At 43.3% G+C, this 57,671-nt stretch carries 51 protein-coding genes (1 of these 51 running past the window's edge); 24 read left to right on the plus strand and 27 right to left on the minus strand.

Going from position 1 to position 57,671, the window contains the following annotated elements:
- Positions 1 to 412: 412 nt before the first annotated feature.
- The 3 genes from F6K53_RS00805 to F6K53_RS00815 form a co-directional block, all read right to left on the minus strand.
- Positions 413 to 622 (minus strand): hypothetical protein, encoded by a 210-nt coding sequence (locus tag F6K53_RS00805; RefSeq protein WP_293079636.1) that lies wholly within the window; start codon positions 620 to 622, stop codon positions 413 to 415.
- Positions 623 to 763: 141 nt separating this feature from the next.
- Complete coding sequence (locus F6K53_RS00810; protein WP_293021986.1) at positions 764 to 1,627, minus strand: helix-turn-helix transcriptional regulator; 864 nt, start codon at positions 1,625 to 1,627, stop codon at positions 764 to 766.
- The gene (locus tag F6K53_RS00815) at positions 1,614 to 1,790 is read right to left on the minus strand and encodes a hypothetical protein (protein ID WP_293021985.1); all 177 of its coding nucleotides are present in this window, start codon (positions 1,788 to 1,790) and stop codon (positions 1,614 to 1,616) included. The genes F6K53_RS00810 and F6K53_RS00815 overlap by 14 nt, the downstream gene beginning before the upstream one ends.
- Positions 1,791 to 2,166: 376 nt before the next feature.
- On the opposite strand from F6K53_RS00815, the gene F6K53_RS00820 reads away from it, so the two are divergent.
- Positions 2,167 to 2,769 carry a hypothetical protein gene (locus F6K53_RS00820; RefSeq protein ID WP_293021984.1) on the plus strand — a complete coding sequence of 201 codons (603 nt, stop codon included), beginning with the start codon at positions 2,167 to 2,169 and terminating at the stop codon, positions 2,767 to 2,769.
- A 387-nt stretch (positions 2,770 to 3,156) separates the two neighbouring features.
- A complete protein-coding gene (locus F6K53_RS00825) occupies positions 3,157 to 4,326 on the plus strand; it encodes an IscS subfamily cysteine desulfurase (RefSeq protein WP_293021982.1) in 1,170 nt (389 codons plus the stop codon).
- A gap of 386 nt (positions 4,327 to 4,712) precedes the next feature.
- Here the strand turns inward: F6K53_RS00825 and F6K53_RS00830 are convergent, their stop codons facing one another.
- Entirely contained in the window at positions 4,713 to 4,859 is a 147-nt protein-coding gene (locus F6K53_RS00830; protein WP_293039031.1) for a hypothetical protein, read from the minus strand.
- A 1,593-nt stretch (positions 4,860 to 6,452) separates the two neighbouring features.
- On the opposite strand from F6K53_RS00830, the gene F6K53_RS00835 reads away from it, so the two are divergent.
- Positions 6,453 to 8,417: an Rne/Rng family ribonuclease gene (locus tag F6K53_RS00835; RefSeq protein WP_293072238.1), complete on the plus strand. Its 1,965-nt coding sequence runs from the start codon at positions 6,453 to 6,455 to the stop codon at positions 8,415 to 8,417.
- The gene (locus tag F6K53_RS00840) at positions 8,414 to 9,055 is read left to right on the plus strand and encodes a ribonuclease HII (RefSeq protein ID WP_293072237.1); all 642 of its coding nucleotides are present in this window, start codon (positions 8,414 to 8,416) and stop codon (positions 9,053 to 9,055) included. Before F6K53_RS00835 ends, F6K53_RS00840 begins: the two co-directional genes overlap by 4 nt.
- Positions 9,056 to 9,077: 22 nt before the next feature.
- On the opposite strand, the gene rppA is transcribed toward F6K53_RS00840, so the two are convergent.
- Both rppA and F6K53_RS00850 read right to left on the minus strand, forming a co-directional pair.
- Positions 9,078 to 9,752: a two-component system response regulator RppA gene (gene rppA, locus F6K53_RS00845; protein WP_293021979.1), complete on the minus strand. Its 675-nt coding sequence runs from the start codon at positions 9,750 to 9,752 to the stop codon at positions 9,078 to 9,080.
- A 380-nt stretch (positions 9,753 to 10,132) separates the two neighbouring features.
- Positions 10,133 to 10,375: a hypothetical protein gene (locus F6K53_RS00850; RefSeq protein ID WP_293072236.1), complete on the minus strand. Its 243-nt coding sequence runs from the start codon at positions 10,373 to 10,375 to the stop codon at positions 10,133 to 10,135.
- 39 nt (positions 10,376 to 10,414) lie between these two features.
- On the opposite strand from F6K53_RS00850, the gene F6K53_RS00855 reads away from it, so the two are divergent.
- Complete coding sequence (locus tag F6K53_RS00855) at positions 10,415 to 11,122, plus strand: SDR family oxidoreductase (protein WP_293072235.1); 708 nt, start codon at positions 10,415 to 10,417, stop codon at positions 11,120 to 11,122.
- On the opposite strand, the gene F6K53_RS00860 is transcribed toward F6K53_RS00855, so the two are convergent.
- Positions 11,123 to 11,287: a hypothetical protein gene (locus tag F6K53_RS00860; RefSeq protein WP_293079852.1), complete on the minus strand. Its 165-nt coding sequence runs from the start codon at positions 11,285 to 11,287 to the stop codon at positions 11,123 to 11,125.
- Between the two features lie 4 nt (positions 11,288 to 11,291).
- Here F6K53_RS00860 and F6K53_RS00865 point away from each other — a divergent pair, with 4 nt between their 5' ends.
- From F6K53_RS00865 to F6K53_RS00880, 4 genes are all read left to right on the plus strand, one after another.
- Positions 11,292 to 11,714 carry a FolB domain-containing protein gene (locus tag F6K53_RS00865; protein WP_293079640.1) on the plus strand — a complete coding sequence of 141 codons (423 nt, stop codon included), beginning with the start codon at positions 11,292 to 11,294 and terminating at the stop codon, positions 11,712 to 11,714.
- Positions 11,711 to 12,109: a 2-amino-4-hydroxy-6-hydroxymethyldihydropteridine diphosphokinase gene (gene folK, locus F6K53_RS00870; RefSeq protein WP_293079643.1), complete on the plus strand. Its 399-nt coding sequence runs from the start codon at positions 11,711 to 11,713 to the stop codon at positions 12,107 to 12,109. The genes F6K53_RS00865 and folK overlap by 4 nt, the downstream gene beginning before the upstream one ends.
- A gap of 214 nt (positions 12,110 to 12,323) precedes the next feature.
- On the plus strand, positions 12,324 to 12,983 hold the full coding sequence (gene hisG, locus F6K53_RS00875) for an ATP phosphoribosyltransferase (protein ID WP_293021974.1): 660 nt from the start codon (positions 12,324 to 12,326) through the stop codon (positions 12,981 to 12,983).
- Positions 12,984 to 13,042: 59 nt separating this feature from the next.
- The gene (locus F6K53_RS00880) at positions 13,043 to 13,816 is read left to right on the plus strand and encodes a DUF1350 family protein (RefSeq protein WP_293072050.1); all 774 of its coding nucleotides are present in this window, start codon (positions 13,043 to 13,045) and stop codon (positions 13,814 to 13,816) included.
- Positions 13,817 to 13,849: 33 nt separating this feature from the next.
- On the opposite strand, the gene F6K53_RS00885 is transcribed toward F6K53_RS00880, so the two are convergent.
- The 7 genes from F6K53_RS00885 to F6K53_RS00915 all read right to left on the minus strand — a co-directional run bounded on the left by F6K53_RS00885 (position 13,850) and on the right by F6K53_RS00915 (position 22,148).
- Positions 13,850 to 13,984, minus strand: coding sequence for a hypothetical protein (locus F6K53_RS00885; protein ID WP_293072049.1), 135 nt, complete (start codon positions 13,982 to 13,984; stop codon positions 13,850 to 13,852).
- Between the two features lie 248 nt (positions 13,985 to 14,232).
- Positions 14,233 to 16,761 (minus strand): serine/threonine-protein kinase, encoded by a 2,529-nt coding sequence (locus tag F6K53_RS00890; RefSeq protein ID WP_293072048.1) that lies wholly within the window; start codon positions 16,759 to 16,761, stop codon positions 14,233 to 14,235.
- 413 nt (positions 16,762 to 17,174) lie between these two features.
- Complete coding sequence (locus F6K53_RS00895) at positions 17,175 to 17,978, minus strand: hypothetical protein (RefSeq protein ID WP_293021971.1); 804 nt, start codon at positions 17,976 to 17,978, stop codon at positions 17,175 to 17,177.
- Between the two features lie 676 nt (positions 17,979 to 18,654).
- Positions 18,655 to 18,900 (minus strand): DUF4278 domain-containing protein, encoded by a 246-nt coding sequence (locus F6K53_RS00900; RefSeq protein WP_293021970.1) that lies wholly within the window; start codon positions 18,898 to 18,900, stop codon positions 18,655 to 18,657.
- A 39-nt stretch (positions 18,901 to 18,939) separates the two neighbouring features.
- Positions 18,940 to 19,086 carry a hypothetical protein gene (locus F6K53_RS00905; RefSeq protein ID WP_293046466.1) on the minus strand — a complete coding sequence of 49 codons (147 nt, stop codon included), beginning with the start codon at positions 19,084 to 19,086 and terminating at the stop codon, positions 18,940 to 18,942.
- A 428-nt stretch (positions 19,087 to 19,514) separates the two neighbouring features.
- Positions 19,515 to 19,664 carry a hypothetical protein gene (locus F6K53_RS00910; protein WP_293046463.1) on the minus strand — a complete coding sequence of 50 codons (150 nt, stop codon included), beginning with the start codon at positions 19,662 to 19,664 and terminating at the stop codon, positions 19,515 to 19,517.
- Positions 19,665 to 19,700: 36 nt separating this feature from the next.
- The gene (locus F6K53_RS00915; protein ID WP_293079646.1) at positions 19,701 to 22,148 is read right to left on the minus strand and encodes a GH116 family glycosyl hydrolase; all 2,448 of its coding nucleotides are present in this window, start codon (positions 22,146 to 22,148) and stop codon (positions 19,701 to 19,703) included.
- A gap of 261 nt (positions 22,149 to 22,409) precedes the next feature.
- Between F6K53_RS00915 and F6K53_RS00920 the strand changes: the two genes are divergently transcribed.
- Together F6K53_RS00920 and F6K53_RS00925 are read left to right on the plus strand one after the other, a co-directional pair.
- Positions 22,410 to 24,272, plus strand: a complete 1,863-nt coding sequence (locus F6K53_RS00920) for a S8 family serine peptidase (protein ID WP_293021965.1) — start codon at positions 22,410 to 22,412, stop codon at positions 24,270 to 24,272.
- A 62-nt stretch (positions 24,273 to 24,334) separates the two neighbouring features.
- Positions 24,335 to 24,850: a hypothetical protein gene (locus tag F6K53_RS00925; RefSeq protein WP_293021964.1), complete on the plus strand. Its 516-nt coding sequence runs from the start codon at positions 24,335 to 24,337 to the stop codon at positions 24,848 to 24,850.
- Between the two features lie 159 nt (positions 24,851 to 25,009).
- On the opposite strand, the gene F6K53_RS00930 is transcribed toward F6K53_RS00925, so the two are convergent.
- Both F6K53_RS00930 and F6K53_RS00935 read right to left on the minus strand, forming a co-directional pair.
- Positions 25,010 to 27,046 (minus strand): ABC transporter ATP-binding protein, encoded by a 2,037-nt coding sequence (locus F6K53_RS00930; RefSeq protein WP_293065168.1) that lies wholly within the window; start codon positions 27,044 to 27,046, stop codon positions 25,010 to 25,012.
- 304 nt (positions 27,047 to 27,350) lie between these two features.
- Complete coding sequence (locus F6K53_RS00935) at positions 27,351 to 28,508, minus strand: glycosyltransferase family 4 protein (protein WP_293021962.1); 1,158 nt, start codon at positions 28,506 to 28,508, stop codon at positions 27,351 to 27,353.
- A 103-nt stretch (positions 28,509 to 28,611) separates the two neighbouring features.
- Between F6K53_RS00935 and F6K53_RS00940 the strand changes: the two genes are divergently transcribed.
- Together F6K53_RS00940 and F6K53_RS00945 are read left to right on the plus strand one after the other, a co-directional pair.
- Complete coding sequence (locus F6K53_RS00940; RefSeq protein WP_267875737.1) at positions 28,612 to 28,740, plus strand: hypothetical protein; 129 nt, start codon at positions 28,612 to 28,614, stop codon at positions 28,738 to 28,740.
- Between the two features lie 2 nt (positions 28,741 to 28,742).
- Positions 28,743 to 28,946, plus strand: a complete 204-nt coding sequence (locus F6K53_RS00945; RefSeq protein WP_293021961.1) for a hypothetical protein — start codon at positions 28,743 to 28,745, stop codon at positions 28,944 to 28,946.
- Positions 28,947 to 29,285: 339 nt separating this feature from the next.
- Here F6K53_RS00945 and galE read toward each other — a convergent pair whose 3' ends face one another.
- The 3 genes from galE to F6K53_RS00960 form a co-directional block, all read right to left on the minus strand.
- A complete protein-coding gene (gene galE / locus F6K53_RS00950; RefSeq protein WP_293021960.1) occupies positions 29,286 to 30,317 on the minus strand; it encodes a UDP-glucose 4-epimerase GalE in 1,032 nt (343 codons plus the stop codon).
- Between the two features lie 18 nt (positions 30,318 to 30,335).
- The gene (locus F6K53_RS00955; protein WP_293079649.1) at positions 30,336 to 30,470 is read right to left on the minus strand and encodes a hypothetical protein; all 135 of its coding nucleotides are present in this window, start codon (positions 30,468 to 30,470) and stop codon (positions 30,336 to 30,338) included.
- A 306-nt stretch (positions 30,471 to 30,776) separates the two neighbouring features.
- Positions 30,777 to 31,058: a hypothetical protein gene (locus F6K53_RS00960; protein WP_293021959.1), complete on the minus strand. Its 282-nt coding sequence runs from the start codon at positions 31,056 to 31,058 to the stop codon at positions 30,777 to 30,779.
- Between the two features lie 244 nt (positions 31,059 to 31,302).
- On the opposite strand from F6K53_RS00960, the gene F6K53_RS00965 reads away from it, so the two are divergent.
- A complete protein-coding gene (locus F6K53_RS00965; RefSeq protein ID WP_293065175.1) occupies positions 31,303 to 32,517 on the plus strand; it encodes a DUF790 family protein in 1,215 nt (404 codons plus the stop codon).
- On the opposite strand, the gene F6K53_RS00970 is transcribed toward F6K53_RS00965, so the two are convergent.
- Complete coding sequence (locus F6K53_RS00970) at positions 32,471 to 32,671, minus strand: hypothetical protein (protein ID WP_293021957.1); 201 nt, start codon at positions 32,669 to 32,671, stop codon at positions 32,471 to 32,473. The two genes, F6K53_RS00965 and F6K53_RS00970, sit on opposite strands and share 47 nt — an antisense overlap.
- A 169-nt stretch (positions 32,672 to 32,840) precedes the next feature.
- Here F6K53_RS00970 and F6K53_RS00975 point away from each other — a divergent pair, with 169 nt between their 5' ends.
- The gene (locus tag F6K53_RS00975) at positions 32,841 to 34,892 is read left to right on the plus strand and encodes a hypothetical protein (protein ID WP_293065177.1); all 2,052 of its coding nucleotides are present in this window, start codon (positions 32,841 to 32,843) and stop codon (positions 34,890 to 34,892) included.
- 186 nt (positions 34,893 to 35,078) lie between these two features.
- On the opposite strand, the gene F6K53_RS00980 is transcribed toward F6K53_RS00975, so the two are convergent.
- Entirely contained in the window at positions 35,079 to 35,273 is a 195-nt protein-coding gene (locus F6K53_RS00980; protein ID WP_293021955.1) for a hypothetical protein, read from the minus strand.
- 132 nt (positions 35,274 to 35,405) lie between these two features.
- On the opposite strand from F6K53_RS00980, the gene F6K53_RS00985 reads away from it, so the two are divergent.
- Both F6K53_RS00985 and F6K53_RS00990 read left to right on the plus strand, forming a co-directional pair.
- Positions 35,406 to 35,618: a helix-turn-helix transcriptional regulator gene (locus F6K53_RS00985; protein WP_008185577.1), complete on the plus strand. Its 213-nt coding sequence runs from the start codon at positions 35,406 to 35,408 to the stop codon at positions 35,616 to 35,618.
- An 815-nt stretch (positions 35,619 to 36,433) separates the two neighbouring features.
- The gene (locus F6K53_RS00990; RefSeq protein ID WP_364301272.1) at positions 36,434 to 37,609 is read left to right on the plus strand and encodes an LptF/LptG family permease; all 1,176 of its coding nucleotides are present in this window, start codon (positions 36,434 to 36,436) and stop codon (positions 37,607 to 37,609) included.
- Between the two features lie 167 nt (positions 37,610 to 37,776).
- Here the strand turns inward: F6K53_RS00990 and F6K53_RS00995 are convergent, their stop codons facing one another.
- The 4 genes from F6K53_RS00995 to F6K53_RS01010 form a co-directional block, all read right to left on the minus strand.
- The gene (locus F6K53_RS00995; protein WP_070395639.1) at positions 37,777 to 38,142 is read right to left on the minus strand and encodes a DUF5615 family PIN-like protein; all 366 of its coding nucleotides are present in this window, start codon (positions 38,140 to 38,142) and stop codon (positions 37,777 to 37,779) included.
- The gene (locus F6K53_RS01000) at positions 38,139 to 38,489 is read right to left on the minus strand and encodes a DUF433 domain-containing protein (RefSeq protein ID WP_293021954.1); all 351 of its coding nucleotides are present in this window, start codon (positions 38,487 to 38,489) and stop codon (positions 38,139 to 38,141) included. Before F6K53_RS01000 ends, F6K53_RS00995 begins: the two co-directional genes overlap by 4 nt.
- A gap of 388 nt (positions 38,490 to 38,877) precedes the next feature.
- On the minus strand, positions 38,878 to 40,086 hold the full coding sequence (locus F6K53_RS01005; RefSeq protein WP_293065181.1) for a 4-hydroxy-3-methylbut-2-enyl diphosphate reductase: 1,209 nt from the start codon (positions 40,084 to 40,086) through the stop codon (positions 38,878 to 38,880).
- Positions 40,087 to 40,217: 131 nt separating this feature from the next.
- Positions 40,218 to 41,087, minus strand: coding sequence for a GDSL-type esterase/lipase family protein (locus F6K53_RS01010; protein WP_293021952.1), 870 nt, complete (start codon positions 41,085 to 41,087; stop codon positions 40,218 to 40,220).
- Between the two features lie 268 nt (positions 41,088 to 41,355).
- Here F6K53_RS01010 and F6K53_RS01015 point away from each other — a divergent pair, with 268 nt between their 5' ends.
- The gene (locus F6K53_RS01015) at positions 41,356 to 41,499 is read left to right on the plus strand and encodes a hypothetical protein (protein ID WP_293065184.1); all 144 of its coding nucleotides are present in this window, start codon (positions 41,356 to 41,358) and stop codon (positions 41,497 to 41,499) included.
- Between the two features lie 129 nt (positions 41,500 to 41,628).
- On the opposite strand, the gene F6K53_RS01020 is transcribed toward F6K53_RS01015, so the two are convergent.
- Positions 41,629 to 43,146, minus strand: coding sequence for an ammonium transporter (locus F6K53_RS01020; RefSeq protein ID WP_293065187.1), 1,518 nt, complete (start codon positions 43,144 to 43,146; stop codon positions 41,629 to 41,631).
- Positions 43,147 to 44,313: 1,167 nt separating this feature from the next.
- Here F6K53_RS01020 and F6K53_RS01025 point away from each other — a divergent pair.
- Together F6K53_RS01025 and recG are read left to right on the plus strand one after the other, a co-directional pair.
- Positions 44,314 to 45,207: a hypothetical protein gene (locus tag F6K53_RS01025; protein WP_293021950.1), complete on the plus strand. Its 894-nt coding sequence runs from the start codon at positions 44,314 to 44,316 to the stop codon at positions 45,205 to 45,207.
- A 44-nt stretch (positions 45,208 to 45,251) separates the two neighbouring features.
- Entirely contained in the window at positions 45,252 to 47,738 is a 2,487-nt protein-coding gene (gene recG / locus F6K53_RS01030; RefSeq protein WP_293021949.1) for an ATP-dependent DNA helicase RecG, read from the plus strand.
- Between the two features lie 745 nt (positions 47,739 to 48,483).
- Here the strand turns inward: recG and F6K53_RS01035 are convergent.
- Positions 48,484 to 51,393: a glycerol-3-phosphate acyltransferase gene (locus F6K53_RS01035; RefSeq protein WP_293021948.1), complete on the minus strand. Its 2,910-nt coding sequence runs from the start codon at positions 51,391 to 51,393 to the stop codon at positions 48,484 to 48,486.
- A gap of 890 nt (positions 51,394 to 52,283) precedes the next feature.
- Between F6K53_RS01035 and F6K53_RS01040 the strand changes: the two genes are divergently transcribed.
- The 4 genes in view from F6K53_RS01040 to F6K53_RS01055 are tightly spaced (at most 12 nt apart) and all read left to right on the plus strand, a layout consistent with a single transcriptional unit that may run on beyond the window.
- A complete protein-coding gene (locus F6K53_RS01040) occupies positions 52,284 to 53,138 on the plus strand; it encodes a hypothetical protein (protein ID WP_293021947.1) in 855 nt (284 codons plus the stop codon).
- A 12-nt stretch (positions 53,139 to 53,150) separates the two neighbouring features.
- Entirely contained in the window at positions 53,151 to 55,097 is a 1,947-nt protein-coding gene (locus F6K53_RS01045) for a caspase family protein (RefSeq protein WP_293079652.1), read from the plus strand.
- Between the two features lies 1 nt (position 55,098).
- Positions 55,099 to 56,196 carry a MoxR family ATPase gene (locus F6K53_RS01050; RefSeq protein ID WP_293079655.1) on the plus strand — a complete coding sequence of 366 codons (1,098 nt, stop codon included), beginning with the start codon at positions 55,099 to 55,101 and terminating at the stop codon, positions 56,194 to 56,196.
- Positions 56,197 to 56,208: 12 nt separating this feature from the next.
- Positions 56,209 to 57,671 carry the 5' portion of a formylglycine-generating enzyme family protein gene (locus F6K53_RS01055; RefSeq protein ID WP_293079658.1) on the plus strand. 1,435 nt of this gene lie beyond the right edge of the window, so the window shows 1,463 of its 2,898 coding nt (coding positions 1–1,463); it begins with the start codon at positions 56,209 to 56,211; its stop codon lies beyond the right edge, outside the window.

Consider the following 57,671-nt stretch of genomic DNA (forward strand, 5'->3'; position numbering starts at 1 on the left):
GAACGTTCGCTCTAATTTTTGGGTCTGGTCTTTACCGTCAGATGTGTTTGACATCAGTTGGTAGAACTCGCTCATACCCACCCCAACCATCTGTATGCCATTGTTGACAATCTGTTTTGCCTTCTGTTTTAACTAGGAATTGAGAGATCAACTCGTCAGTATGCTTGCCCACTCTAGCAGCAAGAATTAGTCCGTTTCCAAGATCTTGATTTATCCCAATCCAGCAATCTCCCACTATCATCTGATCTCGGAGACAGTGAAATTGTTTTTTTGCACAAATGACCAAAACTCATCGCTAGTTATCTGCTCTGTTTCTACCTTTTGCACAAGAGCGTTATGAACCATTTGTCCAAATAGAGAAGCTTTTCGGACATTACTCACCACTGTGTTGTATGCCAGATGCGTAGTACGGCTAACTCCTCTTAAACTGCAACCTTGCTGCGATCGCTTGTAATACTGCACGGATTTGTTCAGGGTTCACAAGTCGATCGGTAATAGATAGTATCAAAGGTTTCTGTGAAAGTCTGCCGACAAACTCGACAGTAATAGCGTTGACAACCCTTGCTAGTTTTCCCGTGTTTATGAGTCTTGTGATGACCACACAGAGGACATTCCATAACATTGAAGTATTTTATTTACCTCTGCCATCTTACCATTCCCACACTTCTGTGATGCACTACCCGCAACGGTTTATGTGTAGAAAGTTTCTTTATCTTCACCGTTGACAGTCAACCGTCAATCGTCAACCGTTAATAAAACCTGGTTAACACAGAACTGAACTAGACTTGCTAGTCACTCCATTACCACTGTCTTCTAAATTCTCAATAAAATGACTCCAAGGTTCTGTGTAAGTTTCTGTGTAAGTTCTCGAAAAATCTAGAATAGGAGTTTCTTGTGCTGACCCGATCCAACCACTCACTGGAGAAATTAACGGGAAAAGCCACTCATAGTAACTCTGGGGAAACGGAGTACTAGAGAGTTCCATGATGCTCTTATAAAATAGCCCAAAGGTTCCTGGGTCAATTTTGTGCTTCTCGACAGCGACTTGGATAAATTCCTCTGGACTCAAGCCTACATAACTTTGGCAGATTGTCACCCAATTCTTTAATCGTCGCCTGGCCTTTAAGCTCAGTGAAATAAATTTCACTCCCTTGAGTTCCTCAAATTTAGGAGACTGATTTAACACCTCCTCTAGGCCGGTGGTATCTGTCGAACCACTGAATTCCCTTTGCAACCGTTTAGCGATCGCTAAATTAATCTCAACTAATTGCTGTACTGGTCGCCACTGAAGCTCTGCCAAAATCTGCTCCATGGAAATAGGTGGTGTCAAAGTAGAGGAACTCGATTTCTTGTTTCGCTCAATGGCTTCGAGAGGGTTTTCCTCACTGACCAAGAAGCTGATCAACTCTTCCGTTGTCCAACCAATACCTTTAGCCAGCCTCTCTAGCTTCTCTAAGCTGGGAGTATTATCACAATTCATCCAATTTGTCAAGGTATTGTTAGTGACATTGACTTGCCTAGCAAGTTCCCGGACACTACCCAATTTTTGAGCCAGTACCTTAATCAATTGACTTAGCCTTTGGTGAATTTTGCTGTGTTTTAAGGAACTGTCTTTACTTGTGTCCAATTTTTTTACCACTCTGTTCTGGTGACATAATGTAACACTTCCCGATCTGGTAAGTGTGGGCTTGGGCGTGGTCATTCTCGGCTTTGGTAGGGAGCACTAGAAATCGAAATTGACCCCAGCTGGCAACCATGCGATCGCATAGCCACAACCGAAGCGCGTCCATATAGCACTAGGCATTCAAATTAGGACATTGTCTTGATGCAAAGCGCGAGTGGGGGAAACCACGGCAGTTGCTCATGGGGGGAACCCCCAAGACCGCACTGCCTCCCCAAGACCGCGCTGCATCGCTCCTAAACTCCGAAACGTGAGTCTAGCTTACTTGTGACTTCTGACTTCTGACTTCTGACGCTAAGCGTAGCGCTATACCACCATGCTGCCCAAACATGAATGGAGCATCGCTAATCTTCTCCGTGAAAACTCAGTGGTAACTCCCCGGTGGGCAAAAGAGTATCTTACGTATAATCACGGTTGTTCAATATTTTTAACAAAATTATGATGGTTGTGAAAAGGGTTGAACATCTACATTACATCTACACCATATGTTAAAGCATCAGAACTGGGAGAAAAGGGTAACCGCTAAGCAAAGCAATACCCTTGCTCAGGAAAATCAGCAACTCAAAATTAAGTCAGATAAGTGCTACATTCCCATGACAAGTGGCCACGGTGGTTCTTCAACGTTAGTCCGTTGGAAGCAGAAAGTCACTACACAGAAAGTCACTACACAGAAAGTCACTACACACAATCGAGTGAATTTCTCGAGCTACCCACTGTGCCCTCCCCGCTACACCAAACCCGAGAAGCCTGTAGCTCCCCAAGAACAATTAAGTAACTTACAAGAAACCTGTGGTAAAATCATTCATCTACTCTGTACATCTGACTATGGGAAACTGACTCAAGATGAATTGAACAGGAAGTGCCGGTATTCAGAAGAGCGACTTGCCCAAGGACTGAAACAGCTTGAGCTTGAAAAAGTAATTGAGTTCAAGTGGGGCATGTGGGTGATCATTAATCATCAACCCATCTGTCCTAAATGCGGTCTCAAAACTCGTGTAGTTAATTCTGCCTTGACACCAGGGAAAATTAAATCAATCTGTTCAACATGTCTCGAGTTAAAGCGTATTCAGTCAAAATTGCCGTTTTGATGAACTGCACTAAATTCTTAAAGGGTGGAGTGGGTTGTGAGGAGAATGAACAGCGAAAGCTGCCAAAAAATGGACAATGGAAAATGAACCATCCATTCTTGATGCAATAGCGAGTGGGGGGAAACCCCCTTTGGCCGACTGCATCGCTTGGGTAATGGGATGTTAACCTGTAGCCCTTGGTGATCTAGGAAAGCAGTCTCAAAAACTGTGGTCCCTATCACCTGATGATGGGGTGATCAGGTGATGGGGAGCAGGTTTATCATAATGTATCCCGTAGCAGTCCTATCAAAATCAGGAAAACCATTAGTGGTACGCAGCATTCCTCCCCTCCTAACTATACGAGTGTAGGCGGAATATCCAGCTGCAATTTTTAACTAACGAAAAACCATGCATCGCCCAATTTACCTAGACTGCCATGCCACAACACCTATGGATGAACGGGTGTTGGAGGCAATGTTACCCTACTTCACTGAACATTTTGGCAATCCATCGAGTATCAGCCATACCTATGGCTGGGAAGCTGAAGCAGCGGTGAAACAAGGTCGTCAGATTCTAGCAGATGCTATCAATGCCACACCAGTCGAGATCATTTTTACTAGTGGTGCCACAGAGGCTAACAATCTAGCCATTAAAGGGGTGGCTGAGGCTTATTTAAGTAAAGGACGTCACCTGATTACCGTGCAAACTGAACACAATGCTGTTCTTGACCCCTGTCACTATTTAGAAACCCTAGGGTTTGAGGTGACATTTCTACCGGTAAAAGATGATGGACTAGTGGATTTAAGCCAGCTAGAGCAGGCTTTCCGTCCTGATACCATATTAGTGTCAGTGATGGCAGCGAATAATGAAATTGGAGTGTTGCAGCCTTTGGCCGAGATTGGGGATCTTTGTCGCCAGCATAATGTACTCTTCCATACAGATGCTGCCCAGGCTATTGGCAAAATCCCCTTGGATGTGCAGTCGATGAAGATTGATTTAATGTCCTTGACAGCCCATAAAATTTATGGGCCAAAGGGGATTGGGGCTCTCTATGTCCGGCGTCGTAACCCCAGAGTAAGGCTTGCACCCCAGCTCCATGGCGGTGGACATGAACGAGGGATGCGTTCTGGCACACTTTATACCCCTCAGATTGTGGGGTTTGCTAAGGCTGTGGAACTGGGGTTAGAAGAACAACCCTCAGAATCTCAACGGTTGATAGAACTCCGGGAGGGTCTGTGGACCACTCTCTCTAAACTAGAAAGTATCCAGATCAATGGTCATCCTACCCAGCGATTATCCGGAAACCTTAACATTAGTGTGGAGGGAGTAGATGGCGCAGCCCTGCTGCTAGGATTACAGCCTGTGGCAGCCGTTTCTTCTGGCTCCGCTTGTTCCTCAGCAACTGTAGCTCCTTCCCATGTACTATTAGCCCTAGGACATCCGGAAAATCTGGCTTATGCCTCCATCCGGTTTGGAATTGGACGCTTTAATACCATGGCAGAAATTGAGCAGGTGGCTGAGCATACGATCACAACGATTCAGTCTCTGCGCCAATCTCAAGCTGTCAAAATTAATTGAACAAAATGGTTGAGCGCAGTCCCTAGGCATATTTTATAGTTTGGGTGGGGTAACCGAAACCAGCTTTTAAATTGCAAAGCGTAAGCTTCTAGGCTACGATCACATCGGTACCACAAAGGAGATTTCGCTCCTTAGCTGAACCGCGAAAAGCCCCGCACTTTACCTTTATTGGCTAGGTGTCCTATGGGAAGCGCAGGGTAAGAGTCCCAAAGGATCTTACCAATGTGATATACTAGCAATGGTAGCGATGCAGTGCCGAGCTGCGGGGGTTTCCCCCATTAGCGACTGCATCAAGACAGGGAAGATAAATTAAGAGCTAACCGCCACCTACCAACTAAAAATAGAACGAGTTGTATTGTTCCGGCGCGGAGGGGCACCGCGTGTCGTTAATAATGCTTATCGTTCGCGTAGCGTGGCCTACGGCCTTGTATCCAAAAGCAGTAGCTGGAGTTGCTAAGAAGCCCGTCATGTCCCGTTAGGGCAGCTTCGGGAGATGTCACTAGGCGAATCAACAGGGGATGAGAATATAACACATCCCCAAAAAGGCAAACATATGTGCCTCAAGACCCTAAATCTAAGCAGTAAAGCTGCTGAAACAGGGAGATTCAGGAGATATAGACAGAAACCCTGAAGAATTTCCAGACCTCTGGTCAGGAAATAGTCAGCTAACAAAAAATTAAAACTTTTGGAGAGATTGGTAGCAACTGGGTAGTTTGTGGTAAATCCCGAACAGTGCCGATAAGGGGTCAACTGACTTTCAGCTATCGGAGCTGTGGTTAGCCAAAACCATCGCGCATAGCCTGTTTTAGCTTCCTCCGCGAGAAGCCCCACACCTCAATGCGCAGCATGAGTGTGGGAACGAAGTTACCGCAAGAATAGGGCAGCCTTTATGGTTGGTCGGCTATGCGTAAAAGGGTTAAAACTTTATGATTAAGGCTGCCCTAATAAACAGGTTTCATCTCCGGGATGAATCGCGGGCAGGAACTCTGATAAACAGCCTGAAAAACGTTATAATAAAAATAGCAGGGAAGACAAATTAAGAGCTAACCGCCACCTGCGTGTTTAAAAATAGAACTTTTTGTATTGTTCCGGTGCGGAGGGGCATCCCGTATCGTTAATAAAGCTTACCGAGTATCCTAAGCAATAGCTGGAGTTGGTAAGAAGCCCACACTGAACCGTGCTTGTCAGTGTGGGAGTATGTCACCATAGGTGCGCTTTCCTAATGGGAATTAAATTTGCCACTGGTCACACTTCTTGATGGGGGGAGTGGCTTAACCTCCATTTTTGTATCAGTTATATCAGTGGCAAAGTAATCCGTTGTCTATATTTCAGAGTGCGACTGGATAGAGACAGGGATTCACAAGTGTTAGTCAAAATCCTCAGAAAATCGGTTAGAATTATTTGAATCCACAAGAGTCACGTGATCAATTTGTCAGGCTTAACATCCCCCGAAGTCCCTACGGGATTATAGGAAAGGCGAGGCAGATTGCGAGACAATTACACATAGGTGCGCTCTTACTTGGCTATTTAAATTCGCGTGATTGTGCGCTTTACTTTGGCTCGGGAACCCGGGCTTCTTGGGTCGCGCCTTTAGGCAAAGCCCAACGCAGGGCGCGTTCGGGCGCGCACCTCAAAAATTTTCGACTTTGCGACAGAACATCCTACTGGAAAGCGAGTCTTAAAGTAGAGAACTAATGTCGCACCTCCAAGTGTTACAATCAGCAGAGCCGCTACAATCCCATTCACCAAACAAACCCCCTGTCAGCACCCCCCTTTAAACAGACGGGGCTTCGAGACAGTTTCACCGCCATTGACTACAGCCATTGACTACAGCCATTGACTACAGTTTTCGATTGACCGTAGGTCACGCTACGCGAACAAACAATGAGCAACAAAATAGTTAAGTGGGCTTTCCGTGATGGCGAACGCGCCCCGCGTGACCTACGGTCAAGGGATTGCTCGCCATCACGGGTCGCACCTCTAGTTATTCATAGTCTATTTATTAGTCTCTGTGGCCGATCAGTTTAATGGCAGTAAATCACCGAACATTTCAGACCTAGAAATAAAGTACGACTCCTATCGTTAACTGTAGGACTAAGCGTACCACGAAGTTTTGAGGAAATTGCATGCCAAAGCAAATTATTATTGCAGAGCAACATCAACTTGCTGCTGTATTTTGGGAAGATCAAATTCAAGAACTAGTAGTTGCCACCGGTAATCACCAGGTCGGTGATATTTATCTAGGCATTGTAGAAAATGTCTTACCGGGTATTGATGCAGCATTTGTCAATATTGGGGATCCTGATCGCAATGGTTTTATTCATGTGACAGATTTAGGACCATTGCGCTTGAAACGCCGGTCTGGTGCGATCACCGAACTGCTGACTCCCCAGCAGAAGGTGTTGGTGCAAGTGATGAAAGAACCTACTGGTAATAAAGGGCCCAGGCTTACAGGTAATATTAGTTTACCCGGTCGCTATTTGGTGCTGATGCCTTATGGCCGAGGAGTAAACTTGTCTCGGCGGATTAAGAGCGAAAGTGAACGTAATCGCCTCAGAGCTCTAGCAATTCTAATCAAACCATCGGGCATGGGAGTGCTGGTGCGCACCGAAGCCGAAGGCAGAGCCGAAGAAGCCATTATGGAAGACTTGGAAAACCTGCAAAGACAATGGGAAGCTGTCCAGCTCGAAGCAACCTCTACCAGAGCACCAGCCCTACTTAATCGGGATGATGATTTTATTCAGCGTGTCCTCCGGGATATGTACACTGCTGATGTTAATCGGATTGTGGTGGATTCTAGTACTGCAGTCAAACGGGTTAAACAACACTTGTTGAGCTGGAGTGGAGGTCAAGCACCAGAGGGGGTCTTGATTGACCATCACCGCGATCGCATGCCAATTTTGGCATACTTCCGGGTCAATGCTGCAATTCGAGAAGCCCTCAAGCCAAGAGTAGATTTACCATCTGGTGGCTACATTATCATTGAACCTACCGAAGCTCTAACCGTAATTGATGTGAACTCTGGTTCCTTTACCCGCTCAGCTACAGCACGGGAAACGGTTTTGTGGACTAACTGTGAGGCAGCAACAGAAATTGCCCGCCAGCTGCGCCTACGTAATCTAGCTGGGGTGATCGTTGTTGACTTTATTGATATGGACACCAGGCGGGATCAGTTGCAGGTTCTCGAACACTTCAATCAAGCCCTAAAAGAGGACAAAGCCCGACCACAGATTGCCCAGCTTTCGGAACTTGGCTTAGTGGAACTGACTCGCAAGCGCCAAGGGCAAAATATTTACGAGTTGTTTGGTAAAACCTGTGCTACCTGTGGCGGGTTAGGACATCTGGCACATCTTCCCGGTGAAGTCGAAGCAGAAGCACTAGAGACCTTAGCACCGATCCCCTTACCGGCGGAGCGAAGCATTCCACAGTTCCCCGAACCTGTAGACTTATCTTCTGAGAATGATAATGATTTGGACTTGCTCAATCACCCCAGTTATCAGGAACGGGGAGCGGTAAATAATCGCCGCCGCCGCCGCCGTCGTATTGATGACCCAGTGATTAGGGAAGAACCAATTACTAGGGGAGTCAATCGGGTGATCTCTGTCTCATCCAACTTTGATGCCATCACAGAACCCGAGGTATCCACCTCAGGAGTAGAAAAACCTCAGCTAGTCAAGTTTGCTCAAGAAAAGGAACCACCAGAATTGGTCAGGGTTGAAATGAGCCCAGAAGAACAAGATGTTTATGCGTTAATGGGCATTTCCCCTATACTAAATTTAGACCGAGAGGTGAAAGATCCTAGGTCAGCAATTATCTCAGTGTTACTGCCGGGAGAAAAAATCGAGGATAATGAAGAAGAATTATCCAATTCAACTACCGATTCAACTACCGATTCAACTACCGATTCAAGTAATAGTCAATCCTCCATCGACGATCAGCTAGAGTTAGACGAATCAGACTTGGTAGAATCTACTGCTGACACACCAATTGCAGAAACTGGATCTGATCAACTTATTACTACCAATGGCACCATTAATAGTCCCCCCATAGTGCGCCGCCGCCGTCGCCGCTCTTCAGCATTGGATAAATGACAACGGACAAAGTCACTGAAGTGTTTGAGTTACCGGATAAATCCGGTACTCCTTCCTTAGTGGCTGGAGTAGATGAAGTAGGGCGAGGTGCCTTATTTGGTCCAGTTGTGGCAGCAGCAGTGATTTTACCTGTATCTGTCTTGCCACAACTGGCTCTAGCTGGCGTTAAAGATAGTAAACAGTTGTCCCGGAAGCGACGCCAAAGGCTGTCTGAAGAAATTCAGGGATTGGCACTGGATTGGACTATTGGTTATTCCACTAGTGCAGAAATTGACCAGCTCAATATCTTACAGGCTTCATTGTTAGCTATGAAACGGGCTGTGCTTAAATTAAAAGTTAAGCCCGATATTTGTCTGATTGATGGGTTACACGGGTTGCCAGATTTACCGATAGCACAACGAAATCTAGTAAAGGGGGATCAGCGATCGCTTCATATTGCGGCAGCAAGTATTGTAGCCAAGGTGTGGCGTGATGATTTAATCATTCGTCTAGCTACCAAGTATTCAGAGTATGATTTGACAGCCAACATGGGCTATGGTACCAAAAAGCATCGGTTAGCACTGCAAAAATACGGACCATGTCGGCTGCATCGCATGTCCTTTAGCCCCTGTAGTCAGGCGAATCAACAAATGAGTTAAATTATTTATTGACAAATAACAATCAACCAAATCGATAACCCTTACCATAAACTGTATGGATCAGGGGGGCGGAACCCTTAATTTCGATTTTGCGACGCAACAAACGAACTAGAGCAGCTAAATTGTTACTTTTTGGGATTTCCTCAGATGGCCACAAATGTTGATAAATTTGCTTGTGGGATAATAATAGACCAACATGGCTCATGAAGTACGCTAGCAGTTGGCTTTCTTTTTCTGATAGCTCAATTGGGCGTCCGTGGCGATAAGCTATTTGATTGGTTAAGTCTAATTCTATTTGTCCAACCCGTAACCGCTGGCTGGGATTGGCATCAGTCGCAGCAGAACGCCGAAGCAGAGCCCGGACTCTAGCGAGTAACTCCCGCAGTTCAAATGGTTTAACTAGATAGTCGTCAGCACCAGCATCTAATCCCATCACTCTGTCATCTACAGTGTCCTTGGCGGTTAGAAAAAGAACTGGGGTAGTGGTGTCATGCGATCGCATTTGTTGGCAAATTTCTAACCCAGAAATGTGCGGTAGCATCCAGTCTAAGATTAACAAGTCATAAGCGCCAAGGGATGCTAACTCATTTCCTGACGCGCCATTATACGCCACATCTACAGTGTAACCTTCACGAGTTAATACCCGAGACAGGGGGTCAGTCAGCTCAATTTCATCATCTACTAAAAGGATACGCATTGATTTTGTTGATAGTTGACGGTTGACGCTTGACTATCAACACAATTATAAGACTTACGCAGCGACTCTATCTGTAGCGTAGGTTATTAACGAAGCCTACTACTTGTAGTTAACAGCCAAGTCATTGATATACTATTTTAGCTGTCAGGCAAAATTCATCCCACACCTAATGCGTAGCATAGGTGTGGGATGAATTTTGCACAGGGTATGTATAGAATTGCTATAATATATGTCCTGATAAACAAAGCCGTTCGCGTAGCGTGGCCTACGGCCTTAAATGCTGGTTTGTCATCCACTTACGTGGCTAAAAAATAGAACTTATTGTATTGTAAGGCGTGCGGAGGGGCATCCCGGAGACGAAACCTTAGAAGAGTGGAGCCTTAATCATAAAGTTTTAACCCTTTTCTGCATAGCCTGCTAACCATAAAGGCTCCACTCTTTAAGCGGTAACTTCTGACCGTGTCGTTAATAAAGCTTACCGAGTATCCGTTCGCGCAGCGTCGGCGAAAGCCGATAGTGATGGCTGGAGTTGGTAAGAAGCCCACACTGTAATCTTGGCCAAAGGCCACGCTACGCGAACGATGAGCGTGTGGGAGTATGTCACTTAAGATAAAGTTAATCATAGGGTAATTATAATTTAAGGGCTAGAAAGACAAACCAGTATGGCTTGGGCATTGGTTACAGGTGGCACCAAAAGGATTGGTAAAGCGATCGCATTAGACTTGGCGAAACAGGGCTATGATCTAGCCATTCATTACAACCGTTCTCGCCAAGACGCGGAAATCCTAGGGGAACAGATCCAGTCCCTAGACCGAAATTGTCGATTTTACCAAGCTGATCTAACCTGTGACCAAGATATGCTCAATCTTTTGCCAAGGGTGAAAGCAGATGTTCCTGAGCTTGATTTGTTGGTGAATAATGCTTCTATTTTTGAACCAGCAACCCTCAAAGACACGGAACTTGACTTGTTTGACAGTCACTTTGCTGTAAACTTTAAGGCTCCGTATTTCTTTACCCGTGATTTTGCTCGTCTTTATCAAAAAGGGAACATTATCAATATTATTGATACCAGAATCAACAAGAATGATTTTTCCTATTCTGCTTACACATTAGCTAAGAAAGCCTTGGCTAACTTAACGGAGATGGCAGCTTTGGAGTTTGCTCCACATATTCGAGTGAATGGAATTTGCCCTGGGTGGATTTTACTTCCAGCCGGGGCAAGTGAACAGTATATCGAAACACTTAGACAAAGAGTACCCATGCATAGCCAGGGCAATGTGGATCAGATTTGTCAGGCTGTTCGCTATTTGCTCTCTAATCAATTTGTTACCGGACAGTTTTTATTTGTGGATGGCGGTCAACATTTGTAATCAACTGTAAGCCGCCCGCTTTTCAATTATAACTGATAACTGATAGCTGACGGCTGATAGCTGACCGCTGATAGCTGACGGCTGATAGCTGACCGCTGATAGCTGACGGATGATAGCTGACGGCTGATAGCTGACAATAAACTTAATCAAGACTATATACATCAAAAAAATGACAAAACTTACTGATATCACATCAATAAAAGTTAATGATTTCGGGAGCAAAAAACAACACAGTTATGTTGAAGCGCTGCTGGAAATAAAAAATTTAAGACTCCGCACGATAATAGGATTTAATGACTGGGAAAGAAAAACTAAACAAGATGTTGTGATTAATATTAAGGCTGGCTTTACCCCAGGAAATTCTACAAAAAGCGATTGCGTTGAAGATACCCTAAATTATAAAACCCTAAGCAAGCGTGTAATTAAAGCAGTGGAAGAAAGTAAGTTTAATTTACTAGAAAAGCTAACCCAGATGATTTTAGATATTGTAATGGAAAATCCCCGGATAGTATGGGCTAAGGTGAAAGTTGATAAACCTTTTGCTTTGCGATTTTCCGATTCTGTGTCTATAGAATTGAGTGCTAAACGATGAATGAAGTGGTAGTGAATGAAGTAGTAGTAAGTGTTGGCTCTAATATTGAACCTCATAAAAATGTAAAACTAGCCAAATATAATTTATCAAAAACTGATAATTTTGTTAATGAATCTCGCTTTTACATAACAAAACCCATAGGCTTTACTGAGCAACCTGATTTTCTAAATGGTGCCTTTTTAATTCACACAGAAGACGGTTTTGAGACCTTTCGTCAAAAACTTAAACAAGTCGAAATTGACCAAGGGCGGGTTAAGCAATCCAATAAAAATGGACCGCGCTGTATAGATTTAGACATTGTGGTCTGGAATCGAAGGATTGTTGATCCTGACTTTTATCAGCGGGATTTTATAAAAAAAACTGTGCTAGAGCTGATTCCTGATTTAAAGGTTTAACAAATAGCTAATGACAAACCCCCCGGAATCATAAGTATTCAACAGGTGCGACCCGTGGCGAATTTAATTCTTAATGGTAAGAGCGCACCTAAGGACATGATCGGGTTGGTGATAATTTGAGTAGCACGGGCTTCTATAATTGAGCTTCTACAGGTATAGTTGATCTGATCAGTGAACTAATTGACCCCCTGCCAAAGCTCCCGAAGCTCCCCATATGATTACCATCGCATTACCCAAAGGCGCACTCCTAAAAGACAGCATCAAGCTACTGCAATCCGTTGGCTTAGACTTTAGTGCCTTCCTAGACTCCTCCAACCGCCAACTCCAGATTCAAGACCCCAGTCAAACGGCTCAAGCTCTACTGGTACGAGCTCAAGATGTACCGGTTTACGTGGAATATGGTCAAGCTCAGTTGGGGATAGTTGGTTACGATGTGCTACGGGAAAAAACCCCGGCAGTGGCTACCTTAGGTGACTTACACTTTGGTTATTGTCGGATGTCATTGGCAGTTCGTGCCGCTAGCTCTTATCTAAGCCCTTTGGATTTGCCAGCTCATGGTCGCGTAGCCTCCAAGTTTGTTCACTGTGCTCGGGAATATTTCAATAACCTGGATTTGCCAGTGGAAATTATCCCGCTCTACGGTTCTGTTGAACTTGGTCCGATTACCGGGATGTCGGAGGCAATTGTGGATTTGGTGTCCACAGGTCGTACCTTAAAAGAGAATGGCTTGATTGAAATTGACATTTTGTATGAGAGTACAGCAAGACTGATTGCCCATCCCATCAGTTATCGCCTCGATATTGATGGTATGAACAATTTGATTGAGCAGATTCGAGAATTGACTAAGGTCAGTGCTGAATCTTTAGTGAGTTAGTTATGATTCTTTAGTTAGTAGGGTGTGTGACTAACCCACCCTCGCAAGTAGAGTATAGCATGGACTGGCAAGAGATATCTGGTAACTGGGTTTTAATCCCCAATCGTCCCACCGGGATTATCCATTTCCTGGGTGGGGCGTTTATTGCTACAGCACCCCACGTAACTTACCGATTGTTACTGGAAAAATTAGCAGCTCAAAGGTATGCAGTGATTGCGACACCGTTTGTGAATACCCTCGACCATATTGCGATCGCACGAGATGTACTCAATCGCTTCGAGACTACTCTAAATCGCTTACAGGTAACCAATGTTTTACGGAAACGGTATCTACCCATCTATGGTATAGGCCACAGTATGGGGTGCAAACTGCATTTGTTGATTGGCAGCCTCTTCAGTGTAGAGCGAGCTGGTAATATCTTGATTTCCTATAACAACTATTCCGCTGACCGTGCTATCCCCTTTGTGGAACAGTTAAACCTCAATCCTGTCTTTCAGGTAGAGTTTACTCCCTCACCCCAAGAAACTAACTATCTGATTACTCAACGCTATCAAATCCAGCGTAATTTACTGATTAAATTCACTGATGACGAGATTGACCAAAGTGTTAGCTTGACCCAAGCCTTAAAGAAACGTTTTCCAAATATGGTTGTGCTACAGCGGATACCAGGAAATCATTTAACACCTTTAGGGCAAGATGTGACCTTAAACCCAGGGGCAGTGTTTACCCCATTGGATGCCGTAGGTCAGTGGGTCAAGCAAGAAGTCTATCGCGATTTAAATCGGTTGCAACGGGAAATTTTGCGATGGTTAAATCCTCTAGCAGTGGCTTAAGGTTGTTCGCGTAGCGTGGCCTTTTGGCCAAGGTTAGCAGGTTGAAAGTTGTTCGCGTAGCGTGGCCTTTTGGCCAAGGTTAGCAGGTTGAAAGTTAGTAGGTTGAAGGTTAGTAGGTTGAAAGTTAGTAGGTTGAAGGTTGTTCGCGTAGCGTGGCCTTTTGGCCAAGGTTAGTAGGTTGAAGGTTGTTCGCGTAGCGTGGCCTTTTGGCCAAGGTTAGTAGGTTGAAGGTTAGCAGGTTGTTCGCCTTTGGCGTTCGGTGTAGGGTAGGTTGTCTGTCAAAATGCAGAATTCTACATTCTGCATTCTACATTCTACATTCTAAAATGTTGTTCGCCTTTGGCGTTCGGTGTAGGGTAGGTTGAATCTTGAAAGTAGATACTCAAAATTCAACTGCCCTATTGAATGACTAATCACTAGGATAAGGTTTCGTCAGACTCTAGCACTGTGGTAGATTCCGACAACGGAACAGTTTTCTGTGAACTCGAACAGTCACTATCGACCATGGTTGAATCCTCTAGCACTGTGGTAGATTCCGACAACGGAACAGTTTTCTGTGAACTTGAAAAGTCACTATCGACCATGGTTTCCTCTGGTTCTGGCAAGGTGGAAGCCTGAGATTGTAGCGCTACCGATGACTCAGGGCTACTAAACGAGAATCTTGGCAAGGTTTTGGTTAAAGGTTTCAGTGCTTCTAATACTTCCTGAGCCGACTGATAGCGACTTCGGAAGCTATAGCGCACCATTTTGTTGACCACTGTAGCTAATTCAGGACTGACCTGTGCCTTATCGAGCCAAATTACTTCTCCAGTTATGGGATCTGTGGGTAATTTGCTAGGAGGTATGCCAGTAAGCGATCGCACAGCAATCATACCTGTGGCATAAATATCACTGTTAAATCTTGGACTACCCACAGCTTGTTCATTAGGCATATAACCTTTAGTACCAATGCCCACCGTGAACTTAGTCAAATTTCGTCTTGGATGCAATTGATTAGTAATTTCTTTAACAGCGCCAAAGTCAATTAGCACCAGCTTCTGATCTGATTTGCGCCGAATTAGATTATCAGGTTTAATATCTCGGTGAATCACACTGTGACTATGGACAAACTGCAATGCCTGTAGAATATCTACCACTATCCCAATGACGTTGGCTTCAGGAAGAGGTTTCGGTAGTAACTCATTGCTGAGAGGATGACCATTAATGAACTCTTCAACTAGATAAAATTCTTGATTTTCATCAAAATAGGCTAACAGCTCAGGGATTTGGTGATGTTTGCCCAACTTTTCCAGAATTTCTGCTTCCGTTTGAAATAACCGTCGAGCCAGTTGCCAGTGTTGAGGATTATTGCTAGCAGGTTTGAGCTGCTTGACCACACAGGTCGGATTTCCCGGTCGCTGGGTGTCTTCAGCAATAAAGGTTTCGCCAAATCCTCCGGCACTAAGTCGTTTGATGATTTGATAGCGTCCACTTAACTTAGTCGCTAATAGTTCCTGTTCCCTCTCCTCCAGCAAATTCCTTAAATCATCCTGTCCAGAGATAATTTCTTGGACAATGGGCGCAGAAACGTAATGTTTAAGAGTTTGGCGTAGTTGCTGTTTGTTCTTCAGGTCTTGAATTGCTCCCATAGCGCTACAGAAAATACCACTGAGAGTCATGCTAACTAAAGGGACTGCTGTAGGCAAAATTAGCCCCTCATACACGAAAAATAGATAACTGATTCCTCCCCAAGTGATTACCCCGAGCACTGTCCAGCCTAGGCAAACTTGCCATCGCTTAATCCGACTGAATAAGTACCTTACGACATTAACCCCCAAAAATATCAACACTCCTCTGTGGATAGGATTGGGAATTGCTTGGACAATGGCATGACCTTCGAGTAGTGTTGCGATCGCATTAGCATTGATTTCTACCCCAGCCATTCTGTCGGACACAGGAGTCCGATGAAAATCTGGTAATGAGCTAGCAGTTGGTCCAATTAAAACAATCTTGTCTTGGAAAGACTTACCATCGTCTAGGCGAGTGTGCCAGCGATTATCATCTAAGACATACCAGAAGGGAATAGATGTAAATGCATCCGAACCGTAGAAGAAAATATTCTCTGGTTTGGGCTTCGTCTTCAGTCCTGATTCCTGAGCAGCTGCCTTCGCGTAGCGTGGCCTTTTGGCCAAGGTAGCCTCATTAAAGGAAGGTACTGTAAACATCAGCTGATCAGATGTTTCTGCCAATTCTGGATTATTCTTAGCCCAAACTTTGGGAAACTGATTGGCTAGACGATAGATTCTGCCATCCGGCTCAATGGGATAATTAATAGAACCTACAGATAACTGGGGTGTCTCAAACAAAGAATTTGGCTTAACTAGCTTGATAGTCTCACCTTCAACAGTTTCGTAAGTCTCATACATAGCGGCCAGAGTAACCCTTTCGCCATAGTTTTTTAGCACCTCTCTCAACCGTTGATCATCTGCCTCACCGTAACTACTGGGACTATCTAACACAATACTGACGGCAACAGACTTAGCTCCAGCAGCCATCACACGCTCAATCGCTTTAGCATAAGCAGCTCGTTTCCAGGGCCAGCTCTTGATAAGTTCTAAATCAGTTAGTGCTTGAGACTCATCATTATAATAGGATTGATTTAAATTCAGAGACTCCTCATCAATTCCCAAAATCACTATATTGTCTGGGGCAGCCACCGGACCCCTAAGTTTGAAAAACCAAGCTTGGGTTTGTCTTTCCATCCGTTGCACTCCCTCCCAATCCCGAGCCGTTGAAATTGCTCCGAATAGGGGAAAAAAAACAGCTAGTAGAAAACCTAATCTAGCTGGATTTAACCGAGTGTTATGCTGTGATGATGTATCTTTATTTGTAGAAATATCTGTATACTGAGTTGGTGTATGGGAAGGAATAATCTTCCCGAACCACCCCCTAGGATTAATAAACATTTTGATTATTTTAATCGTTTATTATCTATAGTATCGAAGCAAATTTATTAGCTGCATAAAGATTATTCAAGCCTGTTTAAAAAGTTGGTTAAGGAATAATTTAAACAAGACTTACGGCAAACTGAAACCAAACTCTATAAATAGTAGGGTGCGTTATTAACTAGATTCACTGCGTAATATCATGTCCGGGAGCATTGGTATTGTAAAGGTTGGGTAATCGGTAATTATTAATCGGCAATGACTAATGACTAATGGCTAATGGCTAATGGCTAATACCAATTTTGGAAATTACGGCTACACATAAATTTTATCTCCCCATCTCCCCATCTCCCCATCTCCCCACACTCCCTACTCCCTACTCCCTACTCCCTACTCCCTAAAACTATTGAAAACTACTATCAATTAAATTGGTATTACGTCATCCCAACCCGTTTGGTTCTTAGAGTAACATTAACCCCTTCAGTGGATTGCTCCAATACTAATAATGGCGTTGGTTTTGCCTTTTGATCCCAACGCATGCAAACAATACGTCCTTGAATTGTTGGTTGCCAGGTATCATTGTCCGCATCTGGACTAAGAAATGTTTCAATACAGTCAATAATTTGGCTAACGGTTGCCGAGGTGCGTTGAGTGGGTAATTTCATTAACTTAACTTGAATACGGAAAAGCACTCCCACACTGCGTTTACCTCGAATTTCAGTCTCGTACTTAACATCAAATATTTCATTAATTTTACGACCTGACGTACTAGCAACACCGATAACATTTCTAGAGTCTTGAGTAGGTCGTAATGCTATACTGATTAACTGTTTTATTCGAATTTTAATTTGATTGATAACTCCAAAGTGGAATACCTCTTCTTCCATTCGCATTCTGAGGTAGTCCAGATTAAATTCCCGCGAGTGAACCAAATCGGGATTTGATTCCATTTTCCGGATGGTATTAAGCGCCAGCTTTAACTTTTTTCGGAGATCAGCAGTTTTATACTGCTCCAATTTGAGCTTTTTGTCCCTATCCTTGAATTGCAGCTTACCATACACTACTAATCCAATCACCACTAAAGCTAGTCCAATAGACACAAAAATCCAATGATTAAAATTCCCCAGTTGCCCAGCAGAGCCAGACGTCTTGGGAATGGTAGATGGAGGTGAGGATGCAATTTTCACAGGTACAAAAACCTGAGTCCGTGATTCTCTGAAGATGAGATGATGGGACATAATCACTATCGAATAAAACTCAAAACCTCTTGACTAGGATTACCTTAGCGTGGATATCGTAAAAAATTTGTAAGCACCTGCTATTATTCGCTTTTGAATCAGTTAGTCAGAGACAAATGCTAATTCGCAGTATCTACATATAAATGTTTTTTACTTTCTTTCGGAAGCCTTTGTCCTTCTCCTGAGAAGGAGTGCTACGGAACTTCCCTTGTCCACTGCAGGAGTGGAGCTTCAAGCCATATCCATCCATGGCCTTTGGGCCACGCTACGCGAACGGTGATTAGTTTCGACTAGTTAGTCTTTGGGTACTAACCTATATCATAACCTGGTGTTCGCCACCAGTTTCTAGCTATAAGGAGGCGCATTAGCTGAACCAATCATCCAGAGGTTTTCCTCAGCAGAAGCGTCCCAAGGATATAACGGGCTTTCCGCACCCCTACGGGAAGGCATCCAAAGCATCTATAGTATTGTGCCAAGTATTGTGGCAATTTGGGTAAGCAATTGAAGCCTTTTCCATGGAAGCCTTTTGCCTTAGTTTAGTAATAGTGTTGCTATGGTAGATTACCCAAAGCCTAACTTAAGGAAGAATTTCAAGATACTCTATAGCTTATGTATGTAAGCATTCAGCTAAGGCCGATTGGCGCTATAGCTGATATGGGATAAGGCAATAGCTTAGCTATTTAGAACAAGGATGCTTTGCTCCGTAACGTTGCTTAGTAAAATCAATCGGTTTACCCCAAACAACGTGGAGATAATATGCCCCACGATACTTTAATTTACCGATCGCTTCCGGTAAAAGCACACCGTTGAGCTTTGGCTGTCGCCAACGGATACCACGATACTTACCAACAATTTTTTCTAATTTCATCTCAAAAGTTACCGGTTTATTTTCATAGGTAATACCACGGTAAGTGAATTTCATTATTTTATCCTCTTAATTGTTTGTGATATCTGTAATTGATCACTCCAAGTCAGAGCCTATACTTAGATAATTACCGAAAGTTAGACTAACGGAACAGTAAGCATTCAGCTTAGAGCTATCAGCTATCGGCTGATTGTTCGCGTAGCGTGGCCCATTCGCGTAGCGTGGCCAATAGGCCAAGGCCAAGGTTGTCCAAGATAACTGATGTACTCGTTCCCCTCAGGAAAATTCCTAAGTTTTGCTTGATTGAAAAACTGACGGCTGTTGTGCTGATACCTGAATGCTTACAAGTAACAAATCTGAGTGAGTGACTTTACTCCTAACACCCTTGATTTTATGTAGAGAGCAGTTGAGTGGTAGCTAAACCCAACAAAACTATTGCCAAGGTTGATTTCACTATGTTAAAATAAACCCTTGCAGCTATAAAATTCAGTCAACCAGGTAAGAAATTGACCGAAACAGCAATAAATTTAACTATCATCTTGATGATACCCAAGCTGCTGTAGTTTGGAATATCAATCAGGATTGCTCCCTTAGCTACCTTCTTATTGGTCAGTTGATCATCAGGACATTATAAAATTTGCCTATCGGATTTTCCGTTGAGAAACCAGTGATTAGCCCATCTTGCTGATAGTGTGGCAATGCGTTCGCGTAGCGTGGCCTACGGCCAATCGCGTAGCGGCTCCATTCGCGTAGCGTGGCCCATTCGCGTAGCGTGGCCAATAGGCCAAGGCCAAGGAGCATCCCATAACTAATCTCATCACTAAGGGTACACAACCCCCGCCATTACCTGTCTTTTTCTAGTTGGTATTATCGTTAAGCATTAAATAAACTGCCCAAATGCCCATGGCTCGCAAATAGTGACTAGCCCGGAATGTCCCTACTGCTGTAATCGCTTCTGGTGTCCTAAATTGCAAGCCATGATCATAAACCTGCCCCACCACTGCTTCAGTCATACCTAAAGCTTCATCTTTCATGCCTTGCTGAATCAGAAATGCTGCTAATCCAAAATTAATTCCTGTCCACACTTCCATCGGATGAGTAGCATCGGGATCTTCTGGTGTGCCATCGGGTCTGACTCCATTAGCTGCTCCCAGTTGACCCTGATGGAACTTTAAAAAACAGGCATCATACACAGTCTTGAGGGCTGAGAGAGTACACTCTGGTGGTACAATATCCGGTAATCCCAGTAACTGAGCATAAAATTGACCACATAACTGGTCTGCCATCACCACATCTGAGCCACTTTCACTATCTAGTTGATAGTACTGCCCATTCCACAGCTTTTCTTGATAAATTGGCATAGCTTGTGCTAACCATTGGCGATAGCAGTCAATGGTGTCTTGAATGGAATCTAGCTCAGGTACTTCTACTAATGGGGATGTTGGTGGATAATTCTTGGTCAGAATTTCTCCAATTGCGATCGCACTCTCTAAGGCCGCTAACCACAACCCCCCACAGTAAGCACTTACTCCCTGCAATCGCCAATCATCAAAGGTCTGATCTGGTGCGCCATAGTTTTCGGGGATCCCATCTCCATCTTGGTCAAACCCCTTGAGATAAGCCAGTGCCTTGACAATGGATGACCAGCACTCCCACAAAAAGTCTATATCTGTAGCGCTAGAAAAAACAAAATCCCGATAGACTTGTAAAACAAAGTCACTGGCTAAATCCTTCCACTGGTTACAATCCTGGTAGCTAGTATAATTGGTCTGTTGCCAAGGATGCTCATTGGGCGCTCCTAGGTCATGGGGAGTAGCATCCGCAATTTTACGGACAGCTTGAGCTTGGTTGTAGCCAATAATACGTATTGTTTCATCGCTGGTCGGGATAGCTCGGGCAAAGGCTTCTAACACCGCTTTATCCAGTTTCGGCCACAGCATTGCTAGGGCAAAAGAACCATAGAGCCGCACATCCAGGCTTTCGTACCAACGGTAATCTAGACATTCTAATACACCAAACTGTCCAATTGGGTCAAGTTCAGTTGCTGCTGTCCAGAGAGTACCGCCATCCGTGAGCAAGTAAAGCTCATTAAACAAGGCCATTTTGAACCAATTCGGTAAATCCTCCTGATTTAAAATCGGTTCTTGCCATGATTCAATTTGTTCTCGCCACAGATCATGGTGCTTGAGAGCAGTGCGCACCATTGACCAGCCATTATTACCGTTGCGTCCAAAAAAATCCGTGTATCTCCGGTAATAGTTAATACCTAATTTAAATTCTGTCACCGGGAAGTCCCAAGCCAGGATAAAGGTAATTTTGCGGGTTTTACCTGGACGAAGAGTAAAGCGAATTGCGATCGCGCACGCAATTTGTTCTCCTGGTGCCGCTGGGGTTTCATCTTGATGGTCTACCAAGCTACCATCCGTAGCAAAGGTATCCCAAACCTCAGCACCATCACCAACTGGATTCCAGCGACCGTGGTAAAATACCTCCATACTGGGATTAGTAACTGTAGCGAGGCACAATTGCCCTTCCCCTTCTTTAATCTCATCCCCCAGTCTCACCCGGTCTAGAACAAATCCGACCCGATAGTGATCCACAACCCACTGATTCAAATTCCCCGTACTATCTCCCCACCGAGGCTGGTACTCATACACCGGGCTGCCATCATCCCTTACCCGCACCTCGGGATTTTTAATTGCATTGGTAAACCAACCCACCATATTCTGCCAAGTGAGCATGATGCTAAGGGTAATGGGGGTATCAGTAGGGTTATGAGCGGTCCACTCAAACACCGCCACTGGGTAACTACTTTCCTGATAACATCCTGCCCAAATCGGGGAAAACTGCTCACAGGTTAGTTCAGTCTGAAAGACATTTTTATAGGTAAACCAACTGCGAGGATACAAAGCATAGTAGTGACCAGAAACCTCTGAGCTGTTTTCCTCACCTTTGCCTTGTGTTGGATACCATTGCCAAGAGCCCAGCTGAGCATCCTCTGGTGGTTGAGTACATAAAGCATAAGCCTGGGCTAGAGAATGCTCTGGTTGTTCAAATACACTAAATTGACAAGGGGGGAGGCTTTTAAAGATGTGTTCTCCCCCATCCAAGTGCCATAAATTAAAATCTCCTCGGGGAGAGCGACCAATACAACCAGCACCAAATCCCCCCAAGGGCATGCCGTGCCAGGGACCATCATCAAGATTACTTGGGTAACGGACAGTATAAGGGTTATCCCAGCCTAGTCCCAGGGGACGCTGCCAGCTACACTCAGGAATTTTTGGGCGTGGTGGTTGATAGATCATTCCCTGATTGTCACATGCTCACATAACTATCGATTAAATATCGATCAAGGTAAGACTTTATTGTAAACATTTACAACAAATCCAGCCCGCTTGGCATAAAAATCATGATCTTCTCCAGATATATCAATAGAGCAGGATCACAACATGTTGTTAATTACTATAGCTGCTGTAGTCAAGTTTGACAGTAAAACTTGACTGTTTCAATAGTCCTGGTCTGTAAATTCAAAAAAATTTCTCTAAGTGATCGCGAGGGAAAACAAAATGGTAACGAGAAAAAGCTTTTTCTTGTTGACGGGAGGTTTGCTCATTTCCTTAATGTTCCCGTTAATGGTAAAGGGTGAGGGCAAGCAAACCATCAGTGGTGAGTTTTACAATCCTTACCAAGTACCGGTAGACCGGGCTAACACTATCAATTCCGTGTTCATTCCTAAGACTGGTTCGTTTACTGACTTTAAAAGCAGTTTTATCCCAGACCAGAATATCTACAAGGTGAACTTTCCCATAGAAAAGAAACCTGACATAGGTAAACTTCGCCCGACCTCAAAGATCAGCCCAGCCCTAGAGCGGTTGCGCCAGATTAAGAGACCGAGTGATGATATTGAAGTCATTGTTACTTTCAAGGAAGACCGGCGAATTCCCCTCATGCCAGAATTAGGGCAAGGGGAGAAGCGTGGAGAGCGAGGTACGCGACGCCACAAGGCGATTGAAGAGCTCAAAGCAGCAAGAACTAAATCCCAGTTGAATCTAATTAAAAAAAACCAGGCATTCCGTACATTTAAACCAACTGAACACTTTTGGATTGTCAATGCTGTGGCTGGAAAGACACAGATTGGCAAGATTAACCAATTGGTTGAATCCCAAGATGTTGCTTACATTCAACCAGTAGAAGGAGGGGAAAAGCCACCGGACTCCATTAGCAACAATGATGTTGATGACGGTAGAGGTTTAATTGTATCCGATCCCTACTTCAATCTGGGACTAACTCAACCTTGGATTGGTCTTCTCGACACTGGAATCAGACGCACCCATGTCCTATTCAACTCCCCAAGCAATATTGCCTTAGTAAGAGATTGCGTTAACGGTGGTCCAAACTGCAACGATACTTCAAACCCTGGCTACGACCCCTTTGACACTTTCTGGAATCACGGAACTAGCTCCGCCGCCATTATCAGTGGTAACAATCGATTGGGGAATGCCTATCGGGGTGTGACTGGAATACGGCTAGACAGTTGGAACATCTATAGCAACTTTGGTCTCAATACCACCGCCACCCTTAGGGGCATTCAAAGAGGAATCGCTCTGTTTGATAAAGTACTTGTTGGAGAGATTCAAGCCAACGAGTCGGAAACAGGAACAATCGCCACCGCTGCTGATAATGCTTATGATGCTGGTGTGATTTTTGTATCTGCTAATGGCAACTTCGGACCTAGCAGTAGCACAGTTCGTTCTCCCGGAATTGCTCACAAGGTAATCGGAGTCGGCGGCTTCATGACAACTGATCAGACCCAGTACAATAGCCAGGGTCGTGGTCCAGCTACTGATGGTCGCTACAAGCCAGATATCCAAACTCCCACATTTAGCGAAACCGCTAGTAACGTCTCTGACAATGCTCTGAGGGTCTTTGGAGGAACTAGTGGGGCAACCCCTTACGCCGCCGCTGCTGCTATGCTTTCCCGCAATTGGCTCCGACAGTTCGGAACATTTGATCATGGTCAAACCTACGCCTTCATGATTCTTTACGGACAGAATCCCTATCCCTATAACAATACAGAAGGTGCTGGCCCTCTAAAGATGGCAACTAATGGTTGGGCAAATTGGGGTAAAGTAGTAGTAGGCAACGGAATGACTATTGACATTCCAATTAATGTCACTGCTGGCAAAAAAGATTTTGATGGTGCACTGTGGTGGCCCGAATCTGCATCCCAGGCTCACAACGACATTGATATCCACCTGATTGATCCCACAGGAACTGAAAGAGCCAGGGGTTTCTCAGCTGTGAGTGTATTCGAGCGAGCAAGGGTTTCCGGTAGTCTGACACCTGGTACTTGGAAGATTCGGATTCGTGGATTTAATGTCCCCACAGGCTCCCAGGTGGTTTACTGGGCATCCCACATCCGTAACTAATCTGTAACTAATCCGTAACTAGCACATAGTACTAGCTTATAGTACACAGGAAGATAAATGTTATGCAAACAAATTATCGGATCCTACTCATAGCAATCATCTTCCTGGGCGCTAGTTGTCTTGGATGTGAACTGGGCAAAACCACTCCAGACGGTTTGGCAACCGTCTGGAAACCTTCAACTACACCATTGAGAGTATTACCAGTATCACCTTGGTACAGGCGATTGGTCAAACCTGAGGCTCTCTTCCTCACCCAAGCGAGTATGGATAACAACAGACAGACTTTAACAATTTTTGCGGACAAACCCTTTTATCGTGAACGACCAGAACCTGAGATAACTTTAACAGGAGTTTTGCAATCATCCCCTGTTCGGGTTGGTCCCAATACACGAGATATGCCCTTCAAGCTTGAAACTCAAACAGAAACCCTGAGTGTCTACGTCAGCAGTCGTGAAGAAGAAATATTGGATCGATTTGTTAATCGCAAGGTGAGGGTGATTGGTAAGCGAGTTGACCAGCGTGCAGAGGGTTATGACTTCGAGATCTGGATTGGCTCGATTAGTACAAATGATGATTAATTATCTACTAAGCATTCAGCTGATCGCTGATAGCTGAATGCTTACAATTGTTAACTGGAGTACGATTACCGATTACCAATGACCGCTTACCGATTACCAATAACCCCACAATCCTATGTTGCATCCCTTTTAGGGATTTTAGATAAAAGGGATCACAAATCAGGCTATTGATTTTATAGTTGAGCTTTCTTCTAAAGACTCCAAGGTTTTAAGCAGACGAACTGCTGAGTGATAGGCTTCTTCAGTTAATTCCTGACGTTCCTGAGAGCTATCAACTAGGTCATTCACCACTAACTGCAAGCAAACAATCATTGGGGTCAGGTGAGTTCGCACTTCATGGGAGGTATTGACTAACTCCTTTTTGACCACATTTTTAACCTCTCCATTGCTATTGTGCTCAAACTGCATCTTGTACAAACGAGAGTAGTAACCGTCCTTGTTAAGCAGTTCCTGATGGGTGCCAATCTCAACCACTTGCCCTTTGTCCATAACCACGATTTGATCAGCTTTTTGGATCGTGGACAGTCGGTGAGCAATCACTACCGTTGTGCGATCGCGACAGAGTTCATCAATAGCTTGTTGTACTAGCCGTTCGGAAACCGTATCTAAGGCACTGGTTGCTTCATCTAAAATTAAAATATCTGGATTGCGCAGCAGCGCCCGGGCAATGGCCATGCGTTGGCGTTGTCCACCGGATAAGAGTACACCGCGATCGCCTACTTTGGTATCAAACCCGTCGGGTAATTCAATGATAAATTCATAGGCATTAGCTCGTTTCGCTGCTGCCATAATATCTGCCTCGGTAACATCTTTCATTCCATAAGCAATATTGTTGCGCACGGAATTATTAAATAAAAACGTATCCTGACTGACAACCCCCATAGCTTGTCTAAGGGAACGAATATCGTACTCCTTCAAATCTGTGCCATCGATAGTGATTCGTCCTTCAACTGGGTCATAAAATCGTGGCAACAAATCTGCCAAAGTTGACTTACCGGCACCGGAAGCACCCACTAATGCCATAGTAGTGCCTTTGGGAATCGACAAATTCACGCCATTGAGTACCAAATCCTGATGACCAGGATAGGCAAACGAGAGATTTTCTATGCGAATTTCTTGGGATAGCTTCGTGTAGATATTTTTGCCATTGGTCATAATCGGTTTGTTGTCTCGCTGCAAAAAATCAGCCACGATTGCTGTACTAGCAGACACATTAGCAAACCGACTTCTTTGCCCATTCAACTGACTGATTACTGGTAACAAACGGAATAGTAAGAATAAATAAATCCCCAAAACAGTAGAGATCGCTTCCAGTTCTTCTGCTGAACTATCTTGCAACAGGAGATTTTTGCCCACAAAGACGATGGCTAAAATTGCCAATATTCCCGAGACTTCATTAATGGGGTTAATTGCCGCAAAATTAGCCTGGGATTGAAATTCAGCCTGTTCCCGTTCATCAATAACTTTTTCAATCCGTTGATATTCATCTTGTTCATTACTCACTGATTTTATTAACCGAATTCCCGTTAATATTTCCAGTAATGATCCTGAATATTTTCTGGATTTTTCTGATAGAATTTTACCAAATTGCTTAGACCGCCTAACAAAAAATTGATTAATAATGAATACGCCCAATAATAAAATACTTGTTGCAATAGTTAGTTGCCAGGAAATCGAGATTAGAAGAAATACAAATACAAAAATTGTGATTACCGTCGTAAATAATTGAATGGCAATTTTAATGGCATTAGCGGCTCGACCAATTTCTTGACTAATCCGATTTATAATATCACCAATTTTGGTCTTAGCATAAAAATCTAGATCCAGATCCAGGAGTAATTTAATCCCTTCTTTACGAAAGGTATTAATTAATTTTTTGGATAAATGGGTAGACACTAAGATATTGACATAGTTAGCTACATTTTTCAGGACAATAGCTAAGAGCACTACAAGTACCATTATCAGCACGCGATCGCCCCCTTCAAACCCCTCAAAAAGAGCCATGGTTTTCTGAATGATAGGGGGGGCTTTGCTTAGCTCTAGTTTCTTTTGACCTAAAAACTCCAGCACTAACGGTACAATTATCGTTGTACCGACACTATTAAACATGGCACTGGAAAATCCCAGCAAGACAGTCAATACAATCAAGATAGGATGGCGTAGTGCGTAGCTAAGGAGTAATCGATTAGGAGACATGATTACTGTTTTTTTATTGTTGAGTGTTGACTGTTGACTGTTGGTATAGGGGACAGGGTAAACGCATCTTGTCAATAAAGCGAGGGTAGTTCTCAATAAACCTGGCCTTATTGTGCTTATTGACAATGGCTTTTCCACATATAGTGTTTATTTGATTTTAAAAACACTATATATATAATTAAAAAAATTAGATGCGTTTACCCTGGTAAAGGGGAAGACTTACTTGTGCTCCATTCAAGCATAAACAGTCAACAAAAAAGCTGTTAGTTACTGAGCAAAATTATATGTTGAACAGCTTAGCAGATTATAAATCAGCAATAACATCTGCAATAACTGCCGCCATGGCATCAACACTATGGTACTTCACACATAGCTCCCTGGCTTGAAGTCCTTTATGATTGGCAGCATCTAGATTCTGAAATATCTGTTGAATCCCCTCAGCTAGTTGTTGTGGCGAACTAGGCTCAACCAAATAACCGGTATCACCTAAAATTGTTGGGATATCCCCAACACGGGTAGACAACACTGGCTTAGCCATTGCCATACCATCTGTCAATTTTAAGGGAAACTGAGCTCTAGCCGCCAGAGTATCTCGCTGGGGAACCACCACAATATGAGCTGCTGACACGACCTCTGGCATTTCTTCGACTGGGGTTCTGGGCAATTTAATAATCCAACGTCCCCATTTTTTGATGAGTTGTTGATCATAATCATCATAGGGACTGCCTCCGACAATCACCAATCTTAAGTCTGGCTGATTGAGATACTCTAGCGCTACTAAAACATCTTCAACTCCTTTGTGGGGTCGTGGCGCACCAGGAAACATTAATACCCGATACTCCGATAACCCATAACGCTTCCGGCTGTGTTCTGGGTCATAGTGCTCGGGGTCAAACAGATCGGTATCTTTACCATTGGATAGATAGACACCACCGAAGCGTTCCTTGAGAAACTGAGTATCTATAGTGATAGCATCAGCATAATTGACGAAGTTTTCTAGCCATTTGATATACAGGGGATGGTCTGGATATCTCAATTGACCATCTTTGGTAATAATATCCCTACCGAACTGTTTAAGGGTTGGACGATACTGCCATTGGTCCCCACCATACCAACTTAGCTCCCAATCATCCATATCCAGGATGATTGGACGACGGCTAGTAAACTTTTTCAGCACAGACAGACCAAAACTGGTGGGTTTGGGTTTTACGGCATAGATAATATCGCCATCTATATTTTTTAACAGGTCTCGGGCAGCGGTTAAGACTCCAGGATATTTACCACCAGGGACGGAAGTAATGGTAAAACCAGAAGGAGGAGTGGCATATAACTCCTTCCCAAACATAAATCCCACAATCTCTATGGCATAGTTGAGCTTTTTCAGGACTTGTCCGAGCAAAAATGCCCGGATAGCACCACCTCCGGACAAGTCACTGACAACTAGGGAAACTTTTTTGTTCATCGGATTTTGATAAAACTGGTACACGATACATGGTGATCAACCTCTCGTGTGAAAGTGATTAGTCCCCTCGGGTTTAGCAAGATGTCCCAACTACCACGCACTAATGGTCACTAAAGAGGGAGTTGGGAGTCGGGAGTCGGGAGCGGTGCGACCCGTGGCGAATTTAATTACGGGTCAAGCGCAAGCCCTGGGAGTCGGGAGTAGGGGTAACAAAATTGAATTTACCTCATAATTATGGAATTGTCCGATAATCTCAACTCGGGAGCTATTCGGAAGTGCTTACCAGCTAAACCCTTAGTGCTAAGGGTCAAATCTCAGGAAGACCAACCATTACCTTTCGATTTAGGTGGGGTGATTGACACTTTGCTAGATAAAGACTTTAATCAGGGAAATGGAAAATGGCGCATAGAATCAGAATTCCCGTTTCAAGTGCTATAATCTCAGGTGTGATCAACTATCACCCTTTCCACACCCTAATCTAATCAAACAAAAAATCGACGAACGACACTAACCCCTAAAGCGTTGAACGTTTCAGGGGTGTGGTAGATAGAAATTTAGAATATAGTTCAGAAGGGGAAGAAGGGAAACACAGGGAACAGAGGTAAGTAAAACTTGACCATTAGATCTGGCCAATCGGCAACCCTGTCCCTATGTCCCTACTACATAGTTTTAGATCTTGGAATTGGTGATTATAGTTAATCCTTAATTATACCCTACAAGGGACGCCTAAGGCGAACATCCTTAATCCTTAATCCTTAATCCTTAATCCTTAATCCTTTATGCTACGGGAACCCTAAGGACATTATCCTTGACCCCATGGCGCTTCTGATGCCATTGCCAGGCGTGGGACAAGATGGTGTTGATATGGGAATATTGGGGATACCAACCCAGAAGTTGTCTGGCTTTGTCACTACTACCGACCAAAGCGGGGGGATCACCAGGACGGCGATCGCATTCTATAGCTTTGATGTTTTGTTTTGTGACAAATCTGGCTGCTTCAATGACTTCTTTGACTGAGAAGCCGTTGCCATTGCCTAAGTTAAAGATTTGACTATCCCCACCCTTTAACAAATAGTCCAACCCCAAAACATGAGCAGAGGCTAAATCTTTGACGTGAATATAGTCCCGAATACAAGTTCCGTCAGCTGTGGGATAATCGGTACCAAACATGGAGATGGACTCCCGTTTACCTAAAGCAGTGAGCAGCACTAAGGGGATAAGGTGGGTTTCGGGAGTGTGATCTTCCCCTAGCCTACCCTCTGGGTCAGCACCAGCGGCATTAAAATAGCGGAAGGTTACGGATTTTAAATCATAGGCGGTATGGAAATCCGATAGAATCCGCTCTACCATTAATTTACTCGCCCCATAAGGATTAATTGGGTTTTGGGGATGATCTTCTGGAATCGGTACAGTTTTTGGTACCCCGTAGGTAGCACAGGTAGAGGAAAAGACTAATTTCTTAATAGATGCTGCTACCATAGCTTCCAGGAGTGTTAGTGTCCCGGTGACATTATTGCGGTAATATTTAGCAGGGTCAGTTACCGACTCTCCTACATAGGCATAGGCAGCAAAGTGCATCACTGCACTGATATCATAGTCACTAAAAAGATTGTCGAGTAATACCCGGTCATTGGTATCACCGACAATTAGCTTCACCTTTAGAACGTCTTCGACTATGTCTCGATGACCATAGACTAAATTGTCTAGAACCACCACGTCGTAGCCAGCTTCCAAGAGTGCTAATACAGCATGGGAGCCAATATATCCGGCACCCCCTGTAACTAGCACAGTTGCTTTGGATTGCGACACTTGAATACCTCGCGCTTACTAGATTTTTGCTTTTACCAAATTATTCCCTGGGATAGCTTGTAATTCCGCAAAATTCGGTAAAATAGCAATCCCATTAGGAGATGCCAGAGTTGATTTGGTGATGCTTAAACCTAATTGTGACGCAATAGTCAAGCTGATTAATTATGCCGCTTAATTATTCTGGCTTCAAGCCCCACGTCCTAGCGGTAAGGAGGTCGTGGGATTCAATGCCTGTCAGATGCGCTTTGACAACAGTTAAAACAATGTCCCATCCATCAGGATGCTCACGGGGGAGTGCTTATCTAGTTTGGGGTAAGGTAGTATTTCTGAGATAATCACAACCAAGATGGATGTCTTAAGGAAACCCTGAGGCTAATAACGGCTAATAACAAAGGCTTGGTTGTCATCCCACACTTTCGAGATAGCAAAGTGTGGGTGGTTATCACTGTGCGTCCCTAATCAACTAACTTGACAATCAACTAATTTCACACGACCAGTCTGAACATTATCAAATATCCGATTAATCTGGTGGCGTTCTGCGTCGCTTATATTGTAATCGCAGAGGAAGGCACTCGTCAGCTGTAAATACTCTTGACGGCTCAATTGACCCCTGGTAATCATCTGGTTTACCATTGTCTCTATGTCCAGGTTGGATTGGCGTTCAGGTGTAGACGCCACAGATTTATGGTTTAGTCGGTGGGAAATCAAAAATGGCCATTCTGGGGATAGAGCGATTTTCATGGTTATTTAGCACCTCTGTATAATTCAATCGAGCCAACCTTAACGGTTAGGGTCAAAGGAAGTATTTCGAGTAAAGAATAAATTTTGGTATAATAGTTTACTAAAAACCTCCTTGAACATTTACTCTCTGTTTATTCTCTGTACCAGGTAAGCTGGCAGTGTCTTTACCCGTTTATTATTATCATGACACCGCCATTAAAAGCAAGATATCACAGCAAAGAAAGAAAAAAACACTTAATTATTAATGCTACCGACTGATTTGCTAATTAGTAGACAAAATGGCGAAGAAATAATTCCCAAACGGTTGCTGATTAACAATCAGACCTGTGCTATGGCAGCTGAGTTAATCCACTGCTTTATTGAGGCTACTGGTAGTACCCAAGGGGAACTAGACCGTAAGTTGTCTGATTGGGAAGGAGATAGTCCTGACTACCGGGTTAAACGAGGTTTAGCCCATATTCTTAAAACGAGCTTCAGTACCTTTGAAGTTGTTAGCCCCATAGACCCTAAGGAACTCCGTCAACGAGTCTTTGCTCTGGCGGCTCAATCTGTTCCTAGTCGCCAGGCAACTCAAGAGACTCTAGAAACCCTCAGCACTGCTTTATCTAAGGAATTAAACCAGGAAGTGTTGCCTGAGCAAATTTCTAAAGGACTTTATGCGGATTTACACGAAAATCGTATTCTGACTCAGTTCGATCACCCAGCACCAGAGGCATTACTACATCGCTATAATTTATCTCAAGTTCAGGGTATTTTTTATCGGGCATCTGAGATGACTCTGAATGCTCACCGGAATGTTCCAGGGGAGTATAAGCTATTAATCCGCTATTTGAAGTTGTTTCAGCTGATGACCTACATTGAAGGGGATGCGGATCATGGCTTCACGATTACTATTGATGGACCGACTAGTTTATTTAAGCCGAGTACTCGCTATGGTTTAGCGATCGCAAAACTGATTCCAGCCTTACTACACGTTACTAAATGGAGTCTCAAGGCTACCTTACAAAGCCGTGACCCTTACAGCGGTACGATCAAGACGGGGCATTTTAGCCTTAATGACCGCTGTGGCTTGGTGACTCACTATCCCCCTGGTAAACCCTACGACAGTATGTTAGAAGCTTCCTTTGCTAAGCGTTGGGAATCTCAGAAAACTGAGTGGGTCTTAGAGCGAGAAGTGGATTTAATTCCTATTCCTGGTAGTGTGATGGTGCCCGACTTTCGGATTGTTCATCCTGATGGGCGAAATTTCCTATTAGAAATTATTGGTTACTGGCGTCCAGAGTATTTAAGGAAGAAATTCGCTCAGGTGCGCAAGGCCGAATGTGACAATTTGATTCTGGCGATTTCGGAACGGTTAAATTTGGATAAAGCTGGGGTTACGGTGAAGAATTTACCAGCTCAAGTTGTTTGGTTTAAGGATAAACTTTCACCGAAAGCTGTGTTGGAGCTTTTGGAATAGTTTGGGGAAAGGTACAGTTGTTGAGGGTTATAGCAGGGAGCAGGGAGTAGGGAGTAGGGAGTAGGGAGTAGGGAGTAGGGAGTAGGGAGTAGGGAGTAGGGAGTAGGGAGTAGGGAGTAGGGAGTAGGGAGTAGGGATGCATCGCTTTTCTCATACTTCGTGCTCTGTTGACAACAAGGATAGGTTGACAATGTAAACTTTTATTACTGGATTCAAAACTTCTGGACAAAAGAGTGTTAATAGTGCTGATAGACTTCTTTCGTTAGTCTGTAGTCTATGGGCTTACTCAGTTTCTCTATGCCGGTGATTACCCCTGATGCTATATGCTTAACTATTTTCAAAGTCTGCCTTATTCTGTAAAGGTTATTTTAGGATCGTTCATTGTTGGATTTATCTTGGCTGGATTGCTAAATATAAGTTACTTCCCCTCAATTTTAACTACACTTAATGATGAGGGTTTAGTTGACGTTACATTATTGGTTCAAACAGAAGACAATCAACCTATAGAAGGTGCAGAAGTACAATTTCACAGTAAGGGAGCACCAACAACTAAATATACTACAAAAAGTGGCTATGCTGAAATTAAAGTACCTGATCGAGAAAGTGTTGAAATTAATATAACTAAAGAAGGGTATGAAATTTTAGTGGAAATAATTAATCTGGAGGTAGATCCGGACACCAACAGAAAATTCAAATTAAAGTCTAATAAGTTATCAAAGTTAGAGTTGAAGATTGATTATCAACACTATACAGCGGAAAATGAAGTTTTTCCACTAACTCTATCCTTAATGAAACCGGATCTAAACAGTCCTTTAATTCAAAAAATATTGCAAACCATTGATATTGATAGTGTTCCTTTAGTAGCTCGTAATGATGTTTTTAACAACATCAATAAATTCATAAATGAGAGTGGCAATCAAGAAGTAATAAATGTTACTTCGGGTGTTCAGATCGCGAGTCAAGATAAATTGGATGATACTAAAGTATTAGTAAATAGAGAAGAAGGAGTTGGGGACTTTTCATTAGAATACACAAATAATTCTATTAAATTTCTACAAGATGATTTCTGTGAGAATTTGAGTTATGCACCGGTTTTAGGTCAATTTAATACCGATGATGACAGTAAATATACATTTTTAATGTATAATCATGATCAAGGAAAAGTACTTGGGAATATTATACAATACCCAAAGCTTTCAGATATTGTTAAGTATGGACAAAAAGATTACTATCGTTTGAGTGCCTGTAAAAATCGGGACGTTTGGATTAAAAATATTATTGCTAATAATCCTGATTTTCGTGGTTTGCTCGGCTTTAACTATCCATTTGTTATTGATATAAATGAATTTGAATCTTTTGGCTGTGGAGGCAATGGAGCAATTTTTTCAATTGAAAAAATTGCTTCATTGCCTTATGTTAAATTTATTGATTTGGTCAACAATAATCAAGAACCGGTCAGGATAAATTCTATAACTTATGATTCCATTAAAAAGAGTCCTTACGAGCTTACAGTTGCAGATCAAAGGAGTAGCATTTTTGAATCTAGTGATACTTGGACACAAGAACTCAACATTTCTTTGAAACCTGGGAATAATTTTTTAATCCCCATAGAGTTTGGTTTTAATGCTCAATATATTGAGGAGTATTATCATAATCTGGGTTTAAAATATTTTGATAAAAGTAAACTTGTTAATCTTAAAGATATTTATGTTACGAAGGCTTTATCGAAGCCAGAGTCGAAAAAATTTTCCAATACGTCAGATTATAAACAGCAAAACAGACTACTTACGACTCCTATCACTCTTTCTCAAGAGTTTATAAACAGTACTAGTTCTTTAAGTGAATTATCGGAGTTAATTCCTAATAGAATTGCTGTCGGTTCGATTTTAAATGTTAAGTCAATAAAAATAAATGGTAAAAGCATCGATATATTACCACCCAGTGATGAGCCTACTGTCTATATATCCACTTATCTACAGGCTGGAAGTTGTCCATACTTGGTGGTTTATGATCCTAAACAAGATGGCTGGTTAGAACTAGGCACAATTTTATATGCCAGAAAGAATAAATCCTTACAGCAGGAGGAGTTGCATAGCCTGGGGGATAGCGTATCGAAAATTAGGATAGAGGAACGAGAAGCAGAAATTACTTATATTGATGCACTTTCAATTGTTTACACTGACCCCGAAACAGAAAAGGTAGAGGAAGTCATTTATCCAATGACTGAGTTACAAAAGGTGGATGAAGACTATTTTAGTCTACATCAAGGAGAGGCTTTAGAGATTGACTTGGAACAATTTATTCCCGCTAATGCTTCCGATGTCAAACTCAAGATTAATGGTTATTACCAGGTTTTACAGGAAGAGCTGTCCTAATTTGGCCTATGGCAACGATGCTTGAATTATACTCCTAAGCCAAGATTGATAGGACTTTTGGCATAATTTAGTACATTAGTACTGGTTAACTTCAGTTAAAGGATTCGGTTAAAGGTAGAAAGAGGTTTTCCCTTTAACCTTTAACCGTCACCAAGGGCAATTTAGCCCTGCAGTTTCCCAACAGGATTATTCCTTCAAGGGTGTTTCAAATATCACCACATGGTTGAAATTGGGCAGCAAACGCTGAAGAGCTTGCTGATAGGCTTCCGCATCACTGCGCCGATGAAATCGAGCTACGGTTATGCGTTGCATCTTAGGTAGGTGCCGAATGACACACCACGGCTTTAATCGGTCTCGGTAAGTTTGTCGAGTTGATATCATATAGTGAAATACCCCATTTCTATGGGTTGTTTTAAGAAAGGCGATCGCCCAGTAGTTTTGCGGCCTCTTGGGTGATCGCCGAATATTCTATTTACTAGTAAATATGTAGTTGCGTAGTTTGTCAAGTCCAAAATGGGATTAATTAGGTTACGAGTTCGAGAATTAGCAGCGGAGAAGGGTTGGACCTTGAAAGAAGTTTCCGATCGTTCTGGAGTAACCTATAGCACTGTGGCTAGTTATGCCCGACGTGACGCCATGAGTATGACGGACTTTACAGCAATTCTGAAGCTAGCCCGGGCCTTTGATGTTATGGTTGAAGATTTGGTAGAGGTTATCGAAGAGTAGGGAGTCGGGAGTCGGGAGTCGGGAGTCGGGAGTCGGGAGTCGGGAGTCGGAACCCACCCCTAACCCCTCCCAGGAGGCAGGGCTGTTTCATTCTCGCCAAAAATAGATGGGGAGATGGGGAGATGGGGAGATGGGGAGATGGGGAGAAAAGGAGCGCGAATAGTCGGAATTTTGGCCAAATTTATCTAACCCTCCTCGAAGGCCGAATCACGAATTGTTAGTCATTGGAGTTGCTTCCTCCCAACTAATTTGTCAGATTTTAATGACTAAATTGGCGGATTTTTCGGGAAATTTTAGTTTATTTCCCTATCCCCCTATCCCCCTATCCCCCTATCTCCAATAATCGTTAACTTATTAAAGTTTGAAACAGCCCTGCCTCCCAGGAGGGGAAGAGCGGGAAATGGGGAGAATTATCCCGGAAATTATTGTGTATTTTGATACATATTTGGATTAATTTATACGTAGCGATGCAGCGCGGTCTTGGGGATTTCCCCCACTCGCTATTGCATCAAGACAATAAAAGTACCTACTCGCCCCTTTGTAAAAAACCTACCCTTGTATAGCAGTCGCCAGGGCAGGCGCGGACATGACAAAAGTCTCAAACCTAAATAAGCGCAAGAGTTTGACTTCTGACTTCTGACTTCTGACTTCTGACTTCTGCTATAAAACACCCCACACCACTTGTGATCAGAATTGCGATAGTTTGCAGATACTCGCATAACAAACATGGTAGGTTTACTGGATTGGGAAAACTTAGCAACAAAAGGCATGAAATTGTTTTCTATGCTTTTTGAAACTCTAACCACTTAAGAAGATTGAAACTCGGCAAACCTTACTTCCTCAAATTCGTTTTTCCTAGCTTATCAGTGATGGATCGCTACATCGCTGCTGAACTCATCCCACCGTTTCTATTTGGTGTTGGCGGGTTTTCATCTATTGGTGTGGCTGTGGGTAGCCTGTTTGATATGGTAGTCAAAATCACTGAGTTAGGACTATCTTGGACAATTGCTGCCCAAGTCGTGCTCTTAAAGTTTCCTGAGTTTATGTCCTATGCCTTACCCATATCAGTACTGCTCGCGACACTAATAGCATATTCTCGCTTGAGTAATGACAGTGAGTTAATTGCCCTGCGCAGCTGCGGTGTGAGTTTATATCGACTAGTTGCCCCTGCTCTGGTGCTCAGCCTAGTGGTCACGGGGATAACTTTCCTCTTCAATGAATTAATTGTTCCAGCGGCTAACTACCAGGCAACTATAACTTTAGAAAAAGCTCTTAATCAGGAAAAACCCGCTTTCGATGAAAACGGTATTCTGTATCCAGAGTATCAGACTTTTACCCAAACCAATGGCACAAGTACTCAGACAATCAAACGCTTATTCTACGCCAATGGATTTGATGGTCAGAGAATGAAAGATATGACTGTCTTGGAGTGGTCTAATCTGGGTAAGTTGAAGAAAATTATTCTATCGGAATCAGCCCTTTGGAACTCTAAGCAAAATACCTGGGATTTTTTCCATGGGTCAATTTATTTTATTAGTCCTAATACCTCTTTCCAGAAAATAGTAACCTTTGATCATCAACAAATCCCATTTCCTAGAGCACCCCTTGATTTAGTCACTAAAGCCCGTGACCCTTATGAGATGAATATTATTCAAGCCATAGAAATGATTAACTTGCTTAAGGGAGCTGGCGATCGCAAAAAACTCCGGATGCTGCAAGTGCGGATGCAACAAAAAATTGCTTTTCCATTCATTTGTATAATCTTTGGCTTAGTGGGAGCAAGCATGAGTATTCGACCTAAACGAATTAGTAAAGGGACTAGCTTTGGGGTCTGTTTAATCGTAATTTTTGGCTACTACTTACTGAGCTTTGTAATCGGAGGTTTCGGTATAGCGGGAATTCTATCCCCAGTTTTAGCCGCCTGGTTACCTAATTTATTCGGTTTCGGAGCAGGAGGATGGTTATTGTGGCGATTGGAGGGTAATGGTTGATGGTAATTTTGAGTAGGGAGTAGGGAGTAGAGAGTAGGGGGAATAAAATTGACTGTACCTCATAAGTACGATCGTCAGTATTCACCCTAATACTTACATTAAATTTATCACCTTGGATGTTAATTTAAAATTCTGTAAGCATTCACGTGCGTTACACTGTTGTTTTTTTATTCGCTCAAGGGTAAGTATTCAATTCGGTCTTGATATTCCTTGGGAAAGGAAGCTCCAGCAATAATGATTAGCTCTGCGAGGGTTTCTCCAATATGATTGGATGGATCGATTACAAAAATCCCCGGTACGTGCCGACTCTCTGCGAGATGGTCTACTAAATGTTTAGGCATAGATTTCCGATTGTTTGTTACTAAAATAAAATCATGAATCTCACACCAGATTAAAATCTCTGGATCGAGAGTTCCTTTAGGAGGAGCGCCTGGATCGCCGATCCTTCTGACAATAAGTTCTGGTGCTTGGCGCATCAGTTGGGTTCGGTAAAGGGAGGCGATATGCTCGTCCAGTAAATATTGGATCGTCATACAGCGCTCTTCGCTTGGGATGACTCTCGCTCCAGAGCGGCTTCTGCTTTCAATTGCCGGAACCTCTGTCGTGCAGGAGAAGGATTCTGTTTTTGTTCTTCTCGTTGTTGGCGGCAAAACTCTAGCCAGTCAGCTAAGTAAGCGCTGACCTCTTCTTTGTTGTGTAGATAGTAGAGAATAGTGGCATGAACCTGTTCTAAGGTAATGGTGTCAAATTGTTGGGTAATTTCTTCAGGGGTTCTGGCGCGGTAGATATATTCGTAGAGGACGCTTTCGATACCAATGCGGCTACCTTTGATGCGAATGTCGTCAGAGGCTAGGAAGTCGAAGTAGTCTTGGATTTCCATGGCAATTTGCAATTAATAAAAAAAGTTTTAAAAAAAAAATATGAGGCGCGAATACAATTTTTAAGTAGATGTAAACTACATTTAATTTTACCGTTATTATTTTTTTTAAGTCAACCTATTCGTTTATAATGGAAACGTGATTGCTAGGGATAAATCAAACTTTTGACCATTGTTTTCCTGGTAAGAATCCAATCGTTTTTTAGCATCCCCAGGATCGATATCGAGGCACGTAAGCATTAGGCTGTTCGCGTAGCGTGCGCGTAGCGCATGAGCTTAGATCTGAATGCTTACAAAATTGTTAAAATTGAAAATAATCAATGGCTATTAACCAGTTGAAATTTTCAATTTTAACTAATCCCAGTTATTCCTAAACTAACCCCAGTTAGTTCTAAACTGCGACAGCAGTCGCCTTCAGTTCAAAAATCATATTGATTACATCTTCTACTACCTTATCAGGAGTAGACGCTCCAGAGGTTACTCCTACTACTATCGAACCAGAGGGAAGCCAATTTCGTGCTACTTCCACCTCCTGATGCAGGGGTTTATGCTCGATTTCATCAGCAGAAATAATCCGGTTGACACTGTCAATGTGATAGGATGGTAGTTCTCGCTCAATCGCAATTTCTTGCAGGTGAGTGGTATTGGAAGAATTAAAACCACCAATCACAATCATCAAGTCTAGCTTTTCTTCCACTAGCTCCAACATGGCATCCTGCCGTTCTTGGGTGGCATCACAGATGGTATTGAAGCTTTGGAAGTGATCGTTTAAATTAGACGTACCATATTTCTTCATCATGGTGCGCTCAAAAAGTTTGCCGATCTGCTCGGTCTCGGTCTTGAGCATAGTAGTTTGGTTGGCAATCCCAATCCGCTCTAAATCCTGCTCCGGGTCAAAGCCAGCTGAGATAGCGTTTTTAAATTTATCGAGAAATTCCTCCCGGTTGCCACCATTGAGAATGTAGTTGGCAACGTATTCCGCTTCTTGTAGATTCAGCAGCACTAGATATTTTCCGGCAAAGGAACTCGTTGCTACCGTTTCCTCGTGTTTATATTTGCCGTGAATAATGGAAGTGTACTCTTTTTTCTTATGCTTCTCTACCGTATTCCAAACTTTGGACACCCAAGGACAGGTAGTATCTACAATCTTGCAGTCTTTCTCGTGGAGCAGCTGCATTTCCTGAACACTAGCACCGAATGCTGGTAAAATCACTACATCCCCAGCACCGACAACAGAGAAGTCTTTCTTGCCATCCTCAACGGCAATAAATTTTACTTCCATTTCCCGCAAGCGCTGGTTAACAGAGGGGTTGTGAATAATTTCATTAGTAATCCAGATCCGTTCATTGGGGAAGTGGGTGCGGGTTTCATAAGCCATGGCTACAGCTCGCTCTACACCCCAGCAAAAGCCAAATGCTTCTGCTAGCCGGATGGTCACATCTCCCTGTTGCAGCCGATAGTTCTTGGCACGAATCTGTTCAATCAGACTGCTTTGATATTCCGATTCCAACTGAGAGGTAACTTCGGCTTCGTGACCAAATCCTTTACGGTGGTAGTTATCTGATTTTTGGAGTGAGCGCTTGAAAGCTTTTGTATCCATTGAGCTATCTGAATAAAATTAATTATCAATCACTGCTATTACTATTAATTTACTTTTAATCAACCTTGACCTTAGTTACTATAGCAATCCTAAATAAATTGTGATAATTTTTGTTCCCTACTCCCTTCTCCCTACTCCCTGCTCCCTGTCCCCTTTGCTATCGGAATAGCTAATCCTTCTTGGAGGATAAGTTCCTCAAAGATTTGTAAACCATAGCGCCAGACTAAGTAACCTTGGGGACTCAGATGCAAGCCATCGGTACTAAGCTCAGGTTGCAGGTTGCCCTGACTATCAGCAAAGAGGGGATAGAGATTTAGATAAATCGCTCCTTCTGCGTGAGCGATCGCTTTTAGCTGCTGGTTCAGATTTTGGATGCGACTGTTGGGGATAGTAAGTAAGCGATCGCGTCCTTCCCAGGTTGCCTGTTCAGCACCATGGGGCAAAATCGATTGAAGGACAATCTTAGTTTCGGTATGGGCTCGCCGCAAGTAGCGAATCGTTAGCCGTTGGTTTTCTAGAATTGCTTCATCCTTGACCCCCCGAATTAGGTCATTGATGCCAATCATCACAAAAATTGCTTCTGGCTTAGTCTGATCCAAAATATCTAAGCGCTTGAGCAACCCTGCTGAGGTTTCCCCAGACAGTCCTTGATTAAGCCAGTAGCGTTTTGGGGGTAGCAGTGCATTGGGAAACCATAGGCTTAGAGAATCTCCCAACAGGACTGTTAACTGTTCCGGTTGTTGATTAGCCACTACCTGAGCTTCCTTCTCCAGCAGTGCCAGCCATTGTTGGTAATTTAACTGGTGTCGTGGCCCTAATTCAATTACTGGCTCAGGGGTAGGATTTAAAATTCGGGTAGTTACCACAGGATGGCTAACTGGATCTGACTTTGACTGGTGATACTCACCCAGTAGTAACCAGGTGAGAGTCACAATCATAAACCCATTGGCAGCAAGGGATATTAAAGCCCAAGGTGGACAACGCTTCAACTCAATGAACAAAAAATTTGCCTTATTTCTGTTCTAACATCCCTGAGGGCAAAGGTAATACCATCAGTTAACAGTTAACTGTTTACAGTTAACTGTTAACTGTTCACAAAACCTAGTTAAAAGCAATCGGCCATATCAGCAAAACGGTGACAGCTCCCACACTGACTCTTTGAGTTCAGTGTGGGCTTCCCAGCCAATCCAGCTATTGCTTAGGAGGCGCTGGGCTTTAAGAACGGACTGCCCTGCCGCTCTGTTTTTTTGGTCTTTTGTTTAATAATGTTTGACCAACTTTCCAGCATTTATGGCCTTTGGCCACGCTACGCGAACGGCTTTGAAAGTCAGTATTCCCAGTATAACACATAGATTGGTCTTTTGTGAAAGACTCTGTGCAAAATTCATCCCTGGAGACGAAACCGATAGATAGGGTCGCCTTAATCAAAAAGTTTTAACCCTTTTACGCATAACCGACTAACCATAAAGGCGACCCTATCCTTACGGTAACTTTAAACACTCATGCTGCGCATGTTCGTTGTGGGGCTTCTTTTGCCGGAAGCTAAAATTCAGAGCTACTAGCCATGTCTGTAGTACTACTGAAGTTACCCATGCTAGAACTAGGGATCACACTGGATTCCTTGACAAATCCAGCGTAAGCTTCCATACCGTGTTCGGCAATATCCAAGCCTTCCAGTTCTTCTTCTGGTGTCACCCGGATACCGAGGGTTAGTTTCAGCACGAACCAGACGATGCCACTAAACAGCACCGTGAAGCCCCCAATCGCTAGAATACCGATGATTTGGGTGCCAAGCTGACCAGCACTACCAGCGGTGAACAGACCTGAATCTTTAGCGAAAAGTCCAACGGCTAGGGTTCCCCAGATACCATTGACCAAGTGGACTGAAATTGCCCCTACCGGGTCATCAATTTTGATGTTGTCAAAGAAGGAAACGGAGAATACAACAATGATGCCACCAATAGCACCAATAATCACTGCTGAGAGATAAGTGACATTGTTACAGGGAGCGGTAATTGCCACTAATCCTGCCAAAATCCCGTTAATGATCATTGACAGGTCTGGCTTACCATCTTTTAGCCAAGCCGTCAAGGTAGCAGTAATCCCACCAGCTGCTGCGGCTAGGTTAGTTGTTACTGCAATATAGGGAACTGCCTCACTAGCAGCTAACTCAGAACCGGGATTGAAGCCAAACCAGCCGATCCAGAGAATCAAGCAACCAAGAGTGGCAATACTCATGTTGTGACCTGGGATAGCACGAGGTTCACCGTTTTGGTACTTACCGCTACGGGGTCCGAGGAAGGCAGCTCCCATCAAAGCCGCCCAGCCACCAACGGAGTGAACCACGGTTGAGCCAGCAAAGTCTGAGAATCCCATGGCACCAAGCCAACCATCACTGCTCCAAACCCAGTGTCCAGTGATGGAGTAGGATACCCCAACAATCAGGATGCTGAAGATTAAAAAGTCTAGGAACTTAATCCGTTCAGCAACAGCACCGGACACGATGGTGGCAGCAGTTCCAGCAAAAGCAGCTTGGAATAGGAAAAATACCGATATCGGTAGACCTGCCGGAAATGGATCTAACCCATAGGTAGCGGGCTCTTCACTGTTGAGGAAAAAGCCCGACAGTCCAATAAATGCGTTGCCTTTGCCGAACATAAAGGAGAAACCAATTGCCCAAAACGCAATGGTTGCCAAGGCAAAGACGATTAGGTTCTTCGAGAGAATGTTTACCGCATTCTTCTGGCGGCAGAAGCCGGTTTCTAGCATTCCGAATCCGGCATTCATGAAAATAACTAAAATAGCAGCTACCAATACCCAGATAGTATTGAGAGTTCCCTGAATTTCTGCTGGGGTAGGTGCCGCACTATCCTGGGCAACAGCAGCTGTATGCCAAACTAGAATAATTATCCCTGTCAGGGGAATACAGGCGAGCCAGTAGGGGGAAAAGGATTTTGCGATCGCTTTGAATGGCTCTAGATAAGGATAATCCCACGATGAGCGGGAGGCTTGGTGAGCCATAGGTCGCCTAGATTTTACTAGGGTACCTTTGTTTTTCATTGTTCGCTGAGATTTTGAACTTGTCATAATAAGCGTTAACTTACCTCTCTTTTAGATACACTTCCTCACACTGAGAAACTTCAGGAAACAAATTGTAAAATTAGCCACCGAAACCTAAGAGTCCATCGTTTTTCAAGGACTCATCATGACCTCACCCTGCTACCTTTACATACCTGATTGCTAGATGCTAGACCCCTGTCTGCGCCAGTAATCAGGGAGTTTCGTCAGCTAAAGCCTCGTCTTAAGACAAAACCCTACAAATAACTGGGACTATAGTCAAGGGAATTAAAGCATTATTTGAAATTTTTAATGAAATATTTCATTAAAAATTTCTGCAGGATACACCCTCTACATTGGTAGAGTTACCTGGTTAAGGGGATTTCAAACAGGACTTACACATTTGCACCCTAAATTACCCAATTATGGGTAACTGTGACATCATTACACACCATAATTGGGGGCTAGGGGGGCGAAATAAACTTCACCGCGTAAGTCCTGTCAAAGTGCGAACGCCACTTTGTCGCACTCAGCCCCCTGTGAGATGCTGCACCTCCAACTAACGGTTTACAAATTAATCCAGTTCTAGGTTCGAGTAACTGTGTTTTCTTGGTAGAAAATTGACCAAGCAATTTCGATAAAACTGTTACACGATACATGGTTATCAACCTCTCGTGTAAAAGTGATTAGTCCCCAAGACCCAAGTTTAGCAAGATGTCCCAACTACCACACACTAATGCTCACGAAAGTTTTCCGATAATCCGAACTGGGGAAGTATAACGGAAGTGCTTACCAGCTAAACGCGCTTGTGGTCTAGTCAACCCTAAGAAAGTGTTACCGCTTTCTTAGCCCACTTACATCCTTTCGGATTAGGTGGGGTTATTGACTAGTTGATAGCTTTGTATTTGAGGTGTTTTGATATAATATCTTTTTCTGTTATGATTCTGTATCAATAGATACTGTTTTTCACAAAAAATGAGCGTATTCAAAATTAGGTAGATGCCATGTCTAGTCGGGGATCTCATTGGGTGTGGAGTTGGGTGTGGAGAATTGGACAATCTCACGGGTATAAGCCGATCATGGTAAAACTATAAGAATGGGCATACTGTAGACTAGGCATGTATTTGATATGCTCAACGGATTAACTATGGAATTGTATAGATAACAGCAGTGAATCGAATTGACCAGGAATTGGCAACCTTAGAGGAAGCCATCATCCATTTGGCACAGGAATTCCAAACAACCTACTCTAACTATTTGACCTTTTTAGGTCAATGCGTGGGGCAGCAGCTGATTATGGCTGCCTATCGGATTTGCACTCAAGGGTATCCTGAGTCTTTTCTAAATTTGTCGGTTAACAGTAAGCAACAGTTACAGCAATCCCTACGAAAGCTGGCTCAAGAGACTCAACAACAGTTGCCATCACTCCTCGAACAGTGGCAAGAGTCAAGGTCAGCTACTACTGATGACTCTAATCATGACTTGGATCATGATCAGAGTCATGATCCAAGTCATGACTCTGAAAATTCTGAAATGTCTTCATCTACAGAAGACTCTTCATGGTTTAAAGCTCCAACCGAGCCATCACCAGCAGCTGAGTTAACGAGTAACCCACGAAATAGCATAGAAAAACTGGAGCAATGGCTCAAGCACCTAGACAGTGGGATCACCAAAACCATTCAAGATGTCTCTGTGGAAGCTAATCGGCTATTGCATAAATGCTCTATTATACCAGACAAATTCCCCCAAGAAATCCTAGAAGCAGCGGTAAAAGTCGAAGCATCTGCGGTCGAAACGGCTGAATCTCCTAATATTATCAAAATAATGATGGAAACTAAAGGTGATCGGGAAACCGATGAATCCAGATTAACCCGTATTATTGCCATTAAGCTGCGCTTATCTGAGATAGAGTTTGCTGAGCCCAACTTGACCCCTGGACGTAATAAAATTAGAGATCTATTAGCTAAAATGAGTCAACTGAAGCGAGAGTATTACAAAAAACAGCGGCAAAAGGCAGTTGCTCAAGCCGAAGCAGCATGGCGTGCCAGCTGGTTTGATGATTAAACTGAGGTAATGATCAATGACTAATGACTAATGACCAATGACCAATGACCGAATTACCAGATTGGGTGCGATTGCAAAAAGCCCTGTCGGTAGAAGCAAGAGTTGGCTTTACTGATTTGGAAGGGAATCAATACCGCTTTAGTGAATTCCTCTGCCTCAGTTTTAGTAAGACTCCTAATGTCCTCACATCAACTGAGAAACGGCGTTGGCAGGAAATCGGCAATCAGTTTGCCCGTTATGCTCAGATGACGCTACAGCAAAGGCAACATCTGGTAGCTGATACTCGCCGCTTTCTCAACGACCTCCAGCAGGACACTCAACGCCGTTTAGCTAAAGATAAATCTCAAACAGAACATCCTATGGTCAGAGTGCCTAAAACCAAGCCCTTGGTGGAGAAACAACAGGCATCCTCAGAGCTTGGTAGTAAAAAAAACCTTGACCTACCACTGGCTAAGTTGGCAGCGGTGGGTAGTAAAAACAGTGAGTATTTAGCACGTCTGGGTCTGCACAAAGTGCGTGACTTGCTATATTACTACCCCCGTGATCATGTTAACTATGCCCGTCAGGTCAATATGGCTGACTTAGTACCTGGTGAAACAGTTACTATCATGGGTACAGTGAAGCGCTGTAACTGTTTCAGTAGCCCTCGTAATAAAAAATTAACTATTTTAGATATAGTCTTAAAAGACTCTACTGGTGAAATTAAGCTCAGTCGTTTTTTTGCTGGCTTTCGTTACAGTAATCGTAACTGGCAGTATCAACAAAAGCGGCGGTATCCAGTGGGAGCAGTGGTAGCTGCTTCGGGTTTGGTAAAGAAAAATAAATATGGGATTACTCTAGAAGACCCGGAACTGGAAGTATTAGAGCATCCAGGGGGTAGCATTGACTCGATGAAAATAGGTCGAGTTGTACCGGTTTATTCCCTAACCGAAGGGGTACCAGCCGACTTGGTGAGGCGGGCGATAATTGCTGCACTTCCCTACACTTCTTTGATTAAGGAACCCTTGCCAGTAACCTTTCGTAAAGAATATGGGTTGATGGGGGTTTCTGATGCGATCGCAAACATTCATTTTCCCCAAGATGCAGACACCCTTGCTGATGCCAGAAGGCGCTTAGTCTTTGATGAATTTTTCTACTTACAGCTCGGATTTCTCCAGCGCCGCCAAGCTCAGCGTAAAACCCAAAGCAGTGCGGTCATGGCTCCGATTGGTAAACTCTTTGACCAATTTCATCAACTGCTTCCTTTTGAATTAACCGGGGCTCAGACAAGAGTCATCAATGAAATTCTCAAGGATATGGAATCCGAGACACCCATGAATCGATTGGTTCAGGGAGATGTCGGTTCCGGTAAAACTATTGTGGCAGTTTATGCTATTCTAGCCGCCATCCAATCGGGGTACCAAGCTGCTCTGATGGCTCCCACTGAAGTATTAGCTGAACAGCACTATCGTAAGTTAGTAAATTGGTTTAATTTACTACACCTTCCGGTTGAATTACTAACAGGTTCTACTAAAGTTTCTAAGCGTAGAAAAATTCATTCCCAGCTAGAAACAGGAGAACTTCCTTTGTTGGTAGGAACTCATGCTTTGATTCAAGACCCAGTGAACTTCCACAGTTTGGGTTTAGTAGTAATCGATGAACAGCATCGATTTGGGGTCAAGCAACGGGCTCGTTTACAGCAAAAAGGCCAATCTCCCCATGTGCTGACTCTGACCGCTACGCCAATTCCCAGAACCCTAGCGCTAACCCTCCACGGGGATTTGGATGTGAGTCAGATTGATGAATTGCCCCCTGGTCGTCAGAAGATTCAGACTACTGTACTAAAGGGAAAAGAGAGGAAACATGCCTATGACCTGATTCGTCGAGAAGTGGCTCAAGGACGGCAAGCCTATATGGTATTGCCCTTGATTGAGGAATCGAACAAATTAGATTTGCGGTCAGTAATTGAAGAGCATAAACGACTGTCTGAAAGTATATTTCCAGAATTTAAGGTTGGGTTACTTCATGGTCGGATGAATTCAGCTGAGAAAGATAAATCACTTAGTGCCTTTCGGGATAACAAAAGCCAAATTATTGTTTCAACTACTGTTATTGAAGTGGGTGTAGATGTACCAAATGCTACCGTAATGATGATTGAAAATGCAGAACGGTTTGGGTTATCTCAGTTACACCAATTACGGGGTCGTGTGGGTCGAGGTTCTGACAAATCTTATTGTCTTTTAGTAAGTGGTTCTAATACTGAAACAGCTAGACAACGTTTGGGGGTATTAGAACAGTCCCAGGATGGCTTTTTTATCTCTGAAATGGATATGCGTTTTCGTGGTCCTGGGGAAGTTTTAGGTAAGCGCCAATCCGGGTTAGCAGATTTTGCTCTAGCTAGTTTGGTAGAAGACCAAGAGGTATTAAATTTGGCGAGGGATGCAGCAGAAAAGATTATTCTTCAGGATGAAATATTGGAGAATTACCCTTTAATGAAAGTCGAGTTAGAGTATCGGTATCAGTGGTTAATGGATGGGACAATTATGACTTAATTTACCATAGAATTATTTGATAAGTTGGGAGTAGGGAGTAGGGAGTAGGGAGTAGGGCAGAGGGAACAAAAATTAATTCTCATAATTCCTACACGGATACCTATTAATAATAGAAATTAATAATGGATAAAATGGATAAACGGTAATGGTTAACTGTAAAAGCAACTAATTAGTTTTATTATTTGGAGTTAGTTTTTGACTTCAAAGATATGGTGTATACAGGGGTTTTAAACAAGGTACTAAAGAACCCCAATTTAAAATTGCTGTAATAAGTAAACTGTATTTTGTTTGTTTATAATTTTTGGCTATACCGAACCTAGTATGCATAAATACGCGCTTATTTACCACTAAATCTGATTGGGAAGTCTATTTATAGCGCTACGCGCAAGTCAGCAAGGTTCTTGCGTCAGAAGTCAAAAGTAAGCTATGACTAAGTTTCGGAGTTTAGGAATGTCAAACATCTGAATGCGTAGTGCTATATAAAAAATCATTCTATCAGAAACTAAAACTATTACCGCATAAGGATTAGACTAATTATTTTTTAAAAGTTTTACATAGCAAGTTCGGTAGAGCCGAATTTTTATAATTCATTTATCGGTAAATGACTATAATTTTTTGAATTTTGAATTTTGAATTGGGCAAAGCAGTATAGAAATCCTCAATGAATTGTGATAATTTTTGATGCCATATTCCCTACTCCCTACTCCCTACTCCCTATTCCCTATTCCCTGTTCCCTTTACTATACTAGTCCAATACCTCAACTGTCCCCAACTGACCATCAATCCTGACCCGTTGACCATCTCGTAATATATCAGTAGCATGATTAATATCCATTACGGCTGGGATACCATACTCTCGGGCTACAATGGCACCATGGGACAGACGTCCCCCTACTTCAGAAATTAAGCCACCAGCACGAGCGAGTAATGGTGCCCAACCGGAATCGGTGTAGGGTACAACTACAATGCTTTGCTGGTCAATAGTGATATCACTTTGCAAGCTTTTCACTACTTTTACCAAACCCTCTACAAGTCCCGAACTGGCACCAATGCCTTGTAGCAGTCGTTGCTCAGACCCAGCTAAAGATTTGGGGTCAGCGGGTAAGGGAGGATTATTGCCATAAACCAGGAAAGGTACCGTAGTCAGCTGAGCATCCTGTTCAAATTTAGTGCGCCGTTGTTGCACAATTTCTGGAAGCTGTTGTCTGAGTTCCTGGTTATCACTACCTACTAGAGAGCGAATTTCGGGTAACTCCAAGAAAAAAATGTCCCCTGGTTCAACTAGTAAACCTGACAGCAGCCAGCGTGCCTCTAGAGCCAAGAAGCTCCAGCGTAGGTGAGCCATCAGCTTAGAGTAGACTTGGGTCACTCGACCTTTGAGATTCAGCCGTGCTTGTACCACTTCAGCTTTCCAGTTTTGCCCTCTAGGTTTTGGAGATTGGGGGAGTGGATGAGCTAGAAACTCAGCGAACAGCTTCCTGACCGATCGGGGGTCTTCTTGCCAGCGGGGAATTGCTACATCGGTTGCCACTTCGCTAAGGTAACCATAGCCCTCAAGAAAGCGGTCAAACTGCTCTAAAATGCTAGAACCATCTGGGATTTCTACTAGGGTGGCAAACAGAGAGGCTCCACTGTCATAGATAATCTGTTCGTGACTTAATAAATGGCGAGCATCTGCTGCGATCTTAGCCAAGGCTCGCATACTATCGACCTCTGGAGTTTTGCTGTTATCTAGTTCTTTGTCATCAATCTTGAGTACTGCCTGCCGCAAGGACATACTAAGGGGAGCAAGAATACTATAGTAGGTGGCTCGTTTCAACACCTTCAGAATACTGTCGATGCGTTCTAGGAGTTGTACTGGAGATAATTCCGACTGGGTTCTTGCTGAAAGCTGATTCAATAGCGGCAGAAAGTGGGTTTGGTAATCCGCTTCAAAGTCTTGGTCTAAACGCCATTCCCGACCGAGCAATCGTAGTAAACCAGGTAGGTTTTTTATAGTGGTATTTATCGGTGGTTTGGAAAACTTAGCTCCCCTAGTCAGAAATTCCAGACTTTCTGGGGGTAGACCCATACGCCGAAAAATTTTCCCCAACAGAGTTACATTGAAGTAAGCATGGGAATAGTGCAGGGTGGCAGTTTCCTTGAAATCCATTCCTTTAGCTCGCTTCCCCAGCACTATGGTAAAAATCTCTCCCCAAACACCGCAGGTTAGGGGACGATTAATCGACCAAGTTAGGGTTCGGATTACTCCTGGAATTACTTCCGCAGCAATTTTACGAGTCCAGGTTGGTTGTAGAGTAGTTATAGGTCGTGCTTGCAGTAACCAAAGGGTTTGACCGTCATAACTCCACTCAATATCTTGGGGAAGACCCTGGTAATAGTTTTCTAACCGACGTGCCAAAAGCGCCACTTGTTTGATTAAAGCTGGAGGGACATCACCACTGCCCTCAATCCGTGAGGAGGGCAAAGTTTCTGCTGAATCCTCTTGCTTCCCTGACTTCTGGAAATAAACTTGGTACTGCTCTGGTGTTACTTTACCCGATACAACTTGTGTAGCATATCCAGGTAGGGCTTCGACCACTACAGCTTCTCCCTGTTGGGAAATAGGGTCACGACTGAAAGCAACCCCAGAAAAAACCCCCTTGACTTGTTTTTGAATTAGCACAGCCATAGCTGTATCTGGCAGTTGCTGATCGCGACGGTATTGTGCAGCTACTGGATTACGATAAGACTCTAAAACTCGATTAATGGCATCGAGTAGTGCGGCTGAGCTGGTCACCTGCAAGATGCTTTGATACTGCCCTGCTGCTGAAGCCTGGGCTGAATCTTCTCCTACTGCGGAAGAACGCACAACCAGGGGTTCAGATTCAGAAACGGGTAGGTATTTGAGCAAAGGTTCTGGATCATCCCCTGGAGGTAGTACCCAGCCGACAGGTACTGAGTAACCAGAACGCTTCAGCTGGGATAGGGTGGCAGCTTTTTGCCCAACTTTTTTAGGGTCTAGTTTGGTGTCCAGAGAAATTACGGCACTATCGCCTTGGAAAAAATGAAACACTTTCTTTGATTCTGCTTGAGCTTCCCCACTGGGAAGGTCTAAGTCATCGGGAATTTTTTGATAAATCCAAGCTAATAATAGACTCAAGCTGGTGGCAATTACAATTCTGGAGTAATCCTGGGGATGCAATAAAGCCAGAATCACGGGAAACAATACTAAAATCACCCGTTTGCCATGTTTGGGATTGCGGAAAATGGTAAAGCTAATCCCTCCAATCAAAAATACTAGCAATGCGAGAATGGGGTCATGCCATAATACTCCCCAAGTGACATTGGTCGTCCCTGCACCTTTGCCTATCCAGTAACGACCTAACACCAACATGATTAGAGCGATCAATTCCCAGGCTGATTCACTGGGAAAGAAGTGACGAGCTAGTAAGACTGCTGCAATTCCTTTTGCTGCCTCTGAAAGTACTGCCAAGACACCAACCAGATTTCCTCCGTGGTAAAAGGCGGCTGAAACTGATATATTACCAGTACCTACCTGGGCTAGGTTATGCCTTGTCAGTACATAGGTAATCCAGGCAATCAGAGGTAGTCCACCTAAGATAGGACAGACGGTAAAAATGAGCAAGAACCCTAAAATCTGGGTTAGTGTCATGGGACTAATGGAAATCACTTAGTGAGATAGAGAGAGCTTTATAACTACTTTATAAGAATTAAATAAGAAGTATATCAAAAGTATATAATAAATATTTGGACTTACTGGCATCAAAAGATGACTAGTAATCACAACTAGTAATCACAATTGTAGTTTGTAAAATTATCTAACCCAAAAGCAAGCCAAATTGTCTAAACAATTTGCTTGATTTAACTAAAATACGAGTAAAGTATTTATATCATTTGGTAGGTATATTATTACCTGTTATAATTATAGTTTGGGTTCAATGCGTTAACCTGATTTAGTCCCTAAGTTGCTTTAATCCCCACAGCTTTTGCACAGGGGTTCTCAAGTGCGTTTTCCATAGTGAATGAGATTCCCATGCCAGCAGCCCGTAAAACCCCATCCTGCCTTCGGTAGTCACACTTTTGAATTAGTCTACGATGTTTGGTAAGGTTAACGTTTTTTCTTTTCTTTTATTTAACGATTGATAATGTAAATTGATAATATGAACAGGACTTACGCGGTTACGTTGATTTCCCCCCCAAAATTGGCAGGCTAGGGGGGCAAAATTAACTTAACCACGTAAGTTCTGTACTGGTATAGCGCTACGGGCAAGTCAGCAAGGTTCTTGCGTCAGAAGTCAAAAGTAAGCTAGGACTAGGTTTGCTGAGTTTAGGAATGTCCTAAGCTTAATGGGTAGTGCTATAAGGTGTGGGTGCGTGGATTGCGTCCCAACACCAATCGGGTAAGTTTTCAGAACTTTGCCGATAACAACAACGTGTCTAACGTTGCTGGAGGAGTTGGTAGCTTTGGCACGGCACCTCTGAATGGGTAGTGCTATAATACAGGATTTGAGCAAATCCTTATACAGATAGGTAGGTAATGGTGTGGCTAAGATTGTGGGTGTTCATGGGATTAATCAAGAATTTAGAGGTAGTAATACAATTTATGATAAGTGGCTACCAGCCCTCAAAGATGGTTTGGAGCGTGTTGGAGCTAGATTAGAGTCCGATCATGAATTTCGCTGTGCCTTTTATGGAGACCTGTTCAGAGGTCGGTCAAAATCAGCAATGGGGATACCTAACTATGACGCCAGTGATATTGACTCGGATTGGGAGAAGGAACTCCTCCTGGAATGGTGGGAAGAAGTAGCAAAAGTAGAAGACGATATTAAAGGCCCAGCGGATATATCCAGAGAAAAGGCAACACCCAGACTTGTTCAAAAGGCTTTAAATGCCTTAAGTGGTTCTAGGTTTTTTGGTGGTGTTGCTGAAAAAATCGTCATCTTTTTTCTGAAGCAAGTTGGGGGTTACTTACATAAACCAGAGTTAAGACAGAAAATTCGCGATCGCGTTGTGGAAGCCATAGATCAAGATACCCGTGTATTGGTTGGTCACTCTCTGGGGTCAGTTGTCTGTTACGAAGCCCTATGCCAACATCCAGAATGGTCAGTGGAGGTTTTTGTGACTCTAGGTTCCCCATTGGGGATAAGAGGGCTGATTTTTGATCGCCTGGAACCCTCACCTGTCTCTAATTTGGGGTCTTGGCCGGGAAGTGTCAAACAGTGGATCAACATTGCGGATGCGGGAGATATTGTTGCTTTAGAAAAAGAATTAAATCCTTTATTTGACGGGTTAGTGGAAGATAAGCTTGTTTATAATGGATCTGATGCTCACAATGCTAGTAACTATTTTACTGCATCTGAAACAGGAGAAGCTATTAAGTTGGGCTTGATTGATTAGTAGACGAGGTATATGGCGGGAAAACCCAGGTATTATTTAATCGCTTGTGGAACAAGCAACTACAACGATCAGGATGTAGATAACTTAGATAGTGTTCCGACAGACTTACAGAGAGTTGTTGATTTATTTATTCATAAATTTGGATATGAAGAAGCCTTGACGAATCTTCGTTTAAATCCGAATAAAAATGAGTTGATAAAACAATTTTCAGACTGGCTTCAGCATGAAGAACGATGTCAGAGCGATCGCGTTATCTTTTACTATTCCGGTCATGGTGAAGATCTTAAAGGAGATAGACATTATCTTTTGATGGAAGAGACTGATTACAATCAACTTCCTCAGACATCCTTGGCAACAGAAGATTTAGTTCGTCCTTTGAATAACGAAGGAGTTAAGATTGAACAAATCCTGTATATTATCGATAGTTGTTATTCTGGGGTCGGAATAAGTGATGTCTCGAAATTTACTACACAAGTTGTTCAGAAATACCAATCAGTAGGAGGAGCAGGTATCGCAGTTCATGGGATTGCAGCTTGTCGTGCCAAAGATACAGCGAAAGAAGATAAATTTTCTAGCGCTTTGGAGCAAGTTCTTAAGGATTTAAGTAAAAACTACTTAAGTAAAAACTACGATAATTTATATATTCCTCTAGACTATCTAGTTGACGAAATTAATCAGATTATTTCCTCAGAGCAACGTGCTTCCTACTCAGCTTCTGGCTCTGAGAAATCTGCTAAATTCTTTCCGATTATGTCTAAGACTATACAAACATGGGAAGAAAATAAAGATGAACTCATTAACCAACTTTTTGCTGGATTAAAGAAATATCCAGAAGATAGCTTACTTCAGGTTAACTCCTTTATTTTAAGTTCTAAAACTATTGAAAATATTGTCTTAGACGATGAATTTATTCTGGATTGTACAGAAATCAAACAAAGACTGACTGAATTAGGACAAAAACCAGTTTCAAGAGGAATATGCCCTCTAGTGGCTTGTGCAGAATGGTGTCGGCGAAGATTTTCTAAACAGGATTACAAATTGAGGAGACTTGCTAATACTATTAAAAATTGGCAACAGGACGTTATAAGATATCGAGAAGATGCAAACCTTTCTACAATCCAAGAATCTGTTAAAAAAGCTGATTTAAAATTTCAAGAACTGATTAAGAAAGAAAATCTACGACTTCAAGTTGAGATTGAACCAGAGGTTGATAATGATAATGGTACAGGACAAGCCTCTGGTGCCTTACTTTTGAGTATGAATCTTTGGCTTGAAAGTCAGGATTTACCACTTGGTCGGTTTGCAGAAAAGATACGGTTAGAACCTTGCGACAGTGGAAAAAGTGTCTCTGAGCAAGAGAGTGAGAGTTTATACACTAATCTTGAAAAAAAATTACCCAACTTAATTCGTAAGGCTCGTTATAGTTTACCGGAACGAGTTAATTTAACAATTGAGTATTTTCTTCCCTTCGACTATTTCAAAACAAAATTGGATAATATTAGGTTTAAGCGAGGGAGAAAAATAACACCGCTGGCTGAAGAGTACCCAATTTTTATCAACTCCTATGAACGATATTTTGATCCAGATTTTCTTGAGATTCGTGATGAGATTGAAGTCAAGAAGCAAGGGTTATGGAATGATGTAAATAATTCAGTGACTGAACCCTGTGTTCCTGGGGAATTTGAAGGGGATGATATCTATTATGTGGGTACAGACCCATCAGATTCTGATCTAGAAAGAATTGAGGAAGCTTTACCCATTGCGGTCTGGAGTCGGAACCTGAACCAACCTCTGATTGAAGGAGAGCATCTAAAACTCTCAGAATGGCAAGATTGGCCTAACAAAATACGTGATTTACGAAAAAAGAAAAAGGGTTTGGAGGTAACCCTTCTCTGGGATGATTTATATCCGAAGCCTTCCCAACGCTGTAGACCCTTGAATACCAACGTGGTGGACTAAAATGCCAAAGAACCCAACATCTGACCAGCCGGATCGTCGCATCTACCGGGGCTTAACCCTCAGTGCGGACAGTTTACCAACCCCAGAAGACCAACAACAGCATCTGAGTCGTATTCCACCGCCCCCGCCTTGGCGCACCTTTGGTCTGTCAGTTGAGCAATGGCGTGAAAAAGCAGAATCACAAAATACCCAAGACATCGTAAGAAAGATTAATCCAAGGGCATTGGGGTTTGTTCCGAGCCCGCAAGCTGTAGAATTGGTCAATGCTGCATTGTGTTTGCGTCGCCCTTTACTGATTGAAGGAAATCCCGGTAGCGGCAAAACATCCTTAGCCTATGCAGTAGCAGCTGAATTGGGACTACCGGGGCCTTACCGCTGGTCAATTGTTTCTCGCACTACTTTGAAAGATGGTCTCTATGCCTACGATGCCATTGGGCGATTACAAGAAGTGTCTTTACTGAGGCAACAAGTTGGTAATACAGAGAGAATAAAAGAGCCTGACATTGGTAACTATTTAAGATTAAAACCAATGGGTATGGCATTTCATCAATCTCAACCCCGTAGACCGGCAGTGCTGTTAATTGACGAAATTGATAAGAGTGATATTGATATGCCCAATGATCTCTTACATATATTTGAGGAAGGATTTTTTGAGATTCCAGAACTGAGTCGCTTAAACAGGGACTTCCAAAAGGTACTTCCTTACCGCAGTCAAAGCAATGATAGTGATGAAAAAATTTCGGTTGAAAAAGGATTAATTCAATGTCAAGAGTTTCCCTTAGTCTTGATGACCAGTAATGAAGCACGGGAGTTTCCACCAGCCTTTCTACGCCGATGTCTACGGTTATCTCTCAAGCAACCTGATACAGAAGAGGGTTTTTATCAAATTTTAGAAAACCGCTTTGATGCCACCCATTTAAAGCAACTGGATCAGCCAGCTCGGAAATTAATCAAGGAATTTTTGGCACGGATTAAGGCAAGAGACACAACGTTAGCAACGGATCAATTGTTGAATGCCATCTATTTATTACTACAAGGAGATGACCTGACTGAAGAAACACGAAAAGATGTATTGAATACTATCTTAAAATCACTGTGAGGTCAGGGGGAAATGGTGAGTGAAACAAATCAATGGTGGCAAGATGATAGAGAAGTGGCAGAGCTGATCTGGTGCTTGGCTCACGTAGATCGTATTGTTGCTCCTCCACCTTCTCAAGACATCAAACCACCAGAGGATGTACACCATTCTGATCCGGAATCATCTACTGAAAATCTCTCAGACGATTATCCAAAGAGTCCTCCCTCAGGAAGGGAAAAAGAAGAACAACAGATACCCATTCGGACTTATCCTAAACAGTCCGACTATCCCCGGACTTCCCCTCAAAAACCCGAATCATCCTCCAGTAATTACAGCTCTCCTATTCGTATTCCTGACCCCTTTCCCTTACCCAAACCTAGGGAAATCAGTAAGGCACTGTTGCCTTTATCTAAGCGTATTTCTGGACTGGTAGCCAATGAACTGGATATTGATGCAACCGTTGAACAAACAGCCGAAGCTAATGGATTGCCAATGCTGGCATTTCGTTCTCCCCTAGAGCGATGGTTTGAGGTACATTTATTGATTGACCACTCCCCTTCCATGGCATTTTGGGGAGATTTAGCGGAAGGGGTGGCAACGCTTTTTCGCTGGCAAGGGTTTTTCCGGGATGTACGGATTTGGCACTTCGATACAACAGAACCTACCCCCCAATTGTTTTCAGGTGTTGACCGGATTGAACGGAGTGTTGGTAGCCTGATCGCACCAGGAGGACATCGACTCTTTATTGCCTTAACGGATACTTTGGGAAAAGCTTGGTATTCCGGTCAAGCCTTTGAGGTTTTAGCACAATTAGGAGAACAGCATCCTGTTAGTATTGCCCATGTTTTTCCTCAAACCCTATGGCAGCGCACAGGTCTAGATCAGGCAATTCAACGACCATTGATTGCTAGTCAGCCAGAGTGTGCTAACTCCATGTTACAAGTAGGAGCTAGGCTTCGTACAACTGCTAGGTTATATCAATTTCCAATTTTCAATATATCCGTTAACCACTTTAGCACTTGGGCGAATTTTACGACGGGGAGTGGCAGCAATTCTATTCAAGGGGTTTTAATTAGACAGCATAAGCCCGAAACAGCCACAACTAATTCCAAATCAGTGGCGGAAATTCCCGAAGGCGTTGCTGATTCTGGGTATGATTCCGCCCCCCTAGCCCCCCAATTCTGGGGGGAACAAAACTCTGAAAGTCCCCCAAAGTTGGGGGATTTAGGGGGCTTGACCAACCCCCTAGCCCCCCAATTCTGGGGGGAACAAAACTCTGAAAGTCCCCCAAAGTTGGGGGATTTAGGGGGCTTGACCAAAACCAGACGATCGCGCATTCATACTTCAATTCAGCAACGCCCTCCCGAACAGTTACTGAGAGAATTCTTGGCTAATGCTAGCCCCAAAGCCCGAAAACTTGCTGAAGTTCTAGCTGCTGTTCCCCTCATTCCTCCAGTGATGCGCTTAGCACAACAGTGGTTTTTACCCGATAGCCA

This window comes from Moorena sp. SIO4A1, from assembly GCF_010672065.1.
Classification (GTDB): Bacteria; Cyanobacteriota; Cyanobacteriia; order Cyanobacteriales; family Coleofasciculaceae; genus Moorena.

Coding starts and splice junctions, on each gene's coding strand:
- F6K53_RS00805 (WP_293079636.1), bottom strand. CDS start 622: ATGTTATGGAATGTCCTCTGTGTGGTCATCACAAGACTCATAAACACG.
- F6K53_RS00815 (WP_293021985.1), bottom strand. CDS start 1,790: ATGGACGCGCTTCGGTTGTGGCTATGCGATCGCATGGTTGCCAGCTGG.
- F6K53_RS00820 (WP_293021984.1), top strand. CDS start 2,167: ATGTTAAAGCATCAGAACTGGGAGAAAAGGGTAACCGCTAAGCAAAGC.
- F6K53_RS00825 (WP_293021982.1), top strand. CDS start 3,157: ATGCATCGCCCAATTTACCTAGACTGCCATGCCACAACACCTATGGAT.
- F6K53_RS00835 (WP_293072238.1), top strand. CDS start 6,453: ATGCCAAAGCAAATTATTATTGCAGAGCAACATCAACTTGCTGCTGTA.
- F6K53_RS00840 (WP_293072237.1), top strand. CDS start 8,414: ATGACAACGGACAAAGTCACTGAAGTGTTTGAGTTACCGGATAAATCC.
- rppA (WP_293021979.1), bottom strand. CDS start 9,752: ATGCGTATCCTTTTAGTAGATGATGAAATTGAGCTGACTGACCCCCTG.
- F6K53_RS00850 (WP_293072236.1), bottom strand. CDS start 10,375: ATGATTAACTTTATCTTAAGTGACATACTCCCACACGCTCATCGTTCG.
- F6K53_RS00855 (WP_293072235.1), top strand. CDS start 10,415: ATGGCTTGGGCATTGGTTACAGGTGGCACCAAAAGGATTGGTAAAGCG.
- F6K53_RS00865 (WP_293079640.1), top strand. CDS start 11,292: ATGACAAAACTTACTGATATCACATCAATAAAAGTTAATGATTTCGGG.
- folK (WP_293079643.1), top strand. CDS start 11,711: ATGAATGAAGTGGTAGTGAATGAAGTAGTAGTAAGTGTTGGCTCTAAT.
- hisG (WP_293021974.1), top strand. CDS start 12,324: ATGATTACCATCGCATTACCCAAAGGCGCACTCCTAAAAGACAGCATC.
- F6K53_RS00880 (WP_293072050.1), top strand. CDS start 13,043: ATGGACTGGCAAGAGATATCTGGTAACTGGGTTTTAATCCCCAATCGT.
- F6K53_RS00890 (WP_293072048.1), bottom strand. CDS start 16,761: ATGTTTATTAATCCTAGGGGGTGGTTCGGGAAGATTATTCCTTCCCAT.
- F6K53_RS00895 (WP_293021971.1), bottom strand. CDS start 17,978: ATGTCCCATCATCTCATCTTCAGAGAATCACGGACTCAGGTTTTTGTA.
- F6K53_RS00900 (WP_293021970.1), bottom strand. CDS start 18,900: ATGAAATTCACTTACCGTGGTATTACCTATGAAAATAAACCGGTAACT.
- F6K53_RS00915 (WP_293079646.1), bottom strand. CDS start 22,148: ATGATCTATCAACCACCACGCCCAAAAATTCCTGAGTGTAGCTGGCAG.
- F6K53_RS00920 (WP_293021965.1), top strand. CDS start 22,410: ATGGTAACGAGAAAAAGCTTTTTCTTGTTGACGGGAGGTTTGCTCATT.
- F6K53_RS00925 (WP_293021964.1), top strand. CDS start 24,335: ATGCAAACAAATTATCGGATCCTACTCATAGCAATCATCTTCCTGGGC.
- F6K53_RS00930 (WP_293065168.1), bottom strand. CDS start 27,046: ATGTCTCCTAATCGATTACTCCTTAGCTACGCACTACGCCATCCTATC.
- F6K53_RS00935 (WP_293021962.1), bottom strand. CDS start 28,508: ATGAACAAAAAAGTTTCCCTAGTTGTCAGTGACTTGTCCGGAGGTGGT.
- F6K53_RS00940 (WP_267875737.1), top strand. CDS start 28,612: ATGGTCACTAAAGAGGGAGTTGGGAGTCGGGAGTCGGGAGCGGTGCGA.
- F6K53_RS00945 (WP_293021961.1), top strand. CDS start 28,743: ATGGAATTGTCCGATAATCTCAACTCGGGAGCTATTCGGAAGTGCTTA.
- F6K53_RS00960 (WP_293021959.1), bottom strand. CDS start 31,058: ATGAAAATCGCTCTATCCCCAGAATGGCCATTTTTGATTTCCCACCGA.
- F6K53_RS00965 (WP_293065175.1), top strand. CDS start 31,303: ATGCTACCGACTGATTTGCTAATTAGTAGACAAAATGGCGAAGAAATA.
- F6K53_RS00970 (WP_293021957.1), bottom strand. CDS start 32,671: ATGAGAAAAGCGATGCATCCCTACTCCCTACTCCCTACTCCCTACTCC.
- F6K53_RS00975 (WP_293065177.1), top strand. CDS start 32,841: ATGCTTAACTATTTTCAAAGTCTGCCTTATTCTGTAAAGGTTATTTTA.
- F6K53_RS00980 (WP_293021955.1), bottom strand. CDS start 35,273: ATGATATCAACTCGACAAACTTACCGAGACCGATTAAAGCCGTGGTGT.
- F6K53_RS00985 (WP_008185577.1), top strand. CDS start 35,406: ATGGGATTAATTAGGTTACGAGTTCGAGAATTAGCAGCGGAGAAGGGT.
- F6K53_RS00995 (WP_070395639.1), bottom strand. CDS start 38,142: ATGACGATCCAATATTTACTGGACGAGCATATCGCCTCCCTTTACCGA.
- F6K53_RS01000 (WP_293021954.1), bottom strand. CDS start 38,489: ATGGAAATCCAAGACTACTTCGACTTCCTAGCCTCTGACGACATTCGC.
- F6K53_RS01005 (WP_293065181.1), bottom strand. CDS start 40,086: ATGGATACAAAAGCTTTCAAGCGCTCACTCCAAAAATCAGATAACTAC.
- F6K53_RS01020 (WP_293065187.1), bottom strand. CDS start 43,146: ATGAAAAACAAAGGTACCCTAGTAAAATCTAGGCGACCTATGGCTCAC.
- recG (WP_293021949.1), top strand. CDS start 45,252: ATGACCGAATTACCAGATTGGGTGCGATTGCAAAAAGCCCTGTCGGTA.
- F6K53_RS01035 (WP_293021948.1), bottom strand. CDS start 51,393: ATGACACTAACCCAGATTTTAGGGTTCTTGCTCATTTTTACCGTCTGT.
- F6K53_RS01045 (WP_293079652.1), top strand. CDS start 53,151: ATGGCGGGAAAACCCAGGTATTATTTAATCGCTTGTGGAACAAGCAAC.
- F6K53_RS01050 (WP_293079655.1), top strand. CDS start 55,099: ATGCCAAAGAACCCAACATCTGACCAGCCGGATCGTCGCATCTACCGG.